We start from the raw sequence: 57,671 nt of genomic DNA on the forward strand, positions 1-57,671 counted from the left end.
AGCCAGGATCAAACTCTCCAATAAAGTTAGTTTGTCTAGCATCTAAAAATAAAAATTGACGTTTCACGTTGTTTGTTTCGTTCAGTTTTCAAAGAACTAAAAGCGGGTGAAGAGAATCGAACTCTCGACCAGAGCTTGGAAGGCTCTTGTTTTACCACTAAACTACACCCGCGTGGTCGGGAAGACAGGATTTGAACCTGCGACCCCCTGGTCCCAAACCAGGTGCTCTACCAAGCTGAGCCACTTCCCGTTATGGCGCGCCCGAGAGGAGTCGAACCCCTAACCTCTTGATCCGTAGTCAAACGCTCTATCCAATTGAGCTACGGGCGCTTATTCATGATGTTTTTTCGTCGTTGTATTTTGGCGACTCAATTATCTTATCATACTACATTTTCAAATGCAAGTACTTTTTAAAAAGATTTTTTGATGCGGCCGAGAGGACTTGAACCTCCACGGGGTTTCCCCCACTAGGCCCTCAACCTAGCGCGTCTGCCGTTCCGCCACGACCGCGCGGAAAAAACAAAAGTGAGCCATGAAGGATTCGAACCTTCGACCCTCTGATTAAAAGTCAGATGCTCTACCAACTGAGCTAATGGCTCGTAAATGGCTGGGCTAGCTGGATTCGAACCAGCGCATGACGGAGTCAAAGTCCGTTGCCTTACCGCTTGGCTATAGCCCATCGAAATATTCATCTTCTTTTCAAAGACAAATGTTATTGTAACATAATGTCCAATAAAAAACAACTGCCAAATAGCAGAAGTTAAAATGGCGGTCCCGACCGGGGTCGAACCGGCGATCTCCTGCGTGACAGGCAGGCATGTTAACCACTACACCACGGGACCATTTGGTTGCGGGGACAGGATTTGAACCTGCGACCTTCGGGTTATGAGCCCGACGAGCTACCGTGCTGCTCCACCCCGCGATGATACTATTTATATAATATATGGTGGAGGATGACGGGATCGAACCGCCGACCCCCTGCTTGTAAGGCAGGTGCTCTCCCAGCTGAGCTAATCCTCCGAAGTGGTGACCCGTACGGGATTCGAACCCGTGTTACCGCCGTGAAAGGGCGGTGTCTTAACCACTTGACCAACGGGCCAGTATGTATGGCAGAGAAGAAGGGATTCGAACCCTCGCACCGCGTTAGCGATCTACTCCCTTAGCAGGGGAGCCCCTTGAGCCACTTGGGTACTTCTCTGTATGGCTCCGCAGGTAGGACTCGAACCTACGACCGATCGGTTAACAGCCGATAGCTCTACCACTGAGCTACTGCGGAATAATAAAGACAATTTGTATCTTATAAAATTTCTTATCGTAAGTCAAGATGTTTTTCTCAACATCTTGTACAAACGTGACATGTTTATAATATACTGGATTGCGTTTTCACTGTCAAGATGTTTTCTTTATTAGGCTCAGTTTCCCTTTACACTTTCCGCAGACATATCTTTTTGTATTTATTTGACGTCTTCTTACATATTGAAGCAAACAGCCCATACATTCATACGTATAAACCTTTTTTTCCTTCTCTTCATTAATTATTCGTTTACAGAAGCGTGGTGCATCAACTTCTTTTAACAATTCACGAAAATCTCTATCCCGGTGCTTATAGCCCCTTCCTGTAATATGTAAGTGATAATGACAAAGCTCATGTTTAATGATTCCGACTAACTCTTCTTTCCCATACATTTCGTAATATCGATAATTCAGTTCAATATTGTGTGTATTCAATAGATAACGTCCACCAGTTGTACGCAACCTACTATTGAACATAGCTCTATGTAAAAATGGCATTCCGAAGTATTGTAGTGATACTTCTTCCACCAGACGCTGTATTTCTTGCTCATCCACTCTCATTCCTCCTAAACTAAAAAATATTTTTACACTTTTCTCCTCCCTTATACATATATTAAATAGTACATATACCCATCCTCATTCAAGAAGCGTGGTTTCTAAAAATATAGCATGAATAGAAATCCACTCACCAACCTCTCATCAATAGTACCTTACATTTTTGAGAGTAGGATTAAACAAGGAGGGATTCCTATGCCTACGTGGCTAAAAAAACAAATGCAACGCGCATATTTTGAAAAAAACCGGTATCAAATTAAATTACTAAATGAATGCTGGTTTTATTATAGCAAAATACATCAAAGCTCATAATCCATTACACGTTTTATCCCATAAAAAAAGAGCAGTTTCATCTGCTCTCTCCTCTTACTATTCAATCGGCAACATGGATAGTGCAACGCGACCTTTTTTCGTATCAATATCATCTACCCATACCTTGACGATTTGTCCGACAGATACAATATCTAACGGATGCTTCACATACTGTTTGCTTAGTTTAGAAATATGTACTAAACCATCTTGTTTTACACCTACATCAACAAAAGCACCAAAATCAACAACGTTACGAACTGTTCCTTCCAGTTCCATACCACGTTTTAAATCTTCTAATTTCAAAATCCCTTTTTTCAGAAGCGGTTTAGGCAACTCATCCCTCATGTCTCGCTCTGGACTAATGAGCGCATCTATAATATCAACTAATGTCGGCTCCCCAACTCCCGTTTCTTGCGATAACTTAGAAATCTCCACTTCTTCTAAGCTCTTTTGTAATTGCAATTGCCCTACGTCATCTTTTGATAACCCTAGACTCTTCAATAACAATTCAACATTTTTATATTGTTCTGGATGAATACCCGTTCGATCTAACGGATTTGCCCCTTCTAATATACGTAAGAAACCTATGCATTGTTCATATGTCTTCGCACCTAGACGCGGTATTTTCTTTAAGTCTGTTCGTTTTGTAAATTTCCCTTCTTCTTCACGCTTTGCCACAATATTTTTCGCAACAGTTTTCGATAAACCCGAAACATATTGCAATAACGCAACTGAAGCTGTATTTACATTCACACCGACTTGGTTAACTGCCGTCTCTACTACAAATGTTAATGATTCATTCAACCTCTTTTGAGATACATCATGTTGGTATTGTCCAACCCCAACTGATTTCGGATCAATCTTCACAAGTTCAGCAAGTGGATCTTGCAGACGTCTCCCAATAGAAACAGCACTTCTTTCTTCAACCTGTAAATTCGGAAATTCCTCACGAGCTAAATCGGAGGCCGAATACACACTCGCACCAGCTTCGTTCACAATAATATAGAAGACTTCTCGTTTCACATTTTGTAATACATCAACTATAAATTCTTCCGATTCTCTAGAAGCTGTACCATTCCCAATCGCAATCATTTCAACTTGATATTTATCTATAATAGAAAGAACTTTCGTTTTTGCATCTTCATATTTACGAACAGGTGGATGCGGATAAATAACATCAATATATAGAACCTTCCCAGTATCATCTACAACAGCTAATTTACAACCCGTTCTATATGCAGGATCTAAAGCTAACACAACCTTTCCTTTCATTGGAGGTTGTAATAACAAATTACGTAAGTTCTCAGAAAAAATATGTATCGCTTGTTCCTCAGCTGTTTCTGTTAATTCTTTTCGAATCTCTCTTTCAATGGAGGATTGAATTAATCGTTTATAACCATCCTCAATTGCTAACTTTACATAATGTGCACTTTTAGAATCGTTATCACGAATTACTCTCTTATATAAGAAAGTTACTATCTCATCTACTGGTGGAACAACAGAAACTCTCAATATATCTTCTTTCTCACCGCGATTCATCGCTAATACACGATGCGGCACTACTTTCTGCAACGGTTCTTCATAACTGTAATACATTTCATATATATTCTTTTCATCTTTCTCTTCATCTTTTACGGACGAAGACATAACACCTTTTCTAAAAGTAACATTCCGAATCCAACTACGATAAGCTGCTTCATCTGAAACGATTTCTGCAATAATGTCTTGGGCACCTTGTAATGCTTCTTCTGCAGATTGCACTTCTTTCTCTGCGTTAATAAACTCCACTGCCTTCTGATTTGGATCTTCTTTCTTATATAACAATAACCATTCAGCTAACGGCTCTAGTCCTTTTTCTTTTGCAATCGTTGCTTTCGTTCTTCTTTTCTCTTTATATGGACGATATAAATCTTCTACTTCTTGCAACTTTACAGCTTTAACAATTTGCTGACGTAACTCTCCTGTCAGTTTCCCCTTCTCATCAATAAGACGAAGAACCTCTTCTTTCCTATCTTCAAGCTGCATCATATATTGCCATCTCTCTAAAATTGTACGAATTTGCACTTCATCTAAAGAGCCTGTCCATTCTTTTCGGTAACGAGCAATAAATGGAACTGTGTTACCTTCTTCTGTTAATTGAATAACATGACGAACTTGCTTTTCGGTAAAGCCTAATTCCTTCACTAACATTTTCATTAACGCTTGTCGATTATCTACCATTTCCATATACAACCGTAACCTCCTCTATAATAAAAAAAAGTTGCCCTGTAAAGAGAGCAACTTAAACTGCCGATTTAAAAATCTATTAGTCCTAAACTAATTTGTAGCGCTTCATCTACACGAATCATCATCACTTCATCTAAGTGAGTGATTTTGTCCGTTAAGCGCTGCTTATCGATTGTTCGAATCTGCTCAAGTAAAATAACAGAATCTCTCTCAAAACCGTACTTTTTCGCATCAATTTCCACATGAGTGGGTAATTTAGCTTTTTGAATCTGTGCAGTAATAGCCGCTACAATCACCGTTGGACTAAAACGATTTCCGATGTCATTTTGAATGACAAGAACCGGACGAACGCCTCCTTGCTCAGAACCAACAACTGGGGAAAGGTCTGCAAAATACACGTCGCCGCGTTTTACAATCAAAATATTACCCCCCGCTAACTAAGCGTTCTACTGTATGAGCTGCTTCATACTCTGCTAAGAAAGCTTCCGATGCAATACCAAGATTAATTTTTCCCATTTCAATGTACCCACGTCGCATTGATTCATGTTGGTAGCGTTTCTTCGTCTTATGTTGACGCAATAACAGTTGTGTTGCCTGGCAAATTAGTTCATGGCGATTCTTATTCTCTTGTTTTCCAATTCCGTCCAATTCCGTTACCATTTGCTTTGGCAACCGAACCACGATTTCAGTAGTTACACTTGATTCGGACACAAAAATACACCTCCACCGTCAACTACACACCCAAATATATATATGACACCTATTGTAATAATACCATTGTATGGAGCCTGTTGCAAAGACTTCCTTATTCCTTGCTTATGTTTTCCAATTCACAAACAAAACATTCATATTCTTTTATTTTTATCTTATTACAAACAAGAAACGAAAGAGTTTCCCAGCAAAATTCACGTTAAATTATGTTAAAAGTAATGATAAGTAAAAAGCTTCTCATCAAAAATGAGCTTATTCTTAACCAATGAACAGTCCTCTCAAATGACAAGAAGCAAACCATACTACCTTCTATATATTGTTCAAATAATTGATTACTTCTACAACCTTGCCGTGCCGTATGAATATTCTCGGCACACGGAAGCTTATCGTTGCAATAATTTCATAATTAATAGTCCCAGAATATTCAGCAACCTCAGTAGCACTAATATACTCATCACCTTGTTTTCCAATGAGTGTAACTTTCGTACCAAGCGGCACTTCACAAGGAAGGTGTATCATGAATTGATCCATTGTTACTCGACCTACAATCGGTACCCTTTTACCATTTATAAGCACTTCGAACCCTTGTAATCTTCTAAGCCATCCATCTGCATATCCAATCGCAACAGTCGCAATCCATTCTTCCGTTTTCGTTCGGTAAGTGACGTTATAACTAATCCCATCCCCTTTAATCACCTGTTTAATATGAGCAACTTTCGTATGCAGTGATAGCGCTGGTTCTAATTTAAACGGTAAAAAAGGGCGTATTTCTACAGACGGAGATAACCCATACATCGCAATGCCAATTCGTACTGCATTAAATGTAATCCCTTGAAAACGTAGCGTTGCAGCACTATTAGCTGTATGGACAAACTTAGGATCCACTCCGAACTCTTTCAACCAACTTAACTGCTGCAAAAATGTGTTATATTGCTTATCAAAGTAAGAAGTCTCCACCTCATCCGCTGTTGCAAAATGTGTATAAACTCCTTCTAATTCTAAAAATGGCGCACCTTCTAAACTCTTTAAAAATGCTTTTAATTCTTTTCGTTCGCGTATTCCAATTCTCCCCATACCACTATCGAAATTAATATGGTATTTCATTGTAGATGAACCATCCCAAAGTTTGATCGCTTCATCCACCCATTCTTTTTGAAAAACAGTTAACGCTACATCATTTTCAGCAGCTACATTGACATCACGAGGCGGGGAAGGACCTAACACTAAAATCGGCACAGTAATACCAGCCCTTCGAAGCACTAGAGCTTCATCTAAAAAGGCAACCGCTAACCTTGTCGCCCCTGCTTCTAATGCCGTTTTAGCTACCGGTACATAATCGTGTCCATATGCATTCGCCTTGACTACAGCAAAAATCTCTACATCACTTGGAATGAAATCTTTAATGTGTGTAATATTGTTATAGATCGCATCTAAATCCACTTCCACCCAAGTGTCACGGTAAAATGGTGCTTCTTCCATAAACACACTTCCTTATACACGATATGCGAAGCTTATTCTTTTATATGCTTCTTTTATGAAATCCACCCTTCAAACTAAGAAAAGACGTGGTGCACATATATCACCACGTCTAAGAAGTTTACTTCACTTGCTTCTCTGTAACTGAACGAGCAACCATTAATAGCTCCTTCGGCTCTAAACCTTTAGACACGAGCATATATTCTACTCCGTTATGCGACCACGTTAAAGAATCTTTCGTCAATGCCCCAATTGTAAAGCCAAGATCAACCAATTCTCCGCTCACACTTATCGCTGACGAAGCCTCTGCAACTTTTGCCTTTTCTTGTATCAAAGTAAAGGATTTCTTACTTCCAGTGTATGTGAGTATCGCACGCTTGCCACTGTCTGTCTTCAACTCTTTTTCATCTTTCAAAACCATACCTTGCGGCGTATCACGCGGATACAAAATAGCAAATGGTTTGTCTTCTTTCGCTGTTGTTTGAACATCTACTTGCGCTCTAGACATATTTTGTTTCGTATCAAATGCACCTTTATCAAATTTCGCATCAAATTTCACTTTTGAGAAATCTACTTTCACAAGAACATTTTGATCATTATCCATTAACTTCACCGAAACTGGTGTTAAATCACTTTTCTTCAATGTAATCTCTTGTTTCGGCAACATGTTTTGATGTTGATAGTTTGTTTTTGTTTTAAAAATATAATACTTATCTGTTTTTTCAAAAGTAAGGTTTTTCTTATCCTGCAAAATATCTCTCACAAGGGATTCATATAAATAAGCCTGGCTACTATTTTGCGGCCAATCACTTTGGAAACGGAAACTCTTATTAAGTGCTGGCGTTAATACAAATACCCCTTCTTCATTTCTTAAAATAATTTGGCTTTGATCTTTTTTCGCATTCTGCAAATTCACACGATAAAAAGAAGGTTCCTTATGCCATATTTCTACCTTGTACTCCTGAGGCTCATTCCCTGTTTTAATAGATAATTTTGCTTCAGCTTGATAACTTTTCATCCCTTTTACTTTCGCCTCTAAATCTCTCACAACATCATCTTGTTTCTTTTCCATACAACCCGCCAACACAAAAACGGTTAATAAACCGACAAGAACTAAAAACAGACGCCTTTTCATCACTTCAGCCCCTTTGCCCCTATAAATGAATGGAAGATGTACCTTCCTTATCGCTACATCAAATATATGAGACAAAGATATAAAATATGCAGACTAGCGTGACGAGCTTTCTAAAACAACTTGAGCAACAGCAAATTCCTTACTATGACTAATTGATAAATGAACAATATGCTCTGTACTTGTAACGAGAATCGGCTTACCTCTATCATCATTCCTTACTTCAATATCTAAAAAACTTACTTCTTTTCCAATACCAGTTCCTACCGCTTTTGAATACGCCTCTTTCGCTGCAAATCTTCCAGCTACAAACTCTGTAAGGCGACTTCCCTTCAGCTCCTTAGCAACATTACGTTCACTTTCAGTTAAAATACGCTCCATAAATTTAAGTTTTCCATCTAGCATTTTTTCAATTCGATTCAATTCAATAATATCGATTCCAATCCCTACAATCATTTCAAAATCCCCTTCTTCTATTTAGCTTTCTTTTTTCATATTGTAAGAATAACAGAGAATCTTTCTGATGCAAAAGGAGTGATACTCACAACATGCTAATACCTTCTGCCCGCATTTCCTTACAACCAATCGTCATCGCTTTACTTCTCATACAATTAGTCATGATTATGTTAGGCGACTTTCTTCTCTTTCCCATGGCATCCTACAATGAATATATCGCTAAAGGAGAATGGTGGCGTCTCATAACTTCCTTACTTGTACATGTAGACTTACAACATTTCCTTTCTAATAGTATTTGTTTATTTGTGCTTGGCTCTTCTATCGAAAAACAACTAGGGCACTTTTCTTTCATCATTATTTTTTTCCTTTCTGGAATTCTTGGAAATATTTCTTCTTATCTCATTATGCCTCTTGAATATATTCATGCCGGGGCATCTGGTGGTATTTTCGGATTGCTAGGTGCACAATTATTTCTATTGTATAGTCGATATCGTTCTTCCAATCCAAGAGACATTGCTATTTTTTCAATCATGATATGTATATTACTACTATTCACTTTCTTCAATCCCTCCGCTAACCCTATAAGCCATTTAACAGGATTGATTATTGGTGGTATTTGCACTCCTTTATTAACAAAAAAATTCGATGGTGCAGAGCTTATTTAATATAAAAGCTCGCACCATCGACAATTTCTACATCTGTTTGTTTACTTAAATCTCTCATTAGTTGAAATAAAGACTCATCCTTCTTCTTCGCTTCAATCATACAATCAATTTGCGGAACACTTCCCTTTATCTTTTTTAAAAAAGATAAAAAAGTATCTACATCAATAAAGTCCGCATGCGCTCTCGGGTCTTTTCCCTCTCTAGGACTAGAAATGTGCATTTTCACTGGTAACAAAGACGATTCCCACGTATGTACAACACGCGCCCAATCTTCATGCCAATCTTCTCGATCATTATTCATCATATGGTGATGCAAATCAAACACGACTGGAATATCTAATTTTTCACCTAAATACAATGTTTCTTCTAAAGAAAAGGTCGTATCATCATTTTCTAATATGACCATCTCTTGGATACTTCTTGGAACACTTGACCAATTTTCTATAAAGCGTTCTAATGCGAGTTCCTTATCTTTATAGCCTCCACCCACATGTAATACGCATCGTTGCTTATGTTCAATCCCCATACCTTTTAATAATTTTTTATGCATCTGCAATGTCTTTACAGATTGTTTAAAAATATTCTCTTCAGGTGAATTCAGCACAACGAAATGATCTGGATGAAAATCAATACGCATATTCATTCGAATAGCGTAATCACCTAGTACTTTTAAATTTTCTTTTAAGGGGCGAATATAGTTCCACTCTAACAACTCCTCATGATTCGCTAAAGGAACAAGCTTGGAACTAAGCCGAAAGAAAGATATATCATGCCCTTTATTATGCTTTAATAACCGTAAACAATTTTCTAAATTCGAATTAGCAATTCTTTCGAGTTTACGAATTGCAGCCTCTCGATCACCAATTCGTTGAAACTGCGCATATGTCATCGTTTGAGATGGAGATGCATTCTTTAAATGTACACTCATCGCAACATATCCAAGTCTTACAAGCATGTAGCACCTCTTTTCTACACAAGTTATTATGTAGTATGTACAATTACAGAAATAAAAAAAGAGAATGCCAGCAAAGGGCATTCTCTTTTTTATTAAGCTTGTGGACGGCTATGATGTTTTCTTTCGCCACGTCCATTTGAAGATCCAGGGCGACCTTGACCTTCACCTTTACGACCACGGCTACCACCATCACGATTGCGATCACGGTTACGGCCATCGCCACCACGGCTACCACCATCACGATTGCGATCACGGTTACGACCATCGCCACCGCCGCGTCCGTCACGACTACGATTACGGTTACCATCACGGTATCCGCCTCCGTTACCGCCGCGTTTTTTAGAACCGCCACCTCTTGAAACAACTGGTGGTTCTGACGTTAAAGCGATTGGAGTTGTATCTGGCTCTTTTGTCATCATTTTTAAAGCAGCAGCTACTACTGTTACAGAATCATTCTCTTCTAACATTTCTTCTGCAATACGCTTGTAGTATGATAAATTATCATTTTCAATTGTGCTTTGAAGTTTTTCAGCGATTAAACGTTGTTGACCTTCTAATGCCTCGTCAAGTGTCGGTGCTTCCATACGATCAACTTTACGTTTTGTAGTGCGCTCGATATTTTTTAATTGTCCTGATTCACGTGGTGTTACAAATAACATTGCAATACCTTTTTTACCTGCACGGCCAGTACGACCGATACGGTGAACGTATGATTCTGGATCTTGTGGGATATCGAAGTTATATACATGTGTTACGCCTGAAATATCAAGACCACGTGCAGCAACGTCTGTTGCAACAAGAACTTCAATAGCACCTTCTTTAAATTTACGTAATACAGACATACGCTTCGCTTGTGTTAAGTCACCGTGAATACCTTCTGCTGCATAACCACGTAAGTTTAATGCTTCTGATAATTCATCAACACGACGCTTTGTACGACCGAATACGATTGCAAGCTCTGGAGATTGAATATCTAATAAGCGTGTTAACACGTCAAACTTTTTCTTTTCTTGCACTTCTAAATAGAACTGCTGAATGTTTGGCATTGTTACTTCTTTTGCTTTTACTTTAATGTGTTGAGGCTCAGTCATGAAACGCTCAGCAATACGACGGATTGGATCTGGCATTGTCGCTGAGAATAATAATGTTTGATGTGTATCTGGCACATCTGTTAAAATCGCTTCAATATCTTCAATGAAGCCCATGTTTAACATTTCATCCGCTTCGTCAAGAACAACTGTCTCTACGTTTTGTAAGCGAAGTGTTTTACGGTTAATATGATCTAAAATACGACCCGGCGTACCAACAATAATGTGTGGGTGTTTTTTTAGAGCACGAATTTGGCGGTTAATATCTTGACCACCATAGATTGGTAAAATACGAACGCGTTTATGTTTACCAATTTTGTACAGCTCTTCTCCAACTTGAATTGCTAATTCACGCGTTGGCGCGATAACAATACCTTGAACTGCTTCTTTATTTGTATCCACTTTATCTAATAGTGGTAATCCGAATGCTGCTGTTTTCCCTGTACCTGTTTGCGCTTGCCCAATAATATCCTTACCTTGCAATGCATGTGGAATTGTTTCAGCTTGAATCGGCGTAGCCTCTTCAAAGCCCATACTTTCAACAGATTGTAGTAAAGACTCACTTAATCCTAATTCTCGAAATGTTGTCAATGTTACTTCTCCTTTTCTATCCTATACTTATCATTTAAAAAAAGGCGTTTTCCGAATTTGCGGAAAAGCCCTTTTCCTGAATGCTCACGTATATAAACGGGCGTATATTCTTCGCGAAAATACTTCTAAACGTTATTACACTTTATCAATTATAAGTTTTGTATGTGCAAAAAGCAAACCCAACTGTTACCTTATTTTCATATTCAGAGTTTTTTTCTTCACTTTTATTTTTTTATATTTACTGTAAGCGCTTATTATAAGTTTCTTCTATTTTCGCATCTATCATCCCTATTTATATACACCAATTATTTCAACATCGTAATTACTTCTTCCAATTTCATGCCGCGAGATGCTTTTATTAATACAACATCTTTCACATCAACTACTGCTTGTAACTCTTTTACTAGCTCCTCTTTATTATCATACGCTTTTACACGCTCAATAGGGAAATTAATTTTCGCTCCTTCAGCAATTTGAGCCCCTAATTTACCATATGTGAACACATATGCAATTTTTGCTGGATCGATTAATTTACCGACTTCATAATGAAACTGTACTTCTTGATTTCCAAGCTCTAACATATCACCGAGTACAACGATCTTCTTAGCAAATCCATCTAAACCGTTCATTAAGTGGAATGCTGCTTCCATAGCTGTCGGACTTGCATTATAAGCATCATTGATAATTGTTAAACCACTATTTGTTTTTACAATTTCCATACGCATGCCTGTCATTTGCAGTGTTACTAAACCTTCTTTCATCTCTTCCCACGTTACACCAAAATATTTCGCAATTGCCATTGAAGCAAGCGTATTGTACACATTGTGTTTTCCTAATACTGGTAAGTAGAATGAAATATTCTCTTCTCTATTCATTTTAAAATGTGTCCCAGTCGCCTGTAATGTTACAGTCGTTGGATAGTAATCATTTGCTCTAGCATCACCAAAAGTAACTGCTTCAGCTATTAAATTCATTTCAGGAACACGATTTGTTAATAATGGCTCATCTCCGTTATATACGAACACTCCACCTTCTTGTAATCCTGTCACAATTTCTAATTTCGCTTCAGCAATTGCCTCACGAGAGCCTAAGTCCATTAAATGTGCCTCACCAATGTTCGTAATGATAGCTGCATTTGGACGAGCTAACTTAGATAAGAATTCAATTTCCCCTCGGCTGGACATACCCATTTCTAATACAGCTACTTCTGTATTTTCTTCTAAGTTTAAAATAGTAAGAGGTAACCCAATATGGTTATTAAAGTTGCCCTCTGTTTTTTGAACTTTGAATTTAGTTGCAAGAAGACTTGTTACAATATCTTTTGTAGATGTTTTACCGTTACTCCCTGTCACACCAATAACTTTCACATCCAATTGATTGCGATAGTTTTTCGCTAACATTTGTAATGCTGATAACGTGTCTTCCACAAAAATAACAGGAAGATTCTCAGGTGGATTTGCTACATCCTTCATCCATAATGTCGCCACAGCTCCATTTTCAACGGCTTTATCTACAAAAGCATGTCCATCGAAACGTTCACCTTGAATCGGAACATATAAGTTTCCATTTTCAATTTTTCTCGTATCAATAGAGACTCCTTGTATAGTAATTCCCTCATATTGCTCTGCTAATCCCGTACCATTTACCATCTGTTCTACTTGTTTTAACATTCGATTTATCATGAGAACACTCCTTACATAGAGGAAGCACTATTCCTGCGAATAGTGCTTCCTCCTTTTTTGTTAGATTGTATATTTAATTTTTTGTTTTTCTTCGTGACGGTCAATCGCTAAACGAATTAGCTCTTCAATTAATTCTGGATATGGTAATCCAGTATGTTGCCATAGTAGAGGGAACATACTAAACGGCGTAAACCCTGGCATCGTATTCACTTCGTTAATATATACTTCTCCGTCTTTCGTTAAGAAGAAATCAGCTCTTGTTAAGCCAGCACTATCTAACGATTGGAATGCAATAATCGCATCTCGCTTAATGACATTAGACTCTTCTTCTGTCATTTCAGCCGGAATAATTAATGCTGTATCGCCATCGATATATTTCGACTTATAATCATAGAAGTCCTTTTTCGGTACGATTTCACCTACAACTGAACATTTCGGTTCATCATTACCTAATACACCAACTTCTACTTCACGTCCAACAATATTTTCTTCTACAATAATTTTGCGGTCAAATTGGAATGCCTCTTCAAATGCATTCTCAAGCTCTTCACGATTTTTACACTTATTAATACCAACACTTGAACCAAGGTTTGCTGGTTTTACGAAGCAAGGATATCCTAAAACTTCTTCTACTTTTTCATATGCTGTTTCACAATCTTTTTCCCATGCACTACGAATAAACGATGCATACTTCGCTTGTTTCAATCCAGCTTCTGCAAAGATGTTTTTCATAACAACTTTATCCATACCAGCAGCAGATGCTAGAACACCATTTCCTACATAAGGAATGTTCATTAATTCTAATAATCCTTGAACCGTTCCATCTTCACCATTTGGTCCATGTAATAATGGGAAAATAACGTCGATAGCATTTTCCTCAGAAGCTGCAGATGGAATGATTTCTGTGCTTAATGATAACGGAGAAATCGCATTTTCTGCACCGCTCATTTTTAGATCTTCAACATCTGTTACTTCACCTTCAATACGCTCACCGCGCACCCATTGACCTTGTTCTGTAATATAAATTGGATGAATCTCGAATTTATCTTGATTTAACGCTTTAATAGCAGCAAGAGCCGTTTGTAGCGAAACTTGATGCTCAGCTGATTTTCCACCATATAATAAACCTAATTTAATTTTTGTCACTGAAATCACCCTAACCAATTGTTTTCATTTTTCTATTTTAGCACTTTTTATAAAAATAGGTAGTTCCTATTTGAAATAAAATGTAACTTCCACAAATAATTAAATGACACCACTTATTGGTTTTCTATACTTTTTCTACTTAACTTTCTTCATAAATATACAAAATTAAATTCTAAAATACAGTGAAACTTTAATTAACGAGGGGCCATCCCCACTAATTATCAGCCTGCACCAATCAGGCAGTTATCTCTAGCCGAATTTTAAGGTGGAAGTCTTACTGCCCACAAATAGCGGGATAAAATTGTAATCCAATCTAGTTATGTACCTAAAATATGTAGAAATCCCCTTTTTGTGTATGTCATCTACTCATTAAGAAGATTGTTTCGTCAGTGTGCCTTTTTGCCTTTGCTCAACGAGACGATCTAAAGAAACATATACAATACCTGCAACTACACATCCTACAGCTAAAATTGTAAATAGAAAGTGGCCAAGTAATCGATCCAATAAAAAACCGCCAAGAAGTGGACCGAATGCGCCTCCTGTAATCCACTGCAAACTGGCAGCTCCCATATAAGTCCCTCTCAAATGCTCAGGGGCCAAATTCGCTACAAACGTCATCTGTACAGGCGACATAATCATCTCACCTAACGTATATATGGCATAAACGAACAGCAACGTTATTAAAATAATCGTAGCATTTGCATCAAATTCTCCAAACCACTTCGGTAACCATCCTATAAAGAACAAACCAACTCCGAACAAACATGCACCATATAACATCGTCTTTCCGACAGGTTTATCTGTGGCCCATTTTGAAATTTGAAATTGGAACAACACAACTAATAGTCCATTTAAAGCCATTAAATATGGATATGGATTGTTAGTTCCAAAAATGCCTTTCATTTCATTATCAAAGTGCAGCGGCAACATGCCCTCTGTTTGAGAAAATCCCATCGAAATAATGATACCTGCTAACAAATAAATCATTAGTGCCTTATCTCTCATTACAATTTTCCAAACTGCCTCTGATTCCTTTTCTTTATTCTCTTCTTTAGTCGCACTCTTTGGCATTGTCTCTTGAATAAGAATGAATACAAGTAATGCATAAAATAACATCGTAGACGAGGCAATAATAAACACAAGGTTCTTCGACAACATAACTACTGAAGCACCCATTATCGGGCCAATTGCAGCACCTATATTGTGCCCCATTCGTAATAAACCATATGCTTCTGTTCTTTTTTCAGGCGCTGTTACATCCGCAACCATTGCTGATGCAGCGGGATGGAATAATGAATTACTGAGCCCTAAAAAAATAGATAAAATAGCATAAGGAATAAATCCTTCTATAAATAAAAAACCTAGCATGAACAAAGCATTACTCACCATTGAAAAAATCATTATTGGCTTTCTTCCATATATATCAGCAATCCTCCCACCAAGAAGAGAACCGAAACTTGCGGCAATCGGAGAAAGTGCCATAATAACCCCTACTTCCAATAACGAATCCACCTTATCTTTTAAATATAGGGCAAAAAAAGGCATCAACATCATCATTGCAATTCCATTTAACGTTTCGCCAATAAACCGAATCCATATGTTTCGGTCCATCTCCCTTAACTCACGCCACGTATTTTTCATACATTCCCCCCTCAGTTCCCCAACAATTATATTATATACAGAATCAGAAAAATGTAAATTTTCAGAACAAAAAATCCATCCTAACAGAATTAGAATGGATTTTTCAACTTATAAATTCGCTGCATCTTCTTCGTCTTTACTATTATTTAAAGCACTATGTTTTCGGCTATATAAGAAGTAAACCGCAATACCGATAACCATCCATACCCCAAAACTAATCCAAGCAGTTCCGGATAACTGAAGCATTAAATATAAACAAAAAATCACCGTTAATGCTGGTAAAAATGGTACAAGCGGTGCCTTAAATGCTCTTGGTAAATCCGGATGAGTTCTTCTCATTACAATAACAGCAACAGCTACAAGTGCAAAGGCTGATAAAGTCCCCATATTTACAAGATGCGCTAATACATTTAAATCTATTAATCCTGAAATAAGTGCTGCAATAATTCCTGTTGTCCATGTATTTAAAAATGGTGTTTTAAATTTTGGATGGACTTTAGCAAGGCGCTTCGGCAATAATCCATCTCTGCTCATTGCATACGAAACACGTACTTGCCCATACATCATAACTAACATTACTGTTGTGATTCCTGTAATTGCTCCTACTGAAATTACTCCCGCTAAACTATCTTGTCCAATAAATTGAAGTGCAAAAGCAACTGGATCTGATATATTTAACTGTCCGTATGGAACAATTCCTGTCAAAATAAGTGAAACAACAATATAAAGAACCGTACAAATTAATAAAGATGCAATAATGCCAATTGGTAAATCACGTTGTGGACGTTTCACTTCTTCTGCTGCCGTTGAAACTGCATCAAACCCTATGAATGCAAAAAACACTGTAGCAGCTCCAGCCATTACACCATCTAAGCCAAACGGCATAAAAGGTGTCCAATTTTCAGGTTTTACATAATTAAAACCAGCAAAGATAAATATGAGAACAACCGCTAATTTAATAAACACCATAATGTTATTTATTCGTGCACTTTCACGAACACCTCTAGATAAAAGAACTGTCATTACCAAAATAATTAGAACCGCAGGCAAGTCAATTATTCCACCCTTTCCTGTACCAGGGGCCGAGGAGAGAATGGTAGGAATATGGATCCCAAATCCCTTTAATAAAGATTGAAAATAAGCGGACCAACCGTTTGCTACAGCAGATGTAGCGAGTAAATACTCGAGCATTAAGTCCCATCCAATTAAAAATGCGAATACCTCTCCCATCGTCGCATATGTGTACGTATACACACTGCCTGAGACAGGAACTGAAGAAGCGAATTCAGCATAACAAAATGCAGCAAAGGCACAGGCTAACGCGGCTATCGCAAATGATAATATAATAGCTGGTCCAGAATGTTTTGCTGCTACCACGCCCGTTAGGACAAAAATACCTGTTCCAACAATTGCCCCGATTCCAAGCATAGTTAAATCCAATGCACCCAATGTTCTTGCTAATGTCTTTTGCTTACTCTCTTGCATTAGCTTTGCAATAGGCTTCTTTTGAAAAATTTGCTTCATAGCATGCTCCTCCAAGTTTTAAATTTTCTGAAAATTTTTAATTCGCTTTTTTATTTTACTCATTGCATTTTCCCCAGTCAATACTTTTGTCGAAATAAGTAGAAATCTTTCGGAACATACAATATCCTTATCGTTGTTTCTATATATCTTTCCGTATTTTTTTGGGTATTATTATACATGTCGATTCCACAAAAGAGGCATGCTCACTTATTGAGCATGCCTCTTTTTACTTATTTCACAGTATGTGAACCTTCTTCAATCCAGCTATACATATATTTTTCATCTTCTGTTTCATGTGCTTGCTTTACAATACGAAGCGGACGGAACGTGTCTATCATAACAGCTAGTTCAAGTGTTTCTTTCTTCCCTATACTTCCCTCTGTTTTCCCAGGATGCGGCCCATGAGGAATTCCGCTCGGATGAAGTGTAATAGAACCTTCTTCCACACCTTTCCGGCTCATAAAATTTCCTTCTACATAGTACAGTACTTCATCACTATTCACGTTACTATGATAATATGGTGCCGGAATAGATTCTGGATGATAGTCGTATAAACGTGGTACGAAAGAACAAATAACGAAATTGTGACCTTCGAACGTTTGATGTACTGGAGGTGGCTGATGAATACGGCCTGTGATTGGCTCAAAGTCCTCTACATTAAAGACCCACGGATATAAATAGCCATCCCAACCAACAACATCTAACGGATGGTGCCCTAAAACATGTTTATGCATATACCCTCGCGACTTTGTCATTACGACAAACTCACCTTTTTGATCATACGTCTCTAATTTTTCAGGACCACGAATATCTCTCTCACAAAACGGACTATGCTCTAACAATTGTCCATATTCATTCCGATAGCGACGCGGCGTTGTGATTTGACTATTTGCCTCTACAACAAGAAACTTAGTCTCTCCTTCATCTGGAATAACACGATAAATCGTTCCAATTGGGATTGTTACATAATCACCTTTTCGATAGTGAATCGTTCCAAACATCGTTTCAATTTTCCCTGTTCCGTAATGAACAAATAACATTTCATCACCATCACCATTACGGTAGAAATAGTCCATTTTTTCTGTCGGAGCCACTACTCCAATTAATAAATCCTCATTCCCAAGCATAAAATTCCTTCCGCTTACTGCATCGCCAGTTTTTTTATTTTCTTTCGTGCGAAAATGACGATGAGCAAGAGCTACATCTTCTTCATACTGCAACTGACAAGAATGAGATAATGCCGCATGACCTACTTCCGTTGGCATATAATGATGGTACAAAATAGATTGCGTACCAGAAAAACCTTTTGTTCCCATTACTTGTTCGCGATAAAGCGACCCATCTTTTTTACGGAATTGTACATGTCGTTTATGAGGTAGCTCCCCCATGTGACGATAAAACATGCCCATCACCTGCTTCCATTTCTTTTTTGACCGTATTACGTAACGTACCTAAACCAGTAATCGTAAGTTCTACAACATCCCCATCTTGCAGCCACTCTTCCGTACCCAGTTCTAAAACACAACCTGTTCCTACTGTCCCAGAACCAATCACATCGCCTGGATATAACGTAACGTCTTCCGAAGCACGTTCAATCATTTCAGCAAATGTATAGTAAATATCTTGGAAGTTCCCCTTTGATAATAGCTTTCCATTTACATGAGCAGTCATCTCTAACTCATAACGGTCACCGTTACGATAAACATCCAATTCCTCTTTCGTAACAAGGTGCGCTCCTAATGAAGTTGCAAAATCTTTTCCTTTTGCTGGACCAAGTCCTACCTTCATTTCTGTTGCTTGTAAGTCCCTTGCACTCCAGTCGTTCATAATACAATAACCAAAAATGTATTCCTCTGCTTGCTCACGAGAAATATTTCTTCCTTCTTTCCCAATTACGCAAGCGATCTCTAACTCATAATCAAGCTTTTTAGATTTCTTCGGACCAATTACAAAATCATCCGGACCAATTACAGCACGATGGTTCGTAAAATAAAAAACCGGGATATCGTACCATTCAGGTACAACCTCTAGCCCTCTCCGGCCGCGGGCCGTTTTTACATGCTGTTCAAACGCGTAAAAATCCCGAATACTACTCGGATTAGGAATTGCCGCCGCTAATTGCACTTCCTCTAAGGAATATATACCCTTTTCCGGATTCTCCATATTACGCAATACTTCTACATACTCATCCGCTTTCTCTAAAAAGGCGAACATAGAAGAAGGTAATTTTCCATCACTAGCAATATTCATATCAATTATTTTGTCACCTTCAAGCCATCCAGCTCGCATTTCTTTCGAAGGAAGACGAAATGTAACAAATTTCATCATGATTCCTCCCTATGAAAATGAAATTTCCACCAGCAAAGAGACTTTTGCTGGTGGATACAAATCTTATAAGTTTCCTCGACGTTCCTGTTCTCTTTCAATTGATTCAAATAATGCTTTAAAGTTCCCTTCCCCAAATCCGCGAGAACCTTTACGTTGAATAATTTCAATAAATAAAGTTGGACGATCTACAATTGGTTTCGTAAAGATTTGTAGTAAGTATCCTTCCTCATCGCGATCTACTAAAATCTTTAATTCTTTTAACCTATCAATTTCTTCATCAATTTTCCCAACTCGCGCACTTAACTCATCATAATAAGTATCAGGTGTATCTAAAAACTCCACGCCATTTTCACGCAGCGCTTCCACTGTTTTAACGATATCGCTTGTTAATAAAGCAAGATGTTGTACACCTGCTCCATTATAGAATTCTAGATATTCTTGAATTTGCGATTTTCTCTTTCCATCTGCTGGCTCGTTAATAGGGAACTTAATACGACTTCCATTTGTCATAACTTTCGACATTAATGCTGAATACTCTGTACTAATATCGTCATCATCAAAATGAATCATTTGTTTAAAGCCCATAACATTCTCATAATAGCTAACCCATTCTTCCATTTTCTCAACATTACCAACTACGTGATCTACAGCAATTAAACCTGACTCTTCAAATGGAATATTAAACTCCACTTGTTGGAATCCTGGCATAAATGTTCCTTTATAATTTTTACGCTCTACAAGCGTGTGAATTGTATCACCATACGTACCAATAACTGCTTTTTTCAGTGTACCGTTCTCGTCTGTTAATTCCACAGGTGGAGCAATTGCAACGGCACCACGTTTCACAGCTTCCGAATATGCTTTGTCAACATCGTCAACAAGTAAAGCAACATCTTTTACACCATCACCATGTGTCTTTACAAATTCTGCGATACGATTATCACTACTTAAAGCTCCAGACACAACGAAACGCATATTTTTTTGCACAAGAACATAAGATACCTTTTCACGGTTACCAGTTTCTAATCCAGAGTAAGCCACAATTTTGAACCCGAATGCTCTCGCAAGGTAATAACTTGATTGCTTTGCATTTCCTACGTAAAATTCCAAATGATCTACATCACGTACCGGAAAAAAGTCCTCCATTTGTGCAGCTAGCGTATCCATAGATTTTTGTTTCATAAAATCCTCATCCCCCTGTAAATAGATTAAATGGTTCATACTTAAAACCAACCGAAAACGCTTCCAACATTAATTAATAGAAATTAGTTAGCAAGCTAACAAATTCTGACCTTTAAAATTTTCTATCTTTTCTGTCAAATTCCTCTTTTTTTCTTACATATAAAATTCGACTTTTTTCTCTTTACATGACGGAGGGAATATTCATACTTGAAGGTATATAGGAGAGGAAAACAAAAAAGACCCCAACATATTAACTACTTACTAATATGCTAGAGTCTTTATTTTTTTTGAATGATTGTATTTATATGTCTCATACTAATACATTTGCAAGGAATAAAATAAATGATGTTAATACTACCGCTCCACCTAATGATCCTAATAAATCTGTTTTTGTTACTTGTAACACTTGTTCACTGTTCATATTCCTCATTCTCCTTTCATTTTGTATGATTTAAAACTTCTATTATACTAATACACTTGATAGAAATACGATTAATGCCGTTAATACTACTGCTCCACTTGCTGATCCTACGAAGTCACCTTTTGTTACTTGTAATACTTGCTCTTTCATATCTTTCATTCTCCCTTCTATTTTCTTTTGTTACAAAACTTCTATTATACTAATACGCTTGATAGAAATACGATTAATGCCGTTAATACTACTGCTCCACTTGCTGATCCTACGAAGTCACCTTTTGTTACTTGTAATACTTGCTCTTTCATTTTGCATTCTCCTCTCTTTTTCTTTTATTACAAAACTTCTATTATACTAATACGCTTGATAGAAATACGATTAATGCTGTTAATACTACTGCTCCACTTGCTGATCCTACGAAGTCACCTTTTGTTACTTGTAATACTTGCTCTTTCATTTTGCATTCTCCTCTCTTTTTCTTTTATCACAAAACTTCTATTATACTAATACGCTTGATAGAAATACGATTAATGCTGTTAATACTACTGCTCCACTTGCTGACCCTACGAAGTCACCTTTTGTTACTTGTAATACTTGCTCTTTCATTTTATGTATCCTCCTTTTTAATAAGTTATCTATATGTAATTTCTAAGAAATGTTTATTTCATAGTTTTTATGTTAGCGTTACATTAAAGTTATTAACGTAACGTTTGTAACACTAATGTAACATAACTATTGTTACGTTGCAATATAATTACGTAAATTTTATTACACTTTTTTTACGTTTTTTTATAAACACCCTTAAAAACCCTGTTTTAATGCACTTTCTACTAACTCTATGTTTGTAATGTTATTGTAATATTACAGTCATATAACGAAATATCCCCATACTCTCTCCTACTTTTGTTACAAATTAAAGTACATATTGGAATAAATACGTTGGAATCTATCAAATTTTCACTAACGATTTATTCAAGATAAAGTGAAAATTTAATCAGCCCTCACCACTCGAACTTTTATGGGCAGCCCGACCATTAAAACGGGATAAAATACAACCTTTCCAAGATAAGTTTATATGTTTCCTCTATATAACTATGTATAATAAAAGCAAAGAGGTGGTCATTTTGAAATTAATCGCATTAGATATGGATGGTACGCTACTATCATCTAATCTTGAAATCTCCAAAGAGAACTTACAAGCTATCCAAACTGCAAAAGAGGCTGGTCATATAGTCATGATTTGTTCTGGTCGTGCAAAAGAGGATGCTTTAAAATTATTGGAAGAATATAAACTATCTCTTCCAGTTGGAGCGAGCAATGGGGCAATTGTTTATGTGGATGGAAAAGTAATTAACTCGCGTTGTTTACAAAACGATAAAGTATACAAGCTTGCAAAATTACTAGAATCTGAAGGTTTTCCTTATAAGCTATATACGAATAAAGGAGTTTATTCTCCATATACATGGCAAGATCAAGTTATGCAAGCTTTCGAGGAGAACAAGCACGCATTAGATGTTACACTTGAGGAACTTGAAAGAATTACAGAAAAACAAAAAAAATCAAACTTAATTACTGATTTCCAAAAAATCGAAGATGTTGTAAATAATCCAGAATTAGAAATATCTAAATTCTTCATTTTGACATTTAATGCAGCGCATCGTGCACAGCTATTAAGCATGTTACAAGAAGACACTGATATTTCAGTTACGGCATCAGCTCCTACTAATGTAGAAATTATGGATAAGCATGGTCATAAAGGGAACGGTCTACAAGAAATGGCTGCTTATTTCAATATACCAATTGAAGATACTATTGCGATCGGAGACAACTTTAATGATGTGCCAATGTTACAAGTAGCTGGCTTATCAGTTGCAATGGGAAATGCTGAAGAAGATGTGAAAAAACTATGTGATGTCGTAACATTAACAAATAATGAGCATGGGGTTGCTCACGCAATCGAGAAATTTGTATTGAAACAAACTTCATCTAGTAAATAAAAAAAGGACTCTTTCAATTTGAAAGGGTCCTTTTCTTTTATACATGATGACAAGCAACAAAATGCTCTTCACCAACATTACGGAATTCTGGTACCGTTTGTTTACAAATATCTGTTGCAAACGGGCAACGTGTATGAAAGCGACAACCCGAAGGTGGATTTGCTGGACTTGGAATATCACCCTCTAGTATAATCCGCTCTCGCTTCACTGTTGGATCTGGTATTGGCACAGCTGATAACAATGCTTTTGTATACGGATGTAGTGGATTCCTAAATAACTCATCACGCGGCGCTGTTTCCACAATCGTTCCTAAATACATAATTCCAATTTTCGTACATAAGTGCTCTACTACGCTTAAATCATGAGAAATGAACAAATAAGATAGTCCCTTTTTCTCCTGTAACTCACTAAACAAATTAATGATCTGTGCTTGAATAGATACATCTAGTGCTGCCACAGGTTCGTCAGCTACTATAAATTCCGGATTTAATACCATAGCTCTTGCGATAACGATACGCTGACGTTGTCCACCAGAAAATTCATGAGGGTACCGGTCAATATGATATGGGGCTAAGCCGCATAACTCTAATACTTCTGTCACTTTTTCACGAACATTTTCTTTCGTCGCTAGTCCGTGAGCCAACATTGGTTCACCAAGTGCCTCTCCAATTCTCATTCTCGGATTTAATGAGCTAAATGGATCTTGAAACACGAGTTGCATATTAGGACGATGTTTTCTCAATTCCTCTTTTGATAGAGAATGAACATCGTGTCCTTTAAACTTCACTTCTCCCTCCGTTTTTTGAACGAGACGTAAAATTGTTTTTCCTATCGTCGTTTTTCCGCTTCCTGATTCACCAACGAGACCGAACACTTCGCCTTTATTAATAGTAAAACTTACTCCATCAACTGCTTTCACATGTCCAATCGTTCTACTAAATATGCCGCCTTTAATTGGGAAATATGTTTTTAAGTTTTTTACTTCTAATAATGGTTCACTCATTGTCCCGCACGCTCCTCATATAACCAGCAAGCTACTTTATGATTCTCATCATGTACATTCAGATTTGGCGCTTCTTCTTTACATATTTCCATACAATGCTCACAACGACCGCTAAAGTAGCAAAATTCATCCAAACCGACTAAATTAGGAACCTGCCCTGGAATAGAGTACAGTTTATCTATTCGTTTTCCCATCACTGGTTTTGATTTCAACAAACCTTTCGTATACGGGTGTTTCGGATTTTGGAATATTTCTAGTACTGGCGCTTCTTCAATCACTTTCCCGCCATACATAACGACAACGTAATCCGCCATTTCTGCTACAACGCCTAAATCATGTGTAATTAATAAAATAGATGTTTTAAATTCCTCTTTTACTTGCCTTAATAAGTCCAATATTTGTGCTTGAATCGTAACATCAAGAGCCGTTGTCGGTTCATCCGCAATTAATAACTTCGGATTACAACTAAGTGCAACAGCAATCATAATACGTTGTAGCATACCACCGCTCAGTTCATGTGGATAAGAATGGACAATTTCATCCGCACGAGCTATACCGACTTTACGAATTAACTCAATTGCCTTCTTATACGCCTCATTTTTACTAAGCAGTTCATGCTCCCTTAACGTCTCTACAATTTGTTCCCCTACAGTGAAGACCGGATTTAGCGATGTCATCGGTTCTTGGAAAATCATCGCAATATCATTGCCTCGTAAACTACGAAGCTCTTTCTCCTTCATTCCTAAAAGACTTTTTCCTTCATATAAAATATCTCCACCTACTACACTGCCCGATTCAGCAATAAGTCCCATAATAGATAAAGCTGTTACACTTTTCCCGCAACCCGATTCACCTACAACACAAACCGTTTCACCTTCTCGAACTGTAAAACTAACATGATTAACAGCCTTTACTATTCCTTCTTCTGTCTGAAAATGTGTTTGTAAGTCTTTCAGCTCTACTACCGCTTTACTCATACCCTCTCACCTACCGTCTCATCTTTGGATCTAACGCATCACGAAGTGCATCACCAAGTAAGTTAATTGATACTACTGTTATAAAGATTGCGAAACCAGGCGGAATCCATAACCACGGACGCTTTTGGAAATCAATTAACGAGTTCGCTGCGCTAATCATATTCCCCCATGACGGTGTAGGTGGAACGACTCCGAGACCTAAGTAGCTTAGTGCGGATTCACTCAAAATTGAACCTGCAACACCCAAAGTTGCTACAACAATAAGCAACGGAAAGACGTTGGGAATTAAATGATGAATAATTTTCCGAGAATCCTTTAATCCTAATACATCTGCTGCTTGCATAAAGGCTTGCTCCCGCAATGTTAAAATTTGTCCTCTCACAAGCCGGGCAAGTCCTGGCCATCCTACTAAACTTAAAATAATCATTACAACATATAAACGGTATTCCGATGGTAATTTCCATTCTGATAAAATTGCTCCCATTATAATAAGTAGCGGTAATCCCGGGATGGACATTAACACATCCGCAACACGCATAATTAAATGATCTACAACCCCTCGATAAAAACCAGCAATTGCTCCTAATAAAGCTCCTAGTATAACGGATAATAGCATCGAAGCTAAACCAATTGTTAATGAAATACGACCTGCTTGCATAAGTCTAGTTAAAATATCCCGTCCCAACTGGTCTGTTCCAAGCCAATGTGACAGGCTGGGTGGTTTATTAATTTGTGTTACTTGTACTTTCCCATCAGCATACGGCGAAAAGATTGGACCGATAAAACTAAATAAAAACATAAATATTAAAACGTATAAGCCACACAGTGCCATCTTATTTTTCTTAATTTTTTTATACGCTTGACGCCATGGTGATGATTCATTTCTCTTTTTTCGTTCTTTCTTTTTCTCTATTATTGGTGTAATAGTCTCCATATCTTTCCCCCCTTACTTCAATCGAATTCTTGGATCAACAAACGCATATACAATATCAGCTAAGAAATTAGCCATAATTGTTAAACAAGAAAGAAACATTGTAAAGGCCATTAATACCGTATAATCACGGAAGTTTAATGCTTCTAATTGAATACTCCCAATCCCTGGCCAATTAAAAATCTGTTCAATAATAATCGCTCCTGAAAATAAACCAGGTAATTCAAAAGCAAGTAATGTAATTGCTGGCAAAATTGCATTTTTCAATGCATGTTTATAAATAACGGTTCTTTCTTTTAAACCTTTTGCACGAGCAGTACGAATATAATCTTGCCTAACAACATCCAACATGCTAGTTCTAAAATATCGTGTTAATGATCCTACACCAAGAAGCGTTAAAATAAATACAGGTAGAATCATATGACGTAATACTTCTAATATGTATGCTATTCCTGTTGAGTTACTTCCAATATCAATCATGCCACCAATAGGTAATAACTTTAAATCAACTGCTAATAATTTAATTAAAAATAATCCGATAAAGAATGATGGAAATGACATTGCTGCAAAGACACCGATTGTTACCAATCTATCAAACCAAGAGTGCTGCTTTGTTGCAGAAATAACCCCAATAATAAGAGCAATAATCCAAGTGAAAAATAAAGCTGCAACAGCAACGATAAATGTATTCCAAATAAATTTATTAAGTAATGAAGTTACAGGTTCTTGATACTGTAGAGAAAATCCAAAATCACCATGCAAAGCATTCACTAACCAATGAAAATACCTTTCAATAATTGGTTTGTTTAAGCCATACAATCCCCTTAACTCTTGAGCTCTCTCTGGTGTTAACTTAGGATTTGAATCAATATAATCCCCCGGCAAAAGTGCAAATAAGAAAAAAATAATAATAGATGTACCAAACAATGTAGGGATCATTTGAAGGAACCTACGAACGATATATGTTTTCACCTTTTGTCTCCCCAATCCTATTTACTTAAAAATAGAAGAACATTTTTTCAAAACAGCTACTATCCCATCGCTGTATGAAAAAACGCCTTCTATTATTTAGGTCAACCCTTATTGTTCAATAGATAACACTGGTAAGTTGGAACTAATGCTATCGTACTTTTCTGGATCAATTCCTTTTATACGTGCATTATGAGCATAAAGTAGTTTACGATAGTTTAATAAAATAACTGGTGGATCATCACTTAACTCTTTATACAGTTCTTTATAAATTGCTTTACGTTTTTCAATATCTGTCGTCCCTATACCTTTTACAATCAAGTCATCTACTTTCGGGTTGTTATAACCCGTATCACTTTTTGGATTAGTTGATAAGTAATCACTTACAACTTCACTTGGATCACTAATTCCTGGTGTTGAAACTGCCGCTAAATCGTAGTCACCTTTTCCTACTTTTGAAAGCATCGTATTAAAGTCCATCAACTCTGGATTTAATTCAACACCGATTTCTTTGTAACTTTCTTTTGCAATTGGAATAAAGATATCATTTGTTTTACCTGTATTTGATGCATAGTATGTTAATTTTAGTTTTTGACCATCTTTTTCACGAACCCCGTCAGAACCTACTTTCCAACCAGCCTCATCCAATAATTTTTTAGCCTTTTCTACGTCGTGTGGATATTTATTAATACCTTCTTCTGTATATGCCCATGAAACTGGCGCAATTGGTACGTTAGCAACAGATCCATATCCTTGTAAAGCTGTATCCACATACTTCTTACGGTCTAATCCATAAGTAAGTGCTTGACGCACCTTCTTATCCTTCAAATACGATTTCTTATTATTTACATAGATATAAGCAATATCACTTGATGATTCAAGATTAATATTTGCAAACTCTAATCCTTTTAATTGGTCTATATTCTCAGGATTTGCTCTAAATCCACTATAGTCCAGTTCACCTGTTTGGAATAATTGAAATCCAGTATCACCTGATGTGATTTTGTAAATAAAGTTTTTGATTTTTGGTTTACCTGCATAATAATTTTCATTAGCAACAAAGCGTACTTCTTGACCTGGAACATATTTTTCAAATTTATATGGACCCGCTGCAATTGGTTGCCCATATAATGCTTTTAAATAGTCTAAACTTGTATTTTGTTTATAATCTTTTCCATAATAAGCTTTTGATAGCACTGGGCCACCTAAATTAGTTAGCGCCTGTGAATTAACTTTTTCAGTTGTAATTTTAATTGTCTGTGGATCAACAACTTGAATTCCTTCAATAGAAGTTGCTTTTCCTTCTTTATATTCTTTTCCACCTTTAACAGCATACTGAGCAATATCCATTCCACCTTCATACGCTTTATCATGAAGTAGTGTTAATGTAAATGCTACGTCCTCCGCCGTTAAAGGCGAACCATCACTAAATTTTAGATTTTTACGTAAATGGAATGTATATGTTAACTGGTCAGCAGAAATATCCCATTTTTCGGCAAGATCCGGAATAGGTTTACTTTGTTTGTCTGTTGTTACTAATGACGCAAAAATAACAGACGTTACATTTCCATCCCAACCATTATCTTGAAAATACGGAAGGAAAACTCCCCCTGGCTTAGAAATGGCTGTAATAAAAGTATCTTTTCGCTGATTTGCTTTCTCTGGACTTTTCTTTTTATCTGTAGCTGGAATTGATTCAATCTTAGCGTCTTTTAAATCCTGCTTTTTTACCGGTTCTGTAGAAGCCGTATCTTCCTGTCCCCCACAAGCAGATAACACAAGCGAACTACTCAATAATACTGAAAATACACCAGCCCATTTTTTTGTCTTTTTCTTCATTGTCCCCACCCTAACTTTTTTTAATAATTAAACCTTATGAATTGCTTGCCTTATGTATGCCTCCCACAGCAACATTTTATAGCCAATCGGAAAAGTCGGTTTTATTCGTAAAAAAATAGATGTTTTTGAGGGGTAACAATCCTATTCCGACCTTTCCGGTAGACTTTATGGTTATTAGCTTATATCGTCCGTTATATTTTGTCAATTCTTTCTAAATAAATATTTTTAGACTTTTTTCAAAATTATTATTCTATCTTTAATTTAGGTAAACTTAATAAAATACCGTTATAGTTATCTTCTTGTAATCCTTGAATTCGTGCATTATGTGCAGACACCACTTTGCTATTATTCAAGAAGATTACAGGCGGGTCTTCACTTAATTCTTGATATAACTTTTTATAAATCTCTTTTCGCTTTTCAATATCCAACGTTTCTAATGCTTGCTTAGCTAATTCATCTACTTTCGGATTATAATATCCATCATAATTTCGTTTACTTGTTGAAACAAACTCTTCAATCGTTCCGCTCGGATCATCAATCATTGGCGTAGATACCATTGCTAAATCATAATCACCTTTTATCACTTTTGAAATCATCGTATTAAAGTCCATATATTCTGGGTTAAACTCTACACCAAGCTTTTTATAATCCTCTTTCATCACCGGGATCATTACATCATTTATTTTACTTGCAGAAGAAGCAAAATAATTTACCTTCAATTTTTGGCCATCTTTTTCGCGGATTCCATCTGAACCTGGTTTCCATCCAGCCTCATCCAATAATTTCTTTGCTTTCTCTAAGTTATACTCATATTTATTAATACCTTCTTCTGTATACGCCCAAGAAACTGGCGTAATCGGTACATTAACGAGTGAAGCATAACCTTGGAAATACGTATCAATAACCTTTTGACGCTCTAATCCGTAAATAAATGCTTGGCGGACACGCTTATCTTTAAAGTATGGTTTCTTATAATTCATTTTAATGTAGCCGTAAGAACTTCCTGTATACACATTAATATTAGCAAAACCTAAATCTTTTAATTGCTCAATGGTCTCCACGTTTGTCGTAAAACCATCATAATCTACTTCTCCTGCTTGAAATTGTTGTAACTTCGTATCACCCTTTGTAATTTTATAAATAAAGTGCTCAATCTTCGGTTTTCCTTCAAAATAATTTTCATTAGCTACAAATCGAACCTCCTGACCAGGAATATATTTATCTAACTTATAAGCTCCTGCTCCCACCGGCTTTCCATACAACTCTTTTAAATACTCCAAGTGTCCTTGTTTATACTCTTTCCCGTAATAAGTCTTAGATATAACCTCTCCGCCGATTAATGATAATGTTTGAGCATTTACCTTTTCAGTCGTAATCGTAATTGTTTTCGGATCAATGACTTGAATTCCCTCAATAGAGGTTGCCTTTCCTTCTTTATATGCTTGACCACCTTTTATTGCTGTTTGGCTTATATCAGTCGCACCACTATAAGTTGGATCATGTAATAACGTTAATGTAAATGCTACATCATCTACAGTTAACGGTGAACCATCACTAAACTTTAAATCATCTTTCAAATGGAATGTATATGTAAGCTGATCCTCCGAAATCTCCCACTTTTTCGCTAATATTGGAATTGGCTTTCCTTCCTTATCCAGCCCAACAAGGGGCGCGAAGATAGCTTGCGTTATATTACCATCCCATCCATTCTCCATAAAGTGCGGAAGGAATATCCCTCCAGGACTCGGCATTCCAACTACAAAAGTATCTTTTCTTTCATTTACTTTTGTAGGACTTTTTGCTTTGTTGCTCGCCTTAATAAATTCATCTTTTACTTTTGGTACGTTCCCGGCTTCATTTGTACTTGCTTCCTCATGACCACATCCGGCTAGTAATACTGACACACTAAGAAATGTAGCAATTGCTCCTTTAAAAACATTTTTCATTGCACTCTCACCTTTACCTTCCTAATTTTTAAAGATGTAGGAACATAGGCCTCCTTTCTGTAACTATCTTTATTTTTCCTATAAAAATAGTATGAATTAATTTCAAGATTATTCCTTTCCTTTAAACATGTCAATCACTCTCTTTTATTTCTTATTACAAAATTAAAAATTCACTTCTATTCGTTCCATATGAAACATAGACTACTAATAACCAATTACCAAAAAGGGGGCGAAAACATGGACAACCTATTCCAATACGTCCTGCACTACGTGTTATTAACCATTATGATAGTCGGGGCGCTATTACTATTCCCATTCTTCCCAAAGTTCGTCCTCTTTTTAGCTTTTTTTATTATGCTCGGGATCGCTATTATCATTTCAACAAAGGAAGATACCACACAAAAAGAAAACAGAGTTCAGCGTGTAAAGCTGTAACTCTGTTTTTTTTCAGTCGTAACGTATTCTTGTTAAACTAATTATGAAAAAGACCCCTGCAAATAAAATGAGTATACCAATATATCCTCCTATATCTGCCAATGTACCTCCCCTTACAATTAACTCCGTAAAGCCACGCATCGCCCAAGTTTGCGGAACAAAATTTGCTGCCGTCTGCATCCATGCTGGTTCAATTTCAATTGGCCAATACAGGCCACCAATCATGCATGTTGAAATCACAACGATATTACCTAATGCAGACTGTTGTTCTGTTGTTTTCACGATACTTGCTAATAATAAGGCTAGACCAATGACAGCTAATAATAATACGGAAACGAGTATAATAACCCCTAACAAATTTCCCCACTGCACATTAAATAAGGAATGCGTTAATATCATTAGAACACCAAATTGAATCCATCCTATTAAGAAGAATGAAAGGATATATCCCGTTAGTATTTGAACTTTTGAAACTGGTGCTTCTAATAAACGAGACCAAACACCAAGTTGTCTAGCTTTCAAAATAGTCCCCGTCGCACTTAACATAACAATCATAACGAATAGAATTGAAAATCCCGCTGCTCGCCCTGTAACGTTATTTAACTTTTGATCATCATGTGAAATTGACTCTTTTTGAATCGAAGCAGGTTCTACTTTTGTATAGATTTCTTTATACATAGGTTCCCACGAAGCGTTACTTTTCTTCTCAAAATCTCTCGCTGCACTAACTTCTATCTCCATTTTTTTTAATGCACTTGCCAATACTTGCTCTACAGAAGTTCCACCAGTAAAATCAGCACTAGCTTGAAACTGAATATTTTCTACCCTTCCATCTAACATATTCTTTTGAAAGTCTTTCGGAATAAGAACTATGCCAGATGATTTTTTGTTTTCAATCTTCTGTTTGCCTTCCTTATACGTTACCTTCTCTATAGAAATTAAGTCACTTTTCTTTATGTCCTCGTAATACTTGTTAGATAATACAGAGCCATCTTCATCTACTAAGCTAACATTTACTTTCTTATTCCCACTTCCACCTAAAAGTCCGCCGAAAATGAGTGTAAAAATAATAGGCATTCCAAACATAAGTATATAACTTTGTGGTTTTATTAAAATTTGTTTTAACTCTAGCCAACAAAGTGCCCAAACTTTCTTCATCATTTCTCCCTCCTATCTCGTATGTAAACGTAATGTTCCTATCATAACGGAGACAATTCCTGCACCACATAAACTAAAAATAACAGGGAGTAACACATCCCAAGATGTTCCCGACATAATATTTAAAAAGCTTGTAAGTGCCCATTTATTCGGAGCAACATTCGCAATGGTTTGAAGTGTATCAGGGAATACGTAAATTGGTAACATCGATCCTCCTAATATAGCCAGTATTTGAATACCGATTCCTCCCATTACATCTGCCATTTTTTCCTCGCGAATAAAAGCGGCAATTAACATAGATAAACCCGAAACACAAATTGCATAAGACATTCCCACCGCTACTATTTGAGATAAGTCTCCGCCCCATTCCACATGAAACATAAAGTGTGTAGCAACTATAAATATTCCAAATTGTATACAAGCAAATAATAATGTACCTAAAAATTTCCCGAATAAAATTGAAAATGAGCTCGTCGGTGTACTGAACAAACGCGCCAACGTCTCAGTTCGTTGCTCTGTTACAACTGACTTTGCACCTACTGTTATGTTATATAGTAAAAACATGACTAACATCGCTGCGGCATAATATTGCATCGCTGCAACTGTTTTTTTACCTATCGTTCCTTTTTCAATGTTATCTGCACCCGAAGTTGCTACTGTTTGTAAATCCCCACTTACTTCTTTTGCAACTTGTTCCACATTACTATGCTGAGAATTTGCTAATTCCGTCACAACACTTTTAGTAGATACCGCAATTGTTTGAACACGCTCTGAAAAAGAGCGGACCATTGATTCAGCGATTTTCGCTTGTATATCTTTTGATGGGTCTATAAACACCTTTGGTTCTTTTAATTTTCCATCTTGTACTTGTTCGCTCCATTTATTTGGGATGACGATTCCCACATCGATTTTCTTTTCCTTTAACATATCTTCAAGCTCTTCCTGAGAATTAACTATCTTTACTTTCACATCATCTTTTAATTCTTTAGATTGCAATACGTCTTTTTGAAAGACATCTGCAAACTCATCATTTCCTACTTGATAATAGCCAATCACTGTTTTGGGTAGTCCACCATTATCAAATATATTACTTAACGCTGAACCTAAAATCGCTGTTAATAAAAGCGGCATAATTAACATCATCATAAATCCGCGCCGATCAATTAAACGTATTTTTAAATCTTTCCATGCAATAATAAAACTTTTCATCTCGCACTAACCTCCTTAATCACGAAGTGAACGTCCTGTTAATTGTAAAAAGAGTGCCTCTAAATTCGGTTCTTGCACTTCAAGCTTTAAAATTTGAGCGTTGTTCTCCACAACTACTGACACAACTGTACCAATGGACTCGCCACCATTTAGCCCAATATCAATCGTACTATTATCTTCATCAAAAATAATTCGTTCAACAACAGATAGTGCTTTCAACTTTTGTAGCAGTTCCGTACTATAACGATTTAATTGCAATCTCACTATAAACCCATCCGCCAGTCGATTACATAGCTCCCTTTTCGTTCCTAATGCAATTACCTTTCCATGATCAACAATTGCAATTCTTTCACATAAATACTCTACTTCTTCCATGTAATGACTCGTATAAATAACTGTCATCCCTTTTTCATTTAACTTTTTAACAGTCTCTAAAATATGGTTTCTCGATTGCGGATCAATCCCAACTGTCGGTTCATCCATAATTAACAACTCTGGCTCATGCATAAGTGCTGCACCAATATTAATACGCCTTTTCATTCCACCTGAAAATGTTTCAATTTTATCTTTTCCACGGTCCTGTAAACCGACGTAAGCTAATACTTCCTCCACTCGTTCTTTTGCAATTTTTCCATTTAAACCGTACATTTTTCCCCAAAAAACCAAATTTTCCTTCGCTGAAAGTGTTGGATAGAGCGCAATGTCTTGTGGAACAATACCAATTTTCTTTTTCGCCTCTAATGGATATTCTTTTACAGATTTCCCACCAACTTTTATATCACCACTGTCGTATGAAATTAACCCGCAAATCATTGATATCGTCGTTGATTTTCCCGCTCCATTTGGACCAAGCAATCCAAATGTTTCCCCTTTCTTCACCTCAAAAGAAACATTCTTTATGATTTCCTTCTTACCAAATGATTTCGTAATATGATCTATGACTAACATACTGATTCAGCCCCTTTGCATTCATCTACACTTTCATTGTAGAAAAATTTCTTCTTCTCTCCATCATCCTTGAGATAGAAATACAAAATAAAAAAGCAGCAAATTCTGCTGCTTTTTCACAATTATATATGCCAAAAGTCATGTGTACATCGTGATGCCATACCTTACTGCGTATATGGCTGCTTGCGTTCGATCTCTCAGTTCTAACTTACTAATTAAATTAGAAACATGATTCTTAACAGTTCCCTCTGTAATAAATAACTTTTCCGCAATCTCTTTATTATTTAACCCAAGTCCAATTTCCCTTAAAACATCTACTTCTCGCTCAGTTAATTGCGCTAATTGTTCTGGTGTGGTGCACTCTACTGCTACTTTTGTCTTTTTTAATTCTTTTATGATTTGCGCTGTTATATCCTGAGGAAGCACAGCCCCTCCACTATGCACCGTTAAAATTGCTTGAGCGATTGCATCTGTCTCCATGTCCTTCAATAAATAACCACTTGCTCCTTGCTCCAATGCTTCAAAGATAAGCTCACTATCACTAAAAGTCGTCAACATAAGTACCTTTATATGAGGGAACTGTTCTCTAACTAAACGTGTTCCTTCAACACCATTCATACGGGGCATCCGAATATCCATCAAAATAATTTCAGGATGTAACTCTTTCACCTTTTGTATCACTTCGTCTCCATCTGTAGCAGTTCCCACTACTTCAAGTTCCTGACGTAAATTTAATAACATCGCTAAGCCATCACGAATGAGTGATTGATCATCAACAATCATAATCCGAATCATACAGTTCCCCCTATTAACCACGTTTTCTCCTGAAGTGGAAATTCAATCTGTAACCGAAAGCCTTTTTCTATCTCACTTTCAAATTGAATAGTTCCACCATGTTCCTCTACTCGTTCTCTCATATTAAGTAAACCAAAACCTGGGCTTACCTCGTTAACTCCCACGCCATTATCCAAAATACATAGTTTAACTTGTTTCGCCGAACAAGTTAAACTCACTTCACATAAACTCGCCTTGCCATGCCGCTTTGCATTTGTTAAAGACTCTTGCATAACCCGGAGCAGTGTAGGTTGTAGTGACAGCGGAATCACAACCGGATCTCCTTGTAATTGAAACGATACTTGTACTTTCGTCGCTTTAGAATATCCATGTAACATTTCACGCATATTCTCTATTATGTTCCCTAGTTTACCTTCTTCTTTTAAGGCATGTACAGACGCTCTCACCTCTTGAAGTGATTTCCTGGCTAGCCCATGACATGTATGTAAAACCTCTTCCGTAGCGTCCGACTTTTGTTTCCACAAAGCCTCTGCCAGTTGTAATTGGACAAGTAAGGCTGTCATATTATGACCGACAGTATCATGAATTTCTCGGGCAATATCATTTCGCTCTCGAACGGCTGTCAATTCTTCTACCTCTTTGGCATATAGACGTAATTGTTCATGCGCTTCTTTTAGAGCTGTATGAGACAATGTCAATTCCTCATATTGCTCATCTACCATTTTCCGAGCAGCTGTAAGTTTTTTTATTAAGCTTCCAGCTAAAGCACTAAAAACGATGAACATAAAATTAATGGCATTACTCTCCAATTCTAAACTACCTGTATGTTGATACGCATGTAATATATTTATAAGCCAACAAAGAAAGAAAAAAGTAATAAAAAAGTACCTCATGCTTCTACGAAATTCATGAATAAATAGCCCTACTGCATCAATTCCAAATATAATTAAATATAAACATGTCTCGGGAAATAAAAAACCTAATAAAGCTGTGACTATCCCATTCGCTAATATTGTATAAAAAACAAGTTTTTTACCTCCATTCACTTTTACTAGCAAAATGTGATTCACAATATAAATAAAAAGTGCTGTACCCACAAAAAATTGCAAATGTGCTGTTTCACGTGAAACATGGTTTGCGTAAACAAAACAAATCATGACGATCGTAGCTATTCGCGCGTATCCTAACATAAAATTCTCCTCACGTTTTAATAACCTAAAATATGTCTCTTTATTGTAACAACAAGAAAATTATACCAATTACTTCTCTTTTCTTACACAAAAAGAGCAAGCCCTCCTCAAAATATGAGAAAACAACTTGCTCTTTCATTCTAATTTCTTTACTCCACAATATTCTCTAACTCATTATATAAATCCGCTCGTAACAACTCTTTCTTCGTTTTTTCTTCATACAATTGTTCAAGCATTTCAACATCAACTACATGTTCCATCTTACACTCAAGCATATATATATCTTCTTCTACATGCATTAACTCCGTTTCAATATCCTCAATATTCCTAACTTCTTTCTTTTTTACAGGAGCTGTTGCTATACTTTTTCTTCCTTGGCGTTGCTGCTTTATTACTTGTTTCTCGAGCTTTTCTTCCCACTTTTGACGAGCCCATGCGTAGTTCCCTGCAAACTCAAATAATTTATGCTCATCAATCCAATACGTCTTTTCAAATAACTTATTTAAAAAATAACGATCATGTGAAACAGCTAAAATCGTCCCATTATATTGCTCAAGAGCTTCCTCTAAAACTTCCCTTGATTCAATGTCGAGATGGTTTGTCGGCTCATCTAAAATCAAAAAATTGATATCTTGATACATAAGTTGCGCAAGTCTTAATCTCATTTTTTCTCCACCGCTCAGTTGCGTTACTTTCTTAAACACCGCTGGACCATAAAATAAAAACTTAGCTAATATATGTCTCGCTTCGCCCTCTGTTACAGCTACATATTCCCTGAAAGCCTCTAATACATTACTCTTCATATTTCCGTACGCATGCTGTGATAAATAACCGATTTTCACACTACTACCAATTCGAATTTCTCCAGCGTCTGGTTTTATTTCTTCTAATAATAACTTTAGTAGCGTTGTCTTTCCTGTACCATTACGGCCAACGATCGCCGCACGCTCTTGAAAACGAACATGTAAATTCGCTTCGTTAAATAAAGGATGGCCAGCAAACCCTTTACTCACTTCTTTCATTACAACAACATCTTTCCCACTTCTCTCTTGCCCTTCAAACTGAAGTCCCATTTGTTTTCGTTCTAAAATAGGTTTCTTTAGTTTCTCTATACGTTCCAGTGCACGTTCCATACTTCTCGCTCTCTTATGCAATCCTTCATTCGGAGGATTCGCCTGATTTGCCCATTCACGTAGTCGCTTAATTGCTTCTTTCATTTTCTTTATTTTCTTTTGCTGTTCTTGATAAGCCTGAAACTCCTGAAGTAACCGTTCTTCCTTTTCGTCAACAAACTGAGAATAGTTCGTATGATACACGTGAATCTCTCCATCTTCTAAATCAAAAATCTTCGTTACAACTTCATCAAGGAAATAGCGATCATGTGAAATGACCATAACCGTTCCATTGTATTCTTTTAAAAATTGCTCTAGCCACTCTACGGCAAATAAGTCTAAATGATTGGTTGGTTCATCTAATAGAAGTAAATCTGGTTTCTGCAATAGCATGTATGAAAGGCTTACTTTTGTTTGTTCCCCACCACTTAACTCCAGAAATGGTCGAGGGAATAATTCTGTCACCTGTAGACCATTTGCTACCTTCATCAAGTTCGCTTCTATTTCATAACCACCAAGAAACGCAAACTTTTCTTGGATTACTCCGTATCTCTCCATTAATTTTTGTAAAGCAGATGGTTCCCGTTCTTCCGCCATATTTTTTTCTAAAGCACGCATTTCTCTTTCTAATTCCTTTTCTGTTTTAAAAGCGGAACTCAATACATCATATACAGTCATACCCTCATCAAATTTCGGAATTTGTGCCACATGACCAATACGTGTACCTTTCTTCATATGAATGGCTCCTGCATCCAAACTTTCCATTCCAGTTAGAAGCTGAAAGATTGTTGTCTTCCCACTGCCGTTACGACCAACTAATCCAACACGTTCACCATTCTTTATTTCAAGCGATATATTTTCAAATATGATGTTTCCACCAAAAGATTTCGTTACATTATTTACACTACAAATTGTCATTTTCCGTACTCCTTTCAATATAAAAAACCATGGGAAAGAAACATTCCCCATGGTTTTCGACATAGAAAAAGGAAGCCAAATAGCTCCCTTTCACACGTTTATTAAAAATGGGTGAAGAGATTTCTATCGTTCAATAGCTACTATGCAATTGTTAAAAAAGGACAGACGTATCCCGTTAACAACTACATCATGAAAAATCGCACGACAAAAATAGATATAATCTAAAAATTTGGCACGTGCAGCTAAAGAACGTTTCATCTCATTCACCTCTTTCGTACGGAATTTAATACTTACTTCTTTATTATACTTTCCCATTTCATGTTTGAATAGTCATTTTTCTGAAAATAATGAAGATAGACTAAACATTTCAATAAGTGACATCAAATCTTACAAAACTGTTATGTTCACGTAATGGAAAGCGATAGTACGAAAAGATGCCTCCCTATACAATAAAGATGTAAACAAGAGAGCCAAACAAAAGGAGGAAACGATCATGATGAAAGAAATCGTAAAAGCAATCTTTGAGGTATTAGTGAACGGACAAGCAGTTGTAAAAGAACTAAATGAACTATAAAAAGGAGTGAAGGAATATGATGAACATGGTAAAAATGATTTTACATGCTCTAGTTGATGCAAAAGCAGTTAGCCAAGAATTAAACCAACAATAAAAAAGGGGTAAATGAATATGAAGAAAGCCATTATTGTAATCGCAAGTACAGCAATTGCCTTATACACAATAAAAAATAGAAAAAAGAAACATAATAAAAATGATTTATATTATCCATACACATTATTAAAGAAAAAATAAAAGACAAGGTACCCTATTGTAATGAGGATATCTTGTCTTTTATTTTTCCTATTCCTTTTAAAGGATTTCCTTCTCCTTTTCCCGAATGTATTAAGCGGGATTTTTACACATATTTTAAAGGGGCATATATACAAATGGATACACAACAACTATACTTTTTAAACGATATTGGCAAACAAAAACCAGAAAGCATTCGGAATAGAAGCGCTGCATGTCCTTTTTGTGACAGAGAAAATTTAACGGATATTTTAGCAACTGAGGGCTCAATTATTTGGCTGAAAAACAAATTCCCTACATTAAAAGATACATTTCAAACGGTGCTAATCGAAACCGATAATTGTAAAGACCACATTGCGACATATACAGAAGAACATATGAGATCGCTAATTCGTTTCTCCATTAAACATTGGTTAGACTTACAGAAGAATGAAGAATTCACATCTGTGATTTTATACAAAAATCACGGTCCATTCTCAGGCGGGAGTTTGCATCATGCACACATGCAGATTATCGGAATGAAATATGTAGACTATCTCGGTAACGTAGAACAGGACAACTTCCGAGGAGTCATTGTACAAAAAAACGAACGCATTGAACTCAATATTTCAGATCGTCCTATTATCGGTTTTACTGAATTTAATATCATCATTGCAGATATTGGATACATAGATGAACTGGCAAATTATATTCAGCAAACTGTACGTTACATACTGACAGATTTCCATAAAGGATGTAGTAGTTATAACTTATTCTTCTATTACTTAAACGGAAAAATCATTTGTAAAGTTGTTCCTAGATTCGTCGTTTCACCATTATATGTAGGATATAAAATACCGCAAGTTTCTACAAAACTAAAAGACGTGAAAATACAACTCGCGCAATACTTCACGAGCGAAAAAGATGCAATTATTCATAAAAAAACAGAGTAGGTATAGAAAACCTACTCTTTGATTACACCTTTATTTCGATAGTACACATCTTCTAATCCGATGTTATACTTCATGTTATTATCCGTCCACTCTGGCCCTAAATTTCCTGGCCATCCAGATGTATTTGCTACATATTTTAGTAATGCAAAATCAGTCAAACCTTTTTGCACCCCGCGCTTATACCCTTTCATTAAATGCGGCATTGCAATTTGCGCATTTGTGCGCGGATCTTTCAACTCTTCATCAGTTAAATGATCTGGTGCAAGCCCACCGCCACGGTGCAATTGAAACAGTCCGAATGAAGTTCCGTTATCTCCAATACTTCTTGGATTTAACCGGCTTTCATGTTCAGCAATTGTAAGAGGTATCCATTCTGGAAGATTGACTTTCTTTGCTTCCTCTATAATAATTTGTTTCATTTGTTTTGCTTCTTCTGAGTCAACATAGCTTGTCTCATTCACTAACTTGCCCATTCCTTCAGACTTTCCTTGGAAATATAAGTACACCCCAAGAACAACTAAAAATCCTACAAAGAATTTCTTCACTACCACTACCTCTTTCTCCGCTGAAATTTGTCCCCTTTCAGCCTTCCTCCCTTTACAATTACCCACATTCTATCATTCTCTTACCCTTTTATCATAGCAAATAACTATATATATTATCATCATGCTTTAGACCGATTTTGTGAAAAAACAGCTGGTAAATACGTGCAAAAATGTAACTTTCATAGACTACAACGTATTTTTTGTATATAATTGTAAATTGAACTCTACATATAGAATAGGAGCAGACCAAATGAAAAAATGCATCATACTCTTGTTCAGCATTTTACTACTTATCCCTATCCACACCTCTGCACAAACATCATCAAAACCAAAAGTACTTGTTTTATACAGTACACAAGACGATAAAATTACAAATAATATTCAAATCCTTAATACCCAATTAGGACATTTTACAAACGATATAACTACGAAAAGTTTAAAAAAGGCTAATGAAATTACTAATTCATCTTCTTATACACATATTGTTTATATCGGTGAACAAAAAGAAGAGTTTCCTATTGAAACAAAGCAACTTCTAGAAAATTTCTCAGGCCCAATATTAGTTTTAGGACAAAATGTTGAACAATTATCTCATCGCTTTTCTTTCATTACCCTAAAGGCTGATGATATACGAGTTAATAAAATCGAATATCCAAGCCATAAGCTTAAAAACACTTTAGAAGAGGAACGATTGATTCAATCTTTTGATACAAATGGAACTGTTCTTGCTAACGCTGTAAGTTCAAATAGCAAGAACCCACTAATCGTTCAGCATGAAACATCTTATTACGTCGCAACGCCACACCTCTTTGACTGGATGTCTCATTACGTTGGTGAAATGTTATTTTCTTACTTTGGACAAAAGACAACGACAAATAAAGTAGAGGCTTATTTGCGTCTTGAGGATGTTCATCCAGCCGCAGATATAAATAAATTAAAAGAAATTGCTGAATTACTAAAAGAGAAAAAGATTCCTTACATGATTACAGTCATACCGGTATATAAAGATCCGGATACAGGAAAGACAATACATTTAAAAGATAAACCTGAGCTAGTCGATCTTTTACGCTCTATGCAAGATGATGGTGCAGCAATTATTATGCATGGTTATACGCATCAATTTTATGATAGTGAAACTGGGGAAGGTTTTGAATTTTGGGACGTAAAAACAGATCAACCAATTCGTCAACCGAAGCATGAAAAATCAAAAACAAAAGATGACTTCCCTAATATCGAAGCATATAATGCATATGTAAAAAAAGGGGAAGAGTTTGAAGAAAAGTATACGACCGATCATATTGAAAAAGGTATTCAAGAACTTGTAGATGCCAAACTATATCCTGTCGCATTTGAAGCACCTCATTACACGATGTCTCAAAAAGGATATGAAATATTATCAAGGTACTTTTCAACTTATGTAGGACAACTACAGTTAAGTGATACAACTTGGAAATCCATGCACTCACCATTCTATACAAGTACCCCATCATTTTTACACGGGATGAAATTAATGCCTGAAACAGTTGGCTTTATCGAAGAAGATAAGCCACATGCTATTGCAAAGATGAAGGAACGTGCTGTATCTGTTGCTAAATTATCCGATGGAGTTATTGGTGCATTCTATCATCCTTACTTAGGTGTGAAACCATTAAAAGAAGTATTAAAGGATCTAGAAAGCATTCCGAATATAGAATGGATCGATTTACAAAAAGAAACAAATGAAGTGAAAATGCAAGATATTCATATTACTACTAATAAAGACGGCATTCACGTTGAAAAACCAACAAGCGCAAGCGATGTAATGGATTATATAAAACAATATGGATTCTTCCTTATACTTGGTTTCTTCATCATTGTCTTTCTATTGTTATTAAGACGTGGGAAAAAATTAGAATCTTAATACAAAACCACCAAGCATTTTGCTTGGTGGTTTTTTAACTTAAACTAAAACGTGGCATGTTATTAATAACCCATTGATTATTTTCATAATAAAAAGGATAAGAGTAACGCTCCTATCCTTTCAAATAAAGTGAAACTTTAATCAGTGGTGGTTTTGTCCATCCCCCACTGATTATTAGTTGAACCAATCGGGTTTTTACGGGCAGTTGATTTCCCACCTAACTCCTCCGCATTCGTCGAATTTTGAGGTGGGAGTCTTACTGCCCGTTAATGCGGGGTAAAATTGAATCGTATTTTCATATATCGTTTTCGCAACCTTATTAACAGATACGTTTTTTATAACACTAATTTCCTTTAATACCTCTCGAATCATTCTCGGATGCGTCATAACATCCTCGTGAAATTCCCACGGTCCATCTGTTTCTACCATCATATATTCAAGTGGATAATACGAAACAATTTTTCTAATTTTGTCCTTATGTAAAACATCTGGTGTGATAGAAATATAATAACCGTTCCTCATCATCCGTTTCATTGTTGTTTCACTTCCTTTAAACCAATGAAAGTGTGCACGTGAAACTTTATATTTCTCTAGTAAATCACATACAATATCAGCATCTTCATACACTGCATGCAATATAATCGGTAAATCATATTTACTAGCTAGTTCAACAAATCGTTGTAACACTGATATATATGATTTGATAGTAATACGCTCATCTTCTTTTCTTAAATAATACGGTAAGCCTACTTCACCAATCGCAACTATGTCTTCTACATGCTCTTCAATTAATTTATAAATTTGCTCACATTCTTCTTTATGAATCGGTTGCTCCGGATGAAAACCTATTGCTGGATGTACAAAAGGATATCGCTTTGCTAAAGATAAAGTTTCTTTACATGATTGATAATTCATAGATACCGCGATAAGCCCCTGTATCTCTTTACTATGTTCCACATCTTTAAGTAATCTACTTTTTTCTTCATCCTTATATTGGTCAACATGTATATGACTATCAATCCATTTCATCTTTATGCCCCCATAAAAAAAACAAGAAAGGATCTCCCTTCTTGTTTTATCATCTATATTATTTAACAATTAAGTTTGTTATGATATCAAATAATCCAATACATACTACGGCAACAGTAAAGTAGCTACAGAAATCTTTAATTGGAAACTTCACTACTTCTTCTTTACGCATCCCAGTTTTCTCCCTTCTTACTATATCCCTAATTATTTTATCTATTTGTATCTATTATGCAAAAAATATGACAAATTTACTATCGAATTAACTTACGTAAACCTTACAATGTTGTAAGGTTTATAAAAAGAGCCTCATCTAAATACAGATGAGGGCTATTAAAAAGTAGTTGGTTTTTCATTCTTCATTAATATTACAAACAGAAAGTAATACAGTGAGACTTTCTAATTACACTATATGAAATTCACTATCTTTTAACCATCGAATTACATTACAGAAGACTTACATGTTTGTAAGCTATGTGTAATGTAATTCGATAGTTTCTCTTACCTATATCTCGTACAATAAAGTTAGAAAGCAAGCCAAATAAGAAGAACACTCACATAACCAAATTACATTGCTAGTAGCTACTCTTCTTATACCTTTCACTCATGCTACTACAATGTACCCCCTTCCCCTTTATATAACAAAAAGAGCCTTAGTCCATATGGACTAAGGCTCTTTCATGAACCCTAAAATACCCCTACCTAGTATTTTTATTTTCGACAAAAAATAGGTGGGGGTATAATCTGCTATCTCATCGTTAAAAGTTTACTCTTCGCATTAATAGGAATATTTACAGCTTCAATTTCTTCAATCGCCTCTCCGTAGCGTCCTTTTGCATACACCTTTAACGCTTCATCTCTCTTTAACATATGCTTAACAGTCTTCTTTATTTTTTGTTCTCTTCCACGTTCGTCAAATGCAATAAATTCATATTCATACCACTCATCACCAATATGCTGACCAATTGTATTCACGACCGTATAATATTCTTTCGTCTTATAAAGTGGATTATATTTATCGATAACTGGTCCAAGTTTCGTAGGCAGTAACATTACTACTATCACTATCATCGCTATTATAGTAGTGATCATTTTTTTCTTCATAATCAATCTTCCTCCTCTGCAGGATATATATACATCTATTTTAAAAAGAAGGAATAAAATCTACTATTGAATCTCATTACATTACACTTACATTATTGTAAGAATTAAAAAAGATGAACGAATTTACTCGTTCACCTTTTAGCTCGCTTTAAAGCCACCTCCAAGTACATCGCGTACATCATGAATAACAACGAAAGCATCTTCATCTACTCGACTAATAACCTGCTTTAACTTAACAAGCTCTTGTTTATTTATAACAACATATAATACTTCTTTATTTTTACCAGTATATCCGCCGCGTCCTTCTAATACAGTAACACCGCGTGTCATGTTTTTCGTAATAGTTTCACGGATTAAATCCGGTTGATTTGAAATGATTGTAACAGCTGTTTTTGTATCCATTCCTTCTACAATGAAATCAATCACTTTCGCTCCGATGAATACTGCAACAAGTGTGTACATTGCTTTTTCTTGCCCTATTATAAATACAGAACCAGCAATTACTACAATATCAATAATAAGTACGCCTTTACCAACGCTCCATCCTAAATATTGATTGGCTAACCGAGCTAAAATTGCCGATCCTCCTGATGTACCTCCAGCTTTGAACATACAGCCTAATCCGACACCGACAAATAAGCCAGCGAATAGAGCTGCTAATAACGTATCACTATTTACATGATACTCAATATGTTCCGTAACATATAAAAACAAGGATGTTTCTACAATCCCTAAAATTGTATAAACCATCGTTTTCTTATCAAAAAATTTATAACCAATAGCTAGTAAAATTGCATTTATAGCAAAGTTTACAATCCCCGGTGACCAATCAAATAAATAGTACGTAACAACCGTTAAACCAATAATTCCACCCTCTGATAAACGGTTTGGAATTGCAAAGTAATTAATACCAATTGCGAATAATAATGAACCAATTGTAATTAGTGTTATTTCCTTTATACGTTGATTAACCATAGTTCATACCTCCCCCCATTTGACATTGTATCACTATCTCCTAGAGGTTTAGAAGTTGTTTTTATTGCGCATTTTTACTCTTACAGATCGGGATATTATGTTTAAACAAAGGGGTGATTAATTATTCATATTCGCTCTAACTGTACGGACAAATTGCTCCACATTCCCCTTCTGAATATACTTAGCTCGAATGGTTTCATGATTACAAGTACATTCGAAATGCGGACGAAAATCTATGCTATCTATATGCAAATATGAATAATCTTTAAATGTTGCAGGATAGTATGGAAATTTCCCATAAAAGAGAAGACGTCTAGTAGTAGCAGCAAAAATCCCTTGTTGATACGATAGCGTAAAATTATCCTTCTCAAATATCCCTACGACAAAAGCCAAAATCTTTTCATCATCCTCTATATGCTTTTTCATACTCAATAAAAGTTCATTCATGCATATCCCTCCAAATACTATTCTTGAAAAGAATCCATGGATTATTACAGACCGGTGTAACTCCTTTATAAAGTATGAAACGCGTTTCCTGTCAAAGATATTTCAAAAAATAATCCGTTATGCAATTTACACATAACGGATTAAAACTAAACAGTAGAGCGTTCCACAAGTTCGTATGGAATTTCCACCTTTTCTTGTTTAGAACTCTCACCACTTATTTGCCTATAAAACATTTCAAAAGCCTTTTTACCTATCTCCTTTAAATTTTGATCAATGGTTGTAAGCTGTAACACTTGCGAAATAGGTTGATTATCAAAGCCAATAATCGCTAAATCCTCAGGAACTTGAATACCTAATTTTTCAGCTTCTGTCATAACCCCAATCGCAACTTCATCTCCTGCTACTATTAATGCTTCGGGAAGATGCTGCATCCCCTTTAATTTATGAGCCACTTTCACACCATCTTCTAATGTAAAACATTCTGTAAAAATCCATTCTTCATTCACTTCTTCATCTATAGCTTGCAATTGCTGTTTATAAACATCAAAACGTTTTTGACTACTCGGACCTAATTTCCTTCCCGTACAATAACCAATTTTTTTATAACTTTTCTCAATCAAATAATCCATTCCTAATTGAAAAGCTGCCGAATGATTCGTATATACACTTGAGATATTTGAAATATCATTATCTTCACAAGCAACGATTGTCCCATAGGAAGCATACGGCTCTATCGTTTCCCAATCATTCGCACGAGAACAAATAATAAGGCCATCCAATTGTTTTGTTTTTAACATATGTAAACTTTTCATTTCTTCTTTTTTATTATAATTCGTTTGGCAAAGTAGCACTCTGTAATTATGAGCTAACGCCACCTCCATCATCCCGCCCACCATCGCATCAAAACATGGATGATTAATATACGGTAAAATAACACCAACAATATTCGTTTTCCCTTTTGATAAATGAACAGCATTTGCGTTTTGTGAGTAATTCAACTTCTCAACTATCTCCATAACCGCTTTCCTTTTTTCTTCACTTACATATGGATGATCATTCAATACTCTCGAAACAGTCGTAACTGAAACTCCCGCCATCTTTGCAATATCTTTAATATTGGCCATACACTCACCTCTACTTTTAACTTAATGAATTCCACGAACATATGTCAAACTTTCTCATCATTACACCTTCATTCGTTTTTCTTACAAAAGTGTAATTTTCCTGTAAGCTAATTCGATAGTTACTATCCTCAATATTTCATACAATTAAGTCAGAAACAGGACAACAACTATTCGAAATGGAGCGGATTCATATGATGAACAAAATGAAATCAAACAATTTTTTAAATACAATGGACATGGTATTTTCCGCTCTAATCGATGCTAAAGCTGTTGCTTCTACATTAAACAAGTAAGGAGAATGTATGATGAAAAACATCACTTTTAACAAATTAGATTTTTTAGGACTAGCTAGTGGCTCTCTTCTTCTTACTGCTTTTATTTACGCCGCTACGCTTGTATAACTTTTGTGTCCCCTTTCCCCTTTATTATAAATAGTAATAGAAAAGACGACCGTCTATGCCCGGTCGTCTTTTCTTACTTTTGATTTGATTGCAAAGTTTCCTTTAGCTCATCAAACTTCTCATTTAATTGATCTGTCATCATTTTCATAGCTGTCTTTCGATCTATTTGTTCTTCAGCATCAATTTGAATTGGGTCGCCAAAAATTAATTGTGCCTTTTTCCCTTTTATTAATTCTTTTACACTTGATGGACCAACATAAGCTGCCGGTACTAACGGGACATTAGAACGCAATGCAATCGTAACAGCCCCAGCTTTTAATGAAACGTCTTCTGTTGATCGTGTCCCACTCGGAAAAATCCCTACTACTTTCCCTTCTTTTAATAGGCGTGACGGAATTTTGAGTGTACTCGGTCCTGGATTCGCACGATCTACAGGGAATGCATTCACATTTTTAAAGAACCAATTTTTGAACTTCCCTTCAAATAACTCTTTTTTTGCCATGTAATGAATTTGGGTCGGGTACATCCCTGTAGCTAACATTAATACATCCATAAAACTTGTATGTGTACATGCAACAACATATGGGCCACCTTCTGGTAACTTTTCTCTTCCTTGCACTTCTACTTTCCCAGCTGTTTTAAATATATATTTCAACAAAAATGTAATTGGTTTATACATTTGTTTCGTTCCTTTCTGAATATCCGAATTATAATCATTTTCTTATAACGATTATAACACTAAGTTTTAGGAGTTGGTAATAATTTTAAGTATTAATTGTTACATTTCAATTCTTACAAAAGTGTAACTTTCTTGTAAGCTAATTCGATAGTTACTTCCCCAAATATTTCATACAATTAAGTCAGAAAGAAACAACAACTATTCGAAAAGGAGCGGATTCATATGATGAACAAAATGAAATCAAACAATTTTTTAGATACAGTGGGCATGGTATTTTCCGCTCTAATCGATGCAAAATCTGTTGCTTCTACATTAAACAAGTAAGGAGAATGCATCATGAATAACATCACTTTTAACAAATTAGATTTTTTAGGATTAGCTAGTGGCTCTCTTCTTACTGCTTTTATTTACGCTGCTACGCTTGTATAACTTTGTGTCCCCTTTCCCCTTTATATAGAAAAAGACGACCGTCTATGCCCGGTCGTCTTTTTACATTTTTCTTTCTTTCAATTCTTTTAAAAGCTGTATCAGCTCAGCTTGTTGTTTTATCTTTTTACGACCATTTCGGTTAATTGCTGCAAGCTCGCAGGCAACTCCGACGGCGAAGAAAAACAATAAACTTTCTAACATGTGAAATCCTCCAATTGCCTATTAAACAGCTTGACGTAATTGCTCTTCTTGTAAACTTCGCTTGTTTATATTTTCTTCTTTTCTCTGACAAACGTTATTGCGAATAAGTGCTGCAATAACAAGTAAAGTCCCTATAATATCAAACATTGTTATTCGATATCCTTGCATCATCATAATAACTAAAGTCGTGATTGGTACAAAATTAATAAATAAAATCCCATTAATGGACGATAAAATTTTCACACCGTAATTCCAAGCAAGTAACGCTACGATACCTGGTAATGTCATCATAAACAATAAATCATATTTCACGATAGAAATCGTTCCCATACTAGGAACCGATACATATCCAAACGATGTAATGATTACAGTTATAATCCCTGTGACAGTCGTACCGAATACACACGTCAACGTAGAATAACGTAATGTTGACCAATCGCTACACGTTTGACCACCCATCGTATAAATAACCCAACCTACAACCCCTACAAATATAAAGGCCAGCGAAAACATGTTATCTTTCAATGTTAAAAAGAAACTCATATCACCTTTCGTAATAACGAATACAGCCCCTACAAAAGCGATAATCATGCTCGTTATCATATACTTTTTCGGTTTTACATGCTTATATCCCCATAGAATACAAATAGAAATCATCGGCATCAGTGCTTCCATAATGGAGGCTACCATCACACCTGATTTCCCCATTAACATTTGACCTAAAAATATAAGTACATTATATACAGTAAACGCCATCGTTCCGAAAAAGACGAGTAACTTTCCTCTTCCCTCTAAACGAAATGCCTGTTTTCCTTCTTTCATTAACAATAATACAATCAGTACGATCGCCACCGCTCCATAGCGAATAAGCGAAAAATAAAATGGATCTATGTATTCTAGCGCATGATCAGCAACCGGAAACATCGCTCCCCACGACATACTTGCAATTAAACATGCTAAAGCCCCTATTATCATTTGACCTTTTTTCACCACAATCCCCCACTTCTTTCTATTTGCACAAAGAGAATTGTAAAAGAAAAAATATATCACGTAAAATGATTCAAAATGATGTTAACTATCATTTATAATGATAGTTAACATCAAGGAGGATCACATTATGGAATTAAGAGATTTACAAATCTTCCAGAACGTTGCCGACAAAGGTAGTGTAAGCGGCGCAGCAAAGGAATTAAATTACGTACAATCAAATGTAACTGCACGTATTAAACAACTAGAGAACGAACTAAAAACACCGCTCTTTTATCGTCATAAACGAGGCATGACTTTAACAGCTGAAGGAAGAAAAATGCTCGTTTATGTTAATAAAATTTTGCAAGATGTTGACGAGCTAAAACAAGTATTTTTAGATAGTGAAACTCCCTCTGGCATATTAAAAATCGGTACAGTCGAAACAGTAAGTACATTACCTACCATTTTATCTTCTTACTATAAACGCTATCCGAATGTCGATTTATCATTACAAGCGGGTCTAACAGAAGCATTGATTAGAGAAGTACTTGATCATCAATTAGATGGTGCCTTTATATCAGGTCCTATTAAACACCCACTAATTGAACAATACGATGTTAGTACAGAAAAATTAATGCTTGTAACACAAAATAAAGCTTTTCATATAGAAGAATTTACAACAACGCCCCTACTCGTTTTTAACCAAGGATGTGGATACCGTTCCAAACTAGAACGATGGCTTAAAGATGAAGGTTTGCTCCCAAAAAGAATTATGGAATTTAATATATTAGAAACGATATTAAACAGTGTTGCACTCGGCCTTGGAATTACACTCGTACCACAGTCTGCTGTCCACCATCTTTCTAAAGCTGGTAAGGTACATTGTCATGCAATCCCTGAAAAATATGGTAGTATTTCAACGGTTTTCATACGCCGTAAAGATAGTTATATGACGAATTCAATGCGTAGCTTTTTAAAAACAATTGAAGAGCATCATCATATCAATATGCTGTAAAAGACATTCTTACATGAATGTCTTTTTTTCTTACAAAAGTGTAAGTCTTCCGTAAGCTAATTCGATAGTTGCAGGCAATCATATTTCCTATAATTAAGATATAAAGCAGGGCAACAACAAATCGAAAAGGAGCGGATACGCATGATGAACAAAATGAAATCAAACAAATTTTTAAATACAATGGGCATGGTGCTATCCGCACTTGTCGATGCAAAAGCTGTTGCAACTACATTAAACAAATAAGGAGAGATTATAATGAACAACATTACTTTCAACAAATCAGACTTTATCGGACTTGCAAGTGGAGCTACTCTTCTTACAGCTTTCATTTACACACTTGCTCAAGGTCTTGTTTAATACTTTGTTTCCCCAAACCCCTTTATATATAGAAAAAGCTGCTCGTCTTATAGACAAGCAGCTTTTTAGTTTATTTCATATATAATTTGACCTGTTTTCGTCATATCGTATCCGCCAATTGCTTTTAATTCATTATGAAATTCTTCCGATTGCAGAATGCCTTTCACGACTTCAATCAGCTCTTCATTTTCTTTATTCTTCAAAATCACCAAATCGTACTGTTCTTTCATGATTGGAATAAAATCTACATTTACAATTTGCGAAAACTTTTCTGATCCTACTCCCACATCAGCTTTTCCATTCGCAACTTGCGTGGCAACACCAAGATGGTTTGATTCTTCCCATTCATATCCACTAATACGTTCTTTATTTAACTTTTGGATGCGCAATTGTTCATCGACTAACACCCTAATACCAGAACCTTTTTCTCGATTTACAAATCGTGTAGATGACTGAGATAAATCAGCCCATGTTTTTATATTTTTCGGATTTCCCTTTTGCACATAAAATCCAACGTTTCTTGCTAATAAATTAATCATCGTACATGGTTGTCCCACTAAAATACGTTTTACGTAAGGAACATTATATGTACCCGTTTCACCATCAAACAAATGCAGACTAACGATACTTCCTTCTCCTTGATACATTTTTATTAAACTCGTTAAACTACCTTGATATGCCCTTAATATATTTGAACTTGGCAGGCGGTTTTCTATACGCTTTGCCAACATATCTAACGTTAGTTCTTGTCCGCTAATAATACATGTATCCAAGCCTCTACTATCTTCGCTCTTTACAGGAGTGCCTTGTATTTTCCCTGTTTTCATTTGCTTTATATATTGTTCTAAATCTGTTGCATCAATGCGCATCTGTCTACCAATTCTATAAGAAGGAAGTTCTCCTTTTTTAATTAGATCGTATACAGTTAATTTTGATACCTTTAATCGCTTCGCTACTTCTTCCGTTGTGTAGGAATGATGATCCATAGACGATTCCTCACTTTCTTCCTTCATTGTAACAAAGAAAAGAATATTTCTCCTATATTTAAAAACAACTACATCGTTCAAATTATATTCAATTATAACTAGTTATATCTAGTTATAATTAGTTATAATTAAATATGTCAAAACGAAAGGGGATTTTTTTTATGAACAAATTTACATTACGATCCATCGGAGCACTTATACTTTCTTTTCTTCTTATATTTAGTGCTGCATGTACAAGCGGCGAAAAGAAAGAGAAATCAACTGCTAAAGAAGGAAAAGCAGTTGAACTTACTATATCAGCTGCTGCAAGCTTACAAGATGCACTAAAAGAAATTGAAACAAAATATAAAGAAAAAGAACCTAATATTAAACTTTCTTTTAACTTCGGTGCTTCTGGTGCACTTCAACAACAAATTGAACAAGGCGCACCTGCTGATTTATTCTTCTCAGCAGCCGAAGATAAATTCCAAACTCTTGTAAAAAAAGGATTCATTAATGAAAAAGAAGGGAAAAATCTTCTTGGAAATGAACTTGTTCTAGTTGTCCCAAAAGATAGTTCTCTTACGAAAATTCAAGATTTAAAAGATGAAAAAATTAAGAAAATCGCACTTGGTACACCTGAATCTGTACCCGCAGGAAAATATGCAAAGGCTTCTCTCACGCATGAAAATCTTTGGAATGACATTCAAAATAAAATCGTATTTACAAAAGATGTTCGCCAAGTGTTAACATATGTAGAAACAGGTAATGTCGATGCTGGTATTGTATACAAAACAGATGCTCTTATTTCAAACAAAGTAAAGATTGGTGAGACAGCAGCAGCTACTTCGCATGAGCCAATTCACTATCCTTTAGGTGTTATAAAAGAATCTAAGCACAAGAAAGAGGCGACTTCATTTTATGAGTATTTGCAGTCAAAAGATGCACAATCTATCTTTAAAAAATATGGATTTACAGTCCTATTATAATTGCCATGAGCTTTGATGCTATTTTTTCACCAATCTTTCTATCTATACGAGTAGCTGCATGCGCCACCATTATCGTTACAATTTTAGGGACGATTATCGGACGGGCGTTAGCACGCTCCTCATGGAGATATAAAGTACTATTAGAAACTATTTTCTTATTACCAATGGTACTTCCGCCAACTGTAATCGGCTTTTTTCTCATTATCATTTTTGGAAATAATAGTCCCATTGGAATGTGGATAGAATCAATATTGCAGCAGTCCATTATGTTCACATCTACTGCTGCAATCATCGCTTCTACAGTTGTTGCATTTCCGCTCATGTACCAATCAGCAAAAACAGGATTTTCTATTGCGAATGTACAAATTGAAGAAAGTGCTCGTGACCTTGGTGCAAGTGAATATCAAGTTTTTCTACACGTCACACTTCCGCTGGCATTTCCCGCCTTACTAAGCGGAATGATTTTGAGCTTTGTTCGTGCGCTCGGTGAGTTTGGTGCTACACTCATGTTTGCTGGGAACATTCCTGGTAAAACACAAACAATCCCAACTGCAATTTATATGGCGATTGATGCAAGTAATATGCAGCTCGCCTGGACACTTGTAGTTATCACTATTAGTATGTCACTCCTATTTCTACTATGTATTCAGCTTATTAATAAAAGAATTACTAACTCTTAAGGCAGCTTTTTTGGAAGCTGCTTTTTTATTTCTTAGGAAATAAAAATATACCACCGGGAAATAACTGAATTTTACCTTTTATTAAAATATACATTTTATTTGAATTCACTTTCTAAAATAGGCAATTTCCTGTTATTATATGGAGGTGTTTCAAAAAATGAAGAAATGAAAACGCATTTATATCGTGAATTCTTCATCCTGTTTTAGCGATCGGTAATCTTCTACTCTAGTAGTGGTGCATTACCGATCGTTAGAACGATATGTAATTATATTGGTATAGAAAACCGAAGGGAGTCTTGTAATGGACATTTTATTAGCGCTTCTTCCTGCAATTGCATGGGGAAACATCTTATTAGTAAGCGTAAAAATGGGCGGTGGTGCATATAGCCAAACGGTAGGTATGACAATCGGTGCTCTATTCTTCGCAACAATTATGTATGTATTTACTCAACCAGCTTTAACAATGACAATCTTAATTGTTGGTTTTATTTCAGGTTTATTCTGGGCTTTAGGACAAGTAAACCAATTAAAAACAGTTGAAAAACTAGGTGTTTCAACTACTGTAACGATTTCTACTGGTATGCAACTTGTTGCAACTTCTATCTTTGGGGTTATCGCTTTCCGTGAGTGGACTACTACAACAACGATTGTTCTGGGAACGATTGCAATCCTATTAATCGTAGTTGGTGTTGTATTCACATCACTAGATGACAAAGAAAATGCGCAGCCACCAGGACAATTGAAAAAAGGACTTCTTACTTTAATTGTTTCTACTTTCGGTTACCTTGTATATGTAATTATTATTCGTTGGTATAACATCGATGGTTGGTCTGCTATTTTACCACAAGCAGTTGGTATGTTTGTTGGTGCAGTTGTACTGACATCTAAACATAAACCATTTAACAAATATGCAATCCGTAATGCTTTATCTGGTTTACTATGGGGAACTGGAAACTTATTCCTACTTCTTTCATTACCACGTGTCGGAGTAGCAACAAGCTTCCCATTATCTCAAACTGGAATCGTTATCTCAACATTCGGTGCGATTGTCTTTTTAGGTGAAAAGAAAACAAAACGTCAATTGATCTTTATTGCACTAGGTAGTGTTTTAATTATCGGCGGCGCTGTATTGTTAGGTATGACAAAAGCATAAACTTATAATCTATTAATAAACCCCTGAAGCATATGTGCTTCAGGGGTTTTTCTCTTTCAATTGTTTTCTAAATATAATTATTTACATGTCCCTGTCTTTTATCCCGCTTTAACGGGCAGTAAGACCCCCACCTCAAAATTCAGCGAAAGCAAAGAATTTAGGTGGAGGATCAACTGCCCATAAAAGTCCGATTGGTGAAGGCTAATAATCAGTGGGGGATGAAGAAAACCCCCACTGATTAAAGTTTCACTTTATAGTTGTTCTTCCACTCTAGTAAACCAGCTACACATATAAAGAGATTAATAACAGCTAATATTAGCATGACGTATAAACCTGTGGAAATATAAATCACAATGCTAACCACGTTATACAAAATCCATAAATACCAGTTTTCTAAAATTTTTCGACTTAGCATAAATTGAGCTACTAATCCTAGTACAGCATTTAAAGCATCTAAATATGGACTAGTTGATTCTAAATAACGGATTTGATAATAGCCCCAACCAATCCAAGCAACTAACATAAAGATTATATAAATAGTCCACCCTTTTACACCTAAACGAACTGTTGCTTTTACCTCTTCTCCCCCACTACGTGCAATCCAATAATACCAACCATATACATTAAATATAAATTGAAAGGCTGCCAATACTGCCATTGCATATAAACCTTGCGTAATGAAAATATACAGAAATACCGCAACCGTAATCATGCCAAACAAAAAGTTAGATACCTTTTCCCTCGCTAATAACCAAACATTAATAATCCCCATAACCGATGCGAAAATTTCAATATAACTCGATTGAATATAAAATCCAACCAATACGCAAATAATACTAGAAATAAATAAAAAAAGCGGACTTCTGACCATGATCATCTCTCCCCAGATGTATAATAAATTCCCTATCACCAGTATAAGTAATAGCTCTTTCCTTTACTATAAATTTACTCCTTCTCGTTATCCATTCCATCTACGGTAAGTCTTTTCTTTTTACAAAATTCTCTTAAAGATGGTATCGTTTTTTATAACATATCTCCACTAGAAAGGAATAAAGGATATGCTAACTAAACATCGAATTCTATTTATTGGTGCTGGTCGTATGGCAGAAGCTATATTTTCCGGATTACTTAAAACAAGCAAAGAATACATCGAAAAAATTATCGTTTCTAACCGCAGCAACGTAGAAAAGCTAGAACAATTACGAGCGCGATATAATGTGTCTATCACAACAGATTGGAAGCAGCATGTTACATCTGTTGATACGATTGTTTTAGCAATGCCGCCTTCTGCACATGAAGAATTATTAGCGGAGCTATCTCCGTTACTATCGAATCAACTTGTCGTAACGGTAGCTGCTGGCATTGGTCCATCTTATTTAGAAGCTAGACTCCCTAAGGACACGCCTGTTGCTTGGATTATGCCAAATACAGCTGCTGAAATTGGCAAGTCTATCTCCTTATATACAACGGGACAATCAGTAAACGAGATGCATCAAGAAACCTTGCAACTCCTTTTAAGAGGCATTGGTACTTCACAACTTTGTACTGAGGAAGAAGTTCATCAGCTTACTGCAGTTACTGGAAGTGCACCAGCTTTCCTTTATTACTTTGCTGAAAGCTTGATTGAAGCAACAAAAAGTTATGGAGTCGATGAAGCAACTGCCAAACACCTTGTCATTCAAATGATTTCTGGCTCTGCTTCTATGCTTGAACAAACGCAAGATCCAACTAACCTCCGCGAACAAGTAACAACACCAGGTGGTTCCACAGCTGAAGGTCTCAAAGCTTTATATGAATATAATTTTTCAGAGGCAATTCAAAAAGCAGTAGAAGCAACAAACAAAAAAGCTAGGGGGAAATAATATGAGTTTAACAAGTTTAAAAGACTATACTACATTACATAACGGTGTAAAAATGCCTTGGTTCGGTTTAGGTGTTTTTAAAGTAGAAGATGGTTCAGAAGTAATTGAGTCTGTAAAATCAGCAATAAAAAATGGCTACCGCAGCATCGATACTGCAGCAATCTATCAAAACGAAGAAGGCGTTGGACAAGCGATCCGTGAAGCAGGTGTTCCACGTGAAGAATTATTTATTACATCAAAAGTATGGAATAGCGATCAAGGATATGAAACAACACTTCAAGCATTTGAAACTACATTAGAAAAATTAG

General features: G+C 36.0%; 61 protein-coding genes and 12 tRNA genes (1 of these 73 running past the window's edge). 16 read left to right on the plus strand and 57 right to left on the minus strand.

Annotated elements, in window-relative coordinates:
- Positions 1-101: 101 nt before the first annotated feature.
- The 13 genes from ACLBWW_RS25255 to ACLBWW_RS25315 all read right to left on the minus strand — a co-directional run bounded on the left by ACLBWW_RS25255 (position 102) and on the right by ACLBWW_RS25315 (position 1,848).
- Positions 102-172, minus strand: a tRNA-Gly gene (locus tag ACLBWW_RS25255).
- A gap of 1 nt (position 173) precedes the next feature.
- Positions 174-250, minus strand: a tRNA-Pro gene (locus ACLBWW_RS25260).
- A 3-nt stretch (positions 251-253) separates the two neighbouring features.
- Positions 254-330: transfer RNA gene (locus tag ACLBWW_RS25265), tRNA-Arg, on the minus strand.
- Between the two features lie 97 nt (positions 331-427).
- Positions 428-510: transfer RNA gene (locus tag ACLBWW_RS25270), tRNA-Leu, on the minus strand.
- Positions 511-526: 16 nt separating this feature from the next.
- Positions 527-599 (minus strand) — tRNA-Lys (locus ACLBWW_RS25275).
- Between the two features lie 5 nt (positions 600-604).
- Positions 605-679, minus strand: a tRNA-Gln gene (locus tag ACLBWW_RS25280).
- Between the two features lie 87 nt (positions 680-766).
- A tRNA-Asp gene (locus tag ACLBWW_RS25285) sits at positions 767-842 on the minus strand.
- A gap of 3 nt (positions 843-845) precedes the next feature.
- A tRNA-Met gene (locus ACLBWW_RS25290) sits at positions 846-922 on the minus strand.
- 22 nt (positions 923-944) lie between these two features.
- Positions 945-1,020: transfer RNA gene (locus ACLBWW_RS25295), tRNA-Val, on the minus strand.
- 4 nt (positions 1,021-1,024) lie between these two features.
- Positions 1,025-1,099 (minus strand) — tRNA-Glu (locus ACLBWW_RS25300).
- An 8-nt stretch (positions 1,100-1,107) separates the two neighbouring features.
- Positions 1,108-1,198: transfer RNA gene (locus tag ACLBWW_RS25305), tRNA-Ser, on the minus strand.
- Positions 1,199-1,201: 3 nt separating this feature from the next.
- Positions 1,202-1,276: transfer RNA gene (locus ACLBWW_RS25310), tRNA-Asn, on the minus strand.
- 113 nt (positions 1,277-1,389) lie between these two features.
- Positions 1,390-1,848, minus strand: coding sequence for a SprT family protein (locus ACLBWW_RS25315; protein ID WP_048542876.1), 459 nt, complete (start codon positions 1,846-1,848; stop codon positions 1,390-1,392).
- 195 nt (positions 1,849-2,043) lie between these two features.
- Here ACLBWW_RS25315 and cmpA point away from each other — a divergent pair, with 195 nt between their 5' ends.
- Positions 2,044-2,160 carry a cortex morphogenetic protein CmpA gene (gene cmpA / locus ACLBWW_RS25320; protein ID WP_001143642.1) on the plus strand — a complete coding sequence of 39 codons (117 nt, stop codon included), beginning with the start codon at positions 2,044-2,046 and terminating at the stop codon, positions 2,158-2,160.
- 57 nt (positions 2,161-2,217) lie between these two features.
- Here cmpA and ACLBWW_RS25325 read toward each other — a convergent pair whose 3' ends face one another.
- The 6 genes from ACLBWW_RS25325 to acpS form a co-directional block, all read right to left on the minus strand.
- The gene (locus ACLBWW_RS25325; protein ID WP_116443154.1) at positions 2,218-4,386 is read right to left on the minus strand and encodes a Tex family protein; all 2,169 of its coding nucleotides are present in this window, start codon (positions 4,384-4,386) and stop codon (positions 2,218-2,220) included.
- Between the two features lie 68 nt (positions 4,387-4,454).
- Positions 4,455-4,805, minus strand: a complete 351-nt coding sequence (ndoA, locus tag ACLBWW_RS25330; RefSeq protein ID WP_000635963.1) for a type II toxin-antitoxin system endoribonuclease NdoA — start codon at positions 4,803-4,805, stop codon at positions 4,455-4,457.
- Between the two features lie 4 nt (positions 4,806-4,809).
- Complete coding sequence (locus ACLBWW_RS25335; protein WP_000004570.1) at positions 4,810-5,097, minus strand: antitoxin EndoAI; 288 nt, start codon at positions 5,095-5,097, stop codon at positions 4,810-4,812.
- 309 nt (positions 5,098-5,406) lie between these two features.
- A complete protein-coding gene (gene alr, locus ACLBWW_RS25340; RefSeq protein WP_088061745.1) occupies positions 5,407-6,576 on the minus strand; it encodes an alanine racemase in 1,170 nt (389 codons plus the stop codon).
- Positions 6,577-6,694: 118 nt separating this feature from the next.
- Positions 6,695-7,645 (minus strand): LolA family protein, encoded by a 951-nt coding sequence (locus tag ACLBWW_RS25345; RefSeq protein WP_002096914.1) that lies wholly within the window; start codon positions 7,643-7,645, stop codon positions 6,695-6,697.
- Between the two features lie 156 nt (positions 7,646-7,801).
- Positions 7,802-8,161: a holo-ACP synthase gene (gene acpS, locus ACLBWW_RS25350; protein ID WP_000635044.1), complete on the minus strand. Its 360-nt coding sequence runs from the start codon at positions 8,159-8,161 to the stop codon at positions 7,802-7,804.
- Positions 8,162-8,253: 92 nt separating this feature from the next.
- Here acpS and ACLBWW_RS25355 point away from each other — a divergent pair, with 92 nt between their 5' ends.
- Positions 8,254-8,826: a rhomboid family intramembrane serine protease gene (locus tag ACLBWW_RS25355; protein ID WP_000906923.1), complete on the plus strand. Its 573-nt coding sequence runs from the start codon at positions 8,254-8,256 to the stop codon at positions 8,824-8,826.
- On the opposite strand, the gene uvsE is transcribed toward ACLBWW_RS25355, so the two are convergent.
- From uvsE to ACLBWW_RS25425, 14 genes are all read right to left on the minus strand, one after another.
- Positions 8,819-9,781 carry a UV DNA damage repair endonuclease UvsE gene (uvsE, locus tag ACLBWW_RS25360; protein ID WP_048542883.1) on the minus strand — a complete coding sequence of 321 codons (963 nt, stop codon included), beginning with the start codon at positions 9,779-9,781 and terminating at the stop codon, positions 8,819-8,821. The two genes, ACLBWW_RS25355 and uvsE, sit on opposite strands and share 8 nt — an antisense overlap.
- Positions 9,782-9,873: 92 nt before the next feature.
- On the minus strand, positions 9,874-11,460 hold the full coding sequence (locus ACLBWW_RS25365) for a DEAD/DEAH box helicase (RefSeq protein ID WP_000206596.1): 1,587 nt from the start codon (positions 11,458-11,460) through the stop codon (positions 9,874-9,876).
- A gap of 305 nt (positions 11,461-11,765) precedes the next feature.
- Positions 11,766-13,142 (minus strand): UDP-N-acetylmuramoyl-tripeptide--D-alanyl-D-alanine ligase, encoded by a 1,377-nt coding sequence (murF, locus tag ACLBWW_RS25370; protein WP_048542885.1) that lies wholly within the window; start codon positions 13,140-13,142, stop codon positions 11,766-11,768.
- 60 nt (positions 13,143-13,202) lie between these two features.
- Positions 13,203-14,288: a D-alanine--D-alanine ligase gene (locus ACLBWW_RS25375; protein ID WP_048542886.1), complete on the minus strand. Its 1,086-nt coding sequence runs from the start codon at positions 14,286-14,288 to the stop codon at positions 13,203-13,205.
- 369 nt (positions 14,289-14,657) lie between these two features.
- Positions 14,658-15,929: an MDR family MFS transporter gene (locus ACLBWW_RS25380; RefSeq protein WP_048542888.1), complete on the minus strand. Its 1,272-nt coding sequence runs from the start codon at positions 15,927-15,929 to the stop codon at positions 14,658-14,660.
- A 108-nt stretch (positions 15,930-16,037) separates the two neighbouring features.
- Complete coding sequence (locus tag ACLBWW_RS25385; protein ID WP_000809356.1) at positions 16,038-17,453, minus strand: amino acid permease; 1,416 nt, start codon at positions 17,451-17,453, stop codon at positions 16,038-16,040.
- A 230-nt stretch (positions 17,454-17,683) separates the two neighbouring features.
- Entirely contained in the window at positions 17,684-18,856 is a 1,173-nt protein-coding gene (locus tag ACLBWW_RS25390) for a homogentisate 1,2-dioxygenase (RefSeq protein WP_048542891.1), read from the minus strand.
- Positions 18,822-19,778, minus strand: coding sequence for a fumarylacetoacetate hydrolase family protein (locus ACLBWW_RS25395; protein WP_048542893.1), 957 nt, complete (start codon positions 19,776-19,778; stop codon positions 18,822-18,824). The genes ACLBWW_RS25390 and ACLBWW_RS25395 overlap by 35 nt, the downstream gene beginning before the upstream one ends.
- Before the next feature lie 66 nt (positions 19,779-19,844).
- Positions 19,845-20,963: a 4-hydroxyphenylpyruvate dioxygenase gene (gene hppD, locus ACLBWW_RS25400; protein ID WP_000810916.1), complete on the minus strand. Its 1,119-nt coding sequence runs from the start codon at positions 20,961-20,963 to the stop codon at positions 19,845-19,847.
- A gap of 310 nt (positions 20,964-21,273) precedes the next feature.
- Complete coding sequence (locus ACLBWW_RS25405) at positions 21,274-21,384, minus strand: DUF3948 family protein (RefSeq protein ID WP_001083700.1); 111 nt, start codon at positions 21,382-21,384, stop codon at positions 21,274-21,276.
- 42 nt (positions 21,385-21,426) lie between these two features.
- Positions 21,427-21,543: a DUF3948 family protein gene (locus tag ACLBWW_RS25410; RefSeq protein ID WP_000654250.1), complete on the minus strand. Its 117-nt coding sequence runs from the start codon at positions 21,541-21,543 to the stop codon at positions 21,427-21,429.
- Between the two features lie 35 nt (positions 21,544-21,578).
- Positions 21,579-21,686 carry a DUF3948 family protein gene (locus tag ACLBWW_RS25415; RefSeq protein ID WP_000664237.1) on the minus strand — a complete coding sequence of 36 codons (108 nt, stop codon included), beginning with the start codon at positions 21,684-21,686 and terminating at the stop codon, positions 21,579-21,581.
- Between the two features lie 41 nt (positions 21,687-21,727).
- On the minus strand, positions 21,728-21,835 hold the full coding sequence (locus ACLBWW_RS25420) for a DUF3948 family protein (RefSeq protein WP_000664237.1): 108 nt from the start codon (positions 21,833-21,835) through the stop codon (positions 21,728-21,730).
- Positions 21,836-21,876: 41 nt separating this feature from the next.
- Positions 21,877-21,984 carry a DUF3948 family protein gene (locus tag ACLBWW_RS25425; RefSeq protein ID WP_000664237.1) on the minus strand — a complete coding sequence of 36 codons (108 nt, stop codon included), beginning with the start codon at positions 21,982-21,984 and terminating at the stop codon, positions 21,877-21,879.
- 518 nt (positions 21,985-22,502) lie between these two features.
- On the opposite strand from ACLBWW_RS25425, the gene ACLBWW_RS25430 reads away from it, so the two are divergent.
- On the plus strand, positions 22,503-23,375 hold the full coding sequence (locus ACLBWW_RS25430) for a Cof-type HAD-IIB family hydrolase (protein WP_000766409.1): 873 nt from the start codon (positions 22,503-22,505) through the stop codon (positions 23,373-23,375).
- Positions 23,376-23,412: 37 nt separating this feature from the next.
- Here the strand turns inward: ACLBWW_RS25430 and ACLBWW_RS25435 are convergent, their stop codons facing one another.
- From ACLBWW_RS25435 to ACLBWW_RS25460, 6 genes are all read right to left on the minus strand, one after another.
- Positions 23,413-24,378, minus strand: coding sequence for an ABC transporter ATP-binding protein (locus ACLBWW_RS25435; RefSeq protein WP_048542896.1), 966 nt, complete (start codon positions 24,376-24,378; stop codon positions 23,413-23,415).
- Entirely contained in the window at positions 24,375-25,355 is a 981-nt protein-coding gene (locus tag ACLBWW_RS25440) for an ABC transporter ATP-binding protein (protein ID WP_048542898.1), read from the minus strand. The genes ACLBWW_RS25435 and ACLBWW_RS25440 overlap by 4 nt, the downstream gene beginning before the upstream one ends.
- A 10-nt stretch (positions 25,356-25,365) precedes the next feature.
- Positions 25,366-26,289, minus strand: coding sequence for an oligopeptide ABC transporter permease (gene opp4C / locus ACLBWW_RS25445; protein WP_000447957.1), 924 nt, complete (start codon positions 26,287-26,289; stop codon positions 25,366-25,368).
- A gap of 12 nt (positions 26,290-26,301) precedes the next feature.
- Positions 26,302-27,258, minus strand: a complete 957-nt coding sequence (locus tag ACLBWW_RS25450) for an ABC transporter permease (RefSeq protein ID WP_447614295.1) — start codon at positions 27,256-27,258, stop codon at positions 26,302-26,304.
- A 108-nt stretch (positions 27,259-27,366) separates the two neighbouring features.
- On the minus strand, positions 27,367-29,094 hold the full coding sequence (locus ACLBWW_RS25455) for an ABC transporter substrate-binding protein (RefSeq protein WP_048542902.1): 1,728 nt from the start codon (positions 29,092-29,094) through the stop codon (positions 27,367-27,369).
- Positions 29,095-29,339: 245 nt separating this feature from the next.
- Positions 29,340-31,040: an ABC transporter substrate-binding protein gene (locus ACLBWW_RS25460; protein WP_048542904.1), complete on the minus strand. Its 1,701-nt coding sequence runs from the start codon at positions 31,038-31,040 to the stop codon at positions 29,340-29,342.
- A gap of 237 nt (positions 31,041-31,277) precedes the next feature.
- Here ACLBWW_RS25460 and ACLBWW_RS25465 point away from each other — a divergent pair, with 237 nt between their 5' ends.
- Entirely contained in the window at positions 31,278-31,475 is a 198-nt protein-coding gene (locus ACLBWW_RS25465; RefSeq protein WP_000369249.1) for a hypothetical protein, read from the plus strand.
- Between the two features lie 12 nt (positions 31,476-31,487).
- Here ACLBWW_RS25465 and ACLBWW_RS25470 read toward each other — a convergent pair whose 3' ends face one another.
- The 7 genes from ACLBWW_RS25470 to ACLBWW_RS25500 all read right to left on the minus strand — a co-directional run bounded on the left by ACLBWW_RS25470 (position 31,488) and on the right by ACLBWW_RS25500 (position 39,063).
- Complete coding sequence (locus tag ACLBWW_RS25470) at positions 31,488-32,633, minus strand: ABC transporter permease (protein ID WP_001975422.1); 1,146 nt, start codon at positions 32,631-32,633, stop codon at positions 31,488-31,490.
- Between the two features lie 12 nt (positions 32,634-32,645).
- Positions 32,646-33,842 (minus strand): ABC transporter permease, encoded by a 1,197-nt coding sequence (locus ACLBWW_RS25475; protein ID WP_048542906.1) that lies wholly within the window; start codon positions 33,840-33,842, stop codon positions 32,646-32,648.
- A 15-nt stretch (positions 33,843-33,857) separates the two neighbouring features.
- Positions 33,858-34,790 carry an ABC transporter ATP-binding protein gene (locus ACLBWW_RS25480; protein WP_262720673.1) on the minus strand — a complete coding sequence of 311 codons (933 nt, stop codon included), beginning with the start codon at positions 34,788-34,790 and terminating at the stop codon, positions 33,858-33,860.
- A gap of 138 nt (positions 34,791-34,928) precedes the next feature.
- Complete coding sequence (locus ACLBWW_RS25485) at positions 34,929-35,585, minus strand: response regulator (protein WP_000619343.1); 657 nt, start codon at positions 35,583-35,585, stop codon at positions 34,929-34,931.
- Positions 35,582-36,775, minus strand: coding sequence for a sensor histidine kinase (locus ACLBWW_RS25490; RefSeq protein ID WP_048542908.1), 1,194 nt, complete (start codon positions 36,773-36,775; stop codon positions 35,582-35,584). Before ACLBWW_RS25490 ends, ACLBWW_RS25485 begins: the two co-directional genes overlap by 4 nt.
- Before the next feature lie 149 nt (positions 36,776-36,924).
- Entirely contained in the window at positions 36,925-38,805 is a 1,881-nt protein-coding gene (gene abc-f / locus ACLBWW_RS25495; protein WP_048542909.1) for a ribosomal protection-like ABC-F family protein, read from the minus strand.
- 123 nt (positions 38,806-38,928) lie between these two features.
- On the minus strand, positions 38,929-39,063 hold the full coding sequence (locus ACLBWW_RS25500; protein WP_046956655.1) for an RAxF-45 family protein: 135 nt from the start codon (positions 39,061-39,063) through the stop codon (positions 38,929-38,931).
- Between the two features lie 421 nt (positions 39,064-39,484).
- Here ACLBWW_RS25500 and ACLBWW_RS25505 point away from each other — a divergent pair, with 421 nt between their 5' ends.
- On the plus strand, positions 39,485-39,613 hold the full coding sequence (locus ACLBWW_RS25505) for a hypothetical protein (RefSeq protein WP_002006681.1): 129 nt from the start codon (positions 39,485-39,487) through the stop codon (positions 39,611-39,613).
- Positions 39,614-39,747: 134 nt separating this feature from the next.
- Positions 39,748-40,542 (plus strand): DUF4931 domain-containing protein, encoded by a 795-nt coding sequence (locus ACLBWW_RS25510; protein ID WP_048542911.1) that lies wholly within the window; start codon positions 39,748-39,750, stop codon positions 40,540-40,542.
- Positions 40,543-40,553: 11 nt separating this feature from the next.
- Here the strand turns inward: ACLBWW_RS25510 and ACLBWW_RS25515 are convergent, their stop codons facing one another.
- A complete protein-coding gene (locus ACLBWW_RS25515) occupies positions 40,554-41,087 on the minus strand; it encodes a transglycosylase SLT domain-containing protein (protein WP_048542991.1) in 534 nt (177 codons plus the stop codon).
- A 250-nt stretch (positions 41,088-41,337) separates the two neighbouring features.
- Here ACLBWW_RS25515 and ACLBWW_RS25520 point away from each other — a divergent pair, with 250 nt between their 5' ends.
- The gene (locus ACLBWW_RS25520) at positions 41,338-42,987 is read left to right on the plus strand and encodes a polysaccharide deacetylase family protein (protein WP_262720674.1); all 1,650 of its coding nucleotides are present in this window, start codon (positions 41,338-41,340) and stop codon (positions 42,985-42,987) included.
- Between the two features lie 195 nt (positions 42,988-43,182).
- On the opposite strand, the gene ACLBWW_RS25525 is transcribed toward ACLBWW_RS25520, so the two are convergent.
- The 5 genes from ACLBWW_RS25525 to ACLBWW_RS25545 all read right to left on the minus strand — a co-directional run bounded on the left by ACLBWW_RS25525 (position 43,183) and on the right by ACLBWW_RS25545 (position 47,663).
- Entirely contained in the window at positions 43,183-44,016 is an 834-nt protein-coding gene (locus tag ACLBWW_RS25525) for a TatD family hydrolase (protein WP_048542915.1), read from the minus strand.
- 744 nt (positions 44,017-44,760) lie between these two features.
- Positions 44,761-45,117, minus strand: coding sequence for a YxeA family protein (locus ACLBWW_RS25530; RefSeq protein WP_048563001.1), 357 nt, complete (start codon positions 45,115-45,117; stop codon positions 44,761-44,763).
- Positions 45,118-45,255: 138 nt separating this feature from the next.
- Positions 45,256-46,092 (minus strand): YitT family protein, encoded by an 837-nt coding sequence (locus ACLBWW_RS25535; protein ID WP_000248044.1) that lies wholly within the window; start codon positions 46,090-46,092, stop codon positions 45,256-45,258.
- A 117-nt stretch (positions 46,093-46,209) separates the two neighbouring features.
- Positions 46,210-46,539 (minus strand): PH domain-containing protein, encoded by a 330-nt coding sequence (locus tag ACLBWW_RS25540; protein ID WP_048542920.1) that lies wholly within the window; start codon positions 46,537-46,539, stop codon positions 46,210-46,212.
- Positions 46,540-46,685: 146 nt separating this feature from the next.
- On the minus strand, positions 46,686-47,663 hold the full coding sequence (locus tag ACLBWW_RS25545) for a LacI family DNA-binding transcriptional regulator (protein ID WP_048542922.1): 978 nt from the start codon (positions 47,661-47,663) through the stop codon (positions 46,686-46,688).
- A 305-nt stretch (positions 47,664-47,968) separates the two neighbouring features.
- Here ACLBWW_RS25545 and ACLBWW_RS25550 point away from each other — a divergent pair, with 305 nt between their 5' ends.
- Positions 47,969-48,064: a DUF3948 family protein gene (locus tag ACLBWW_RS25550; protein WP_068967834.1), complete on the plus strand. Its 96-nt coding sequence runs from the start codon at positions 47,969-47,971 to the stop codon at positions 48,062-48,064.
- A gap of 73 nt (positions 48,065-48,137) precedes the next feature.
- Here ACLBWW_RS25550 and ACLBWW_RS25555 read toward each other — a convergent pair whose 3' ends face one another.
- The gene (locus tag ACLBWW_RS25555; protein WP_000277788.1) at positions 48,138-48,743 is read right to left on the minus strand and encodes a lysophospholipid acyltransferase family protein; all 606 of its coding nucleotides are present in this window, start codon (positions 48,741-48,743) and stop codon (positions 48,138-48,140) included.
- Positions 48,744-49,079: 336 nt separating this feature from the next.
- On the opposite strand from ACLBWW_RS25555, the gene ACLBWW_RS25560 reads away from it, so the two are divergent.
- Positions 49,080-49,172, plus strand: a complete 93-nt coding sequence (locus ACLBWW_RS25560; RefSeq protein WP_068967835.1) for a DUF3948 family protein — start codon at positions 49,080-49,082, stop codon at positions 49,170-49,172.
- A gap of 60 nt (positions 49,173-49,232) precedes the next feature.
- Here the strand turns inward: ACLBWW_RS25560 and ACLBWW_RS25565 are convergent, their stop codons facing one another.
- Both ACLBWW_RS25565 and ACLBWW_RS25570 read right to left on the minus strand, forming a co-directional pair.
- Positions 49,233-49,373, minus strand: a complete 141-nt coding sequence (locus ACLBWW_RS25565; protein WP_000894064.1) for a YrzO family protein — start codon at positions 49,371-49,373, stop codon at positions 49,233-49,235.
- 21 nt (positions 49,374-49,394) lie between these two features.
- On the minus strand, positions 49,395-50,363 hold the full coding sequence (locus ACLBWW_RS25570; protein WP_048542927.1) for a DMT family transporter: 969 nt from the start codon (positions 50,361-50,363) through the stop codon (positions 49,395-49,397).
- A 127-nt stretch (positions 50,364-50,490) separates the two neighbouring features.
- Between ACLBWW_RS25570 and ACLBWW_RS25575 the strand changes: the two genes are divergently transcribed.
- Both ACLBWW_RS25575 and ACLBWW_RS25580 read left to right on the plus strand, forming a co-directional pair.
- Complete coding sequence (locus ACLBWW_RS25575; RefSeq protein ID WP_048542928.1) at positions 50,491-51,357, plus strand: LysR family transcriptional regulator; 867 nt, start codon at positions 50,491-50,493, stop codon at positions 51,355-51,357.
- Positions 51,358-51,612: 255 nt separating this feature from the next.
- Positions 51,613-51,714 carry a DUF3948 family protein gene (locus ACLBWW_RS25580; RefSeq protein WP_001060018.1) on the plus strand — a complete coding sequence of 34 codons (102 nt, stop codon included), beginning with the start codon at positions 51,613-51,615 and terminating at the stop codon, positions 51,712-51,714.
- 65 nt (positions 51,715-51,779) lie between these two features.
- Here ACLBWW_RS25580 and ACLBWW_RS25585 read toward each other — a convergent pair whose 3' ends face one another.
- Positions 51,780-52,727, minus strand: coding sequence for a helix-turn-helix transcriptional regulator (locus ACLBWW_RS25585; protein ID WP_098068814.1), 948 nt, complete (start codon positions 52,725-52,727; stop codon positions 51,780-51,782).
- 134 nt (positions 52,728-52,861) lie between these two features.
- Here ACLBWW_RS25585 and modA point away from each other — a divergent pair, with 134 nt between their 5' ends.
- From modA to ACLBWW_RS25600, 3 genes are all read left to right on the plus strand, one after another.
- The gene (gene modA / locus ACLBWW_RS25590) at positions 52,862-53,668 is read left to right on the plus strand and encodes a molybdate ABC transporter substrate-binding protein (RefSeq protein ID WP_048542930.1); all 807 of its coding nucleotides are present in this window, start codon (positions 52,862-52,864) and stop codon (positions 53,666-53,668) included.
- Between the two features lie 5 nt (positions 53,669-53,673).
- Positions 53,674-54,348, plus strand: coding sequence for a molybdate ABC transporter permease subunit (gene modB, locus ACLBWW_RS25595; RefSeq protein ID WP_098079464.1), 675 nt, complete (start codon positions 53,674-53,676; stop codon positions 54,346-54,348).
- 301 nt (positions 54,349-54,649) lie between these two features.
- Positions 54,650-55,501, plus strand: a complete 852-nt coding sequence (locus ACLBWW_RS25600; RefSeq protein WP_048528634.1) for a GRP family sugar transporter — start codon at positions 54,650-54,652, stop codon at positions 55,499-55,501.
- A gap of 238 nt (positions 55,502-55,739) precedes the next feature.
- Here the strand turns inward: ACLBWW_RS25600 and pnuC are convergent, their stop codons facing one another.
- On the minus strand, positions 55,740-56,372 hold the full coding sequence (gene pnuC, locus ACLBWW_RS25605) for a nicotinamide riboside transporter PnuC (protein ID WP_048542934.1): 633 nt from the start codon (positions 56,370-56,372) through the stop codon (positions 55,740-55,742).
- 187 nt (positions 56,373-56,559) lie between these two features.
- Between pnuC and proC the strand changes: the two genes are divergently transcribed.
- Complete coding sequence (proC, locus tag ACLBWW_RS25610; RefSeq protein ID WP_048542936.1) at positions 56,560-57,363, plus strand: pyrroline-5-carboxylate reductase; 804 nt, start codon at positions 56,560-56,562, stop codon at positions 57,361-57,363.
- Between the two features lies 1 nt (position 57,364).
- Positions 57,365-57,671 carry the beginning of an aldo/keto reductase gene (locus tag ACLBWW_RS25615; protein WP_048542938.1) on the plus strand. Its footprint extends 527 nt past the window's final position, so 307 of the gene's 834 nt are visible here — the first part of the coding sequence; the start codon lies at positions 57,365-57,367; its stop codon lies off the right edge, out of view.

It is taken from the genome of Bacillus sp. M5A3_1b (assembly GCF_053345335.1).

Coding starts and splice junctions, on each gene's coding strand:
- cmpA (WP_001143642.1), top strand. CDS start 2,044: ATGCCTACGTGGCTAAAAAAACAAATGCAACGCGCATATTTTGAAAAA.
- ACLBWW_RS25325 (WP_116443154.1), bottom strand. CDS start 4,386: ATGGAAATGGTAGATAATCGACAAGCGTTAATGAAAATGTTAGTGAAG.
- alr (WP_088061745.1), bottom strand. CDS start 6,576: ATGGAAGAAGCACCATTTTACCGTGACACTTGGGTGGAAGTGGATTTA.
- ACLBWW_RS25345 (WP_002096914.1), bottom strand. CDS start 7,645: ATGGAAAAGAAACAAGATGATGTTGTGAGAGATTTAGAGGCGAAAGTA.
- acpS (WP_000635044.1), bottom strand. CDS start 8,161: ATGATTGTAGGGATTGGAATCGATATTATTGAATTGAATCGAATTGAA.
- ACLBWW_RS25355 (WP_000906923.1), top strand. CDS start 8,254: ATGCTAATACCTTCTGCCCGCATTTCCTTACAACCAATCGTCATCGCT.
- uvsE (WP_048542883.1), bottom strand. CDS start 9,781: ATGCTTGTAAGACTTGGATATGTTGCGATGAGTGTACATTTAAAGAAT.
- murF (WP_048542885.1), bottom strand. CDS start 13,142: ATGATAAATCGAATGTTAAAACAAGTAGAACAGATGGTAAATGGTACG.
- ACLBWW_RS25380 (WP_048542888.1), bottom strand. CDS start 15,929: ATGAAAAATACGTGGCGTGAGTTAAGGGAGATGGACCGAAACATATGG.
- ACLBWW_RS25385 (WP_000809356.1), bottom strand. CDS start 17,453: ATGAAGCAAATTTTTCAAAAGAAGCCTATTGCAAAGCTAATGCAAGAG.
- ACLBWW_RS25390 (WP_048542891.1), bottom strand. CDS start 18,856: ATGTTTTATCGTCACATGGGGGAGCTACCTCATAAACGACATGTACAA.
- ACLBWW_RS25395 (WP_048542893.1), bottom strand. CDS start 19,778: ATGAAATTTGTTACATTTCGTCTTCCTTCGAAAGAAATGCGAGCTGGA.
- hppD (WP_000810916.1), bottom strand. CDS start 20,963: ATGAAACAAAAATCTATGGATACGCTAGCTGCACAAATGGAGGACTTT.
- ACLBWW_RS25405 (WP_001083700.1), bottom strand. CDS start 21,384: ATGAACAGTGAACAAGTGTTACAAGTAACAAAAACAGATTTATTAGGA.
- ACLBWW_RS25410 (WP_000654250.1), bottom strand. CDS start 21,543: ATGAAAGATATGAAAGAGCAAGTATTACAAGTAACAAAAGGTGACTTC.
- ACLBWW_RS25415 (WP_000664237.1), bottom strand. CDS start 21,686: ATGAAAGAGCAAGTATTACAAGTAACAAAAGGTGACTTCGTAGGATCA.
- ACLBWW_RS25420 (WP_000664237.1), bottom strand. CDS start 21,835: ATGAAAGAGCAAGTATTACAAGTAACAAAAGGTGACTTCGTAGGATCA.
- ACLBWW_RS25425 (WP_000664237.1), bottom strand. CDS start 21,984: ATGAAAGAGCAAGTATTACAAGTAACAAAAGGTGACTTCGTAGGGTCA.
- ACLBWW_RS25435 (WP_048542896.1), bottom strand. CDS start 24,378: ATGAGTGAACCATTATTAGAAGTAAAAAACTTAAAAACATATTTCCCA.
- ACLBWW_RS25440 (WP_048542898.1), bottom strand. CDS start 25,355: ATGAGTAAAGCGGTAGTAGAGCTGAAAGACTTACAAACACATTTTCAG.
- opp4C (WP_000447957.1), bottom strand. CDS start 26,289: ATGGAGACTATTACACCAATAATAGAGAAAAAGAAAGAACGAAAAAAG.
- ACLBWW_RS25455 (WP_048542902.1), bottom strand. CDS start 29,094: ATGAAGAAAAAGACAAAAAAATGGGCTGGTGTATTTTCAGTATTATTG.
- ACLBWW_RS25460 (WP_048542904.1), bottom strand. CDS start 31,040: ATGAAAAATGTTTTTAAAGGAGCAATTGCTACATTTCTTAGTGTGTCA.
- ACLBWW_RS25465 (WP_000369249.1), top strand. CDS start 31,278: ATGGACAACCTATTCCAATACGTCCTGCACTACGTGTTATTAACCATT.
- ACLBWW_RS25470 (WP_001975422.1), bottom strand. CDS start 32,633: ATGAAGAAAGTTTGGGCACTTTGTTGGCTAGAGTTAAAACAAATTTTA.
- ACLBWW_RS25475 (WP_048542906.1), bottom strand. CDS start 33,842: ATGAAAAGTTTTATTATTGCATGGAAAGATTTAAAAATACGTTTAATT.
- ACLBWW_RS25480 (WP_262720673.1), bottom strand. CDS start 34,790: ATGTTAGTCATAGATCATATTACGAAATCATTTGGTAAGAAGGAAATC.
- ACLBWW_RS25485 (WP_000619343.1), bottom strand. CDS start 35,585: ATGATTCGGATTATGATTGTTGATGATCAATCACTCATTCGTGATGGC.
- ACLBWW_RS25490 (WP_048542908.1), bottom strand. CDS start 36,775: ATGTTAGGATACGCGCGAATAGCTACGATCGTCATGATTTGTTTTGTT.
- abc-f (WP_048542909.1), bottom strand. CDS start 38,805: ATGACAATTTGTAGTGTAAATAATGTAACGAAATCTTTTGGTGGAAAC.
- ACLBWW_RS25500 (WP_046956655.1), bottom strand. CDS start 39,063: ATGAAACGTTCTTTAGCTGCACGTGCCAAATTTTTAGATTATATCTAT.
- ACLBWW_RS25505 (WP_002006681.1), top strand. CDS start 39,485: ATGAATATGAAGAAAGCCATTATTGTAATCGCAAGTACAGCAATTGCC.
- ACLBWW_RS25510 (WP_048542911.1), top strand. CDS start 39,748: ATGGATACACAACAACTATACTTTTTAAACGATATTGGCAAACAAAAA.
- ACLBWW_RS25520 (WP_262720674.1), top strand. CDS start 41,338: ATGAAAAAATGCATCATACTCTTGTTCAGCATTTTACTACTTATCCCT.
- ACLBWW_RS25525 (WP_048542915.1), bottom strand. CDS start 44,016: ATGAAATGGATTGATAGTCATATACATGTTGACCAATATAAGGATGAA.
- ACLBWW_RS25530 (WP_048563001.1), bottom strand. CDS start 45,117: ATGAAGAAAAAAATGATCACTACTATAATAGCGATGATAGTGATAGTA.
- ACLBWW_RS25535 (WP_000248044.1), bottom strand. CDS start 46,092: ATGGTTAATCAACGTATAAAGGAAATAACACTAATTACAATTGGTTCA.
- ACLBWW_RS25540 (WP_048542920.1), bottom strand. CDS start 46,539: ATGAATGAACTTTTATTGAGTATGAAAAAGCATATAGAGGATGATGAA.
- ACLBWW_RS25545 (WP_048542922.1), bottom strand. CDS start 47,663: ATGGCCAATATTAAAGATATTGCAAAGATGGCGGGAGTTTCAGTTACG.
- ACLBWW_RS25550 (WP_068967834.1), top strand. CDS start 47,969: ATGAAAAACATCACTTTTAACAAATTAGATTTTTTAGGACTAGCTAGT.
- ACLBWW_RS25555 (WP_000277788.1), bottom strand. CDS start 48,743: ATGTATAAACCAATTACATTTTTGTTGAAATATATATTTAAAACAGCT.
- ACLBWW_RS25560 (WP_068967835.1), top strand. CDS start 49,080: ATGAATAACATCACTTTTAACAAATTAGATTTTTTAGGATTAGCTAGT.
- ACLBWW_RS25565 (WP_000894064.1), bottom strand. CDS start 49,373: ATGTTAGAAAGTTTATTGTTTTTCTTCGCCGTCGGAGTTGCCTGCGAG.
- ACLBWW_RS25575 (WP_048542928.1), top strand. CDS start 50,491: ATGGAATTAAGAGATTTACAAATCTTCCAGAACGTTGCCGACAAAGGT.
- ACLBWW_RS25580 (WP_001060018.1), top strand. CDS start 51,613: ATGAACAACATTACTTTCAACAAATCAGACTTTATCGGACTTGCAAGT.
- ACLBWW_RS25585 (WP_098068814.1), bottom strand. CDS start 52,727: ATGAAGGAAGAAAGTGAGGAATCGTCTATGGATCATCATTCCTACACA.
- modA (WP_048542930.1), top strand. CDS start 52,862: ATGAACAAATTTACATTACGATCCATCGGAGCACTTATACTTTCTTTT.
- modB (WP_098079464.1), top strand. CDS start 53,674: ATGAGCTTTGATGCTATTTTTTCACCAATCTTTCTATCTATACGAGTA.
- ACLBWW_RS25600 (WP_048528634.1), top strand. CDS start 54,650: ATGGACATTTTATTAGCGCTTCTTCCTGCAATTGCATGGGGAAACATC.
- pnuC (WP_048542934.1), bottom strand. CDS start 56,372: ATGGTCAGAAGTCCGCTTTTTTTATTTATTTCTAGTATTATTTGCGTA.
- proC (WP_048542936.1), top strand. CDS start 56,560: ATGCTAACTAAACATCGAATTCTATTTATTGGTGCTGGTCGTATGGCA.